At 65.7% G+C, this 57,671-nt stretch carries 46 protein-coding genes and 1 tRNA gene (1 of these 47 only partly in view); 22 read left to right on the top strand and 25 right to left on the bottom strand.

The window, feature by feature from the left end; all coding sequences use genetic code 11:
- The first annotated feature begins 52 nt into the window (after positions 1 to 52).
- Complete coding sequence (gene htpG, locus C8J47_RS07040; RefSeq protein WP_121885049.1) at positions 53 to 1,972, top strand: molecular chaperone HtpG; 1,920 nt, start codon at positions 53 to 55, stop codon at positions 1,970 to 1,972.
- Positions 1,973 to 2,051: 79 nt separating this feature from the next.
- On the top strand, positions 2,052 to 4,283 hold the full coding sequence (locus C8J47_RS07035) for a glycoside hydrolase family 3 N-terminal domain-containing protein (RefSeq protein WP_121885048.1): 2,232 nt from the start codon (positions 2,052 to 2,054) through the stop codon (positions 4,281 to 4,283).
- A gap of 31 nt (positions 4,284 to 4,314) precedes the next feature.
- Here the strand turns inward: C8J47_RS07035 and C8J47_RS07030 are convergent, their stop codons facing one another.
- The 11 genes from C8J47_RS07030 to C8J47_RS19345 all read right to left on the bottom strand — a co-directional run bounded on the left by C8J47_RS07030 (position 4,315) and on the right by C8J47_RS19345 (position 17,195).
- Positions 4,315 to 4,914, bottom strand: a complete 600-nt coding sequence (locus C8J47_RS07030; RefSeq protein WP_121885047.1) for an ATP-binding cassette domain-containing protein — start codon at positions 4,912 to 4,914, stop codon at positions 4,315 to 4,317.
- The gene (gene modB, locus C8J47_RS07025) at positions 4,904 to 5,593 is read right to left on the bottom strand and encodes a molybdate ABC transporter permease subunit (RefSeq protein WP_121885046.1); all 690 of its coding nucleotides are present in this window, start codon (positions 5,591 to 5,593) and stop codon (positions 4,904 to 4,906) included. Before modB ends, C8J47_RS07030 begins: the two co-directional genes overlap by 11 nt.
- Positions 5,594 to 6,337, bottom strand: a complete 744-nt coding sequence (gene modA, locus C8J47_RS07020; protein WP_259467418.1) for a molybdate ABC transporter substrate-binding protein — start codon at positions 6,335 to 6,337, stop codon at positions 5,594 to 5,596.
- An 85-nt stretch (positions 6,338 to 6,422) separates the two neighbouring features.
- The gene (locus C8J47_RS07015) at positions 6,423 to 9,791 is read right to left on the bottom strand and encodes a polysaccharide deacetylase family protein (protein WP_121885044.1); all 3,369 of its coding nucleotides are present in this window, start codon (positions 9,789 to 9,791) and stop codon (positions 6,423 to 6,425) included.
- A 244-nt stretch (positions 9,792 to 10,035) separates the two neighbouring features.
- The gene (locus C8J47_RS07010; RefSeq protein WP_259467456.1) at positions 10,036 to 12,318 is read right to left on the bottom strand and encodes a TonB-dependent receptor; all 2,283 of its coding nucleotides are present in this window, start codon (positions 12,316 to 12,318) and stop codon (positions 10,036 to 10,038) included.
- A 212-nt stretch (positions 12,319 to 12,530) separates the two neighbouring features.
- Complete coding sequence (locus C8J47_RS07005; RefSeq protein ID WP_404969265.1) at positions 12,531 to 12,794, bottom strand: type II toxin-antitoxin system RelE/ParE family toxin; 264 nt, start codon at positions 12,792 to 12,794, stop codon at positions 12,531 to 12,533.
- Positions 12,795 to 12,799: 5 nt separating this feature from the next.
- On the bottom strand, positions 12,800 to 12,988 hold the full coding sequence (locus C8J47_RS19790; protein ID WP_121885384.1) for a hypothetical protein: 189 nt from the start codon (positions 12,986 to 12,988) through the stop codon (positions 12,800 to 12,802).
- 142 nt (positions 12,989 to 13,130) lie between these two features.
- Positions 13,131 to 14,951: a translation elongation factor 4 gene (gene lepA, locus C8J47_RS06995; RefSeq protein WP_121885042.1), complete on the bottom strand. Its 1,821-nt coding sequence runs from the start codon at positions 14,949 to 14,951 to the stop codon at positions 13,131 to 13,133.
- A 45-nt stretch (positions 14,952 to 14,996) separates the two neighbouring features.
- Positions 14,997 to 15,764 carry a methyltransferase gene (locus C8J47_RS06990; RefSeq protein ID WP_121885041.1) on the bottom strand — a complete coding sequence of 256 codons (768 nt, stop codon included), beginning with the start codon at positions 15,762 to 15,764 and terminating at the stop codon, positions 14,997 to 14,999.
- The gene (locus tag C8J47_RS06985; protein ID WP_121885040.1) at positions 15,761 to 16,906 is read right to left on the bottom strand and encodes an aminopeptidase; all 1,146 of its coding nucleotides are present in this window, start codon (positions 16,904 to 16,906) and stop codon (positions 15,761 to 15,763) included. The genes C8J47_RS06990 and C8J47_RS06985 overlap by 4 nt, the downstream gene beginning before the upstream one ends.
- 4 nt (positions 16,907 to 16,910) lie before the next feature.
- Positions 16,911 to 17,195 carry a hypothetical protein gene (locus C8J47_RS19345; RefSeq protein ID WP_121885039.1) on the bottom strand — a complete coding sequence of 95 codons (285 nt, stop codon included), beginning with the start codon at positions 17,193 to 17,195 and terminating at the stop codon, positions 16,911 to 16,913.
- Positions 17,196 to 17,485: 290 nt separating this feature from the next.
- Here C8J47_RS19345 and C8J47_RS06975 point away from each other — a divergent pair.
- Positions 17,486 to 17,562, top strand: a tRNA-Pro gene (locus C8J47_RS06975).
- A 186-nt stretch (positions 17,563 to 17,748) separates the two neighbouring features.
- Entirely contained in the window at positions 17,749 to 19,044 is a 1,296-nt protein-coding gene (locus C8J47_RS06970; protein WP_121885383.1) for an N-succinylarginine dihydrolase, read from the top strand.
- A gap of 202 nt (positions 19,045 to 19,246) precedes the next feature.
- Here C8J47_RS06970 and C8J47_RS06965 read toward each other — a convergent pair whose 3' ends face one another.
- Positions 19,247 to 19,591, bottom strand: a complete 345-nt coding sequence (locus tag C8J47_RS06965; protein ID WP_121885038.1) for a hypothetical protein — start codon at positions 19,589 to 19,591, stop codon at positions 19,247 to 19,249.
- Between the two features lie 152 nt (positions 19,592 to 19,743).
- On the opposite strand from C8J47_RS06965, the gene C8J47_RS06960 reads away from it, so the two are divergent.
- Complete coding sequence (locus C8J47_RS06960; protein ID WP_121885037.1) at positions 19,744 to 21,891, top strand: TonB-dependent siderophore receptor; 2,148 nt, start codon at positions 19,744 to 19,746, stop codon at positions 21,889 to 21,891.
- Positions 21,892 to 21,998: 107 nt separating this feature from the next.
- Positions 21,999 to 22,631, top strand: coding sequence for a glutathione S-transferase (locus C8J47_RS06955; RefSeq protein ID WP_121885036.1), 633 nt, complete (start codon positions 21,999 to 22,001; stop codon positions 22,629 to 22,631).
- Positions 22,632 to 22,673: 42 nt separating this feature from the next.
- On the opposite strand, the gene C8J47_RS06950 is transcribed toward C8J47_RS06955, so the two are convergent.
- Positions 22,674 to 24,797, bottom strand: a complete 2,124-nt coding sequence (locus tag C8J47_RS06950; protein WP_121885035.1) for a M3 family metallopeptidase — start codon at positions 24,795 to 24,797, stop codon at positions 22,674 to 22,676.
- A 148-nt stretch (positions 24,798 to 24,945) separates the two neighbouring features.
- A complete protein-coding gene (locus C8J47_RS06945) occupies positions 24,946 to 26,625 on the bottom strand; it encodes an alkaline phosphatase (RefSeq protein WP_121885034.1) in 1,680 nt (559 codons plus the stop codon).
- A gap of 168 nt (positions 26,626 to 26,793) precedes the next feature.
- Between C8J47_RS06945 and C8J47_RS06940 the strand changes: the two genes are divergently transcribed.
- A complete protein-coding gene (locus tag C8J47_RS06940) occupies positions 26,794 to 29,190 on the top strand; it encodes a TonB-dependent receptor domain-containing protein (RefSeq protein WP_121885033.1) in 2,397 nt (798 codons plus the stop codon).
- Between the two features lie 52 nt (positions 29,191 to 29,242).
- Positions 29,243 to 31,714 carry a PhoX family phosphatase gene (locus tag C8J47_RS06935; RefSeq protein WP_121885032.1) on the top strand — a complete coding sequence of 824 codons (2,472 nt, stop codon included), beginning with the start codon at positions 29,243 to 29,245 and terminating at the stop codon, positions 31,712 to 31,714.
- Positions 31,715 to 31,935: 221 nt separating this feature from the next.
- Here the strand turns inward: C8J47_RS06935 and C8J47_RS06930 are convergent, their stop codons facing one another.
- Together C8J47_RS06930 and C8J47_RS06925 are read right to left on the bottom strand one after the other, a co-directional pair.
- Complete coding sequence (locus C8J47_RS06930; RefSeq protein ID WP_121885031.1) at positions 31,936 to 32,328, bottom strand: MerR family DNA-binding transcriptional regulator; 393 nt, start codon at positions 32,326 to 32,328, stop codon at positions 31,936 to 31,938.
- Entirely contained in the window at positions 32,325 to 34,010 is a 1,686-nt protein-coding gene (locus C8J47_RS06925) for a long-chain fatty acid--CoA ligase (protein ID WP_259467416.1), read from the bottom strand. The genes C8J47_RS06930 and C8J47_RS06925 overlap by 4 nt, the downstream gene beginning before the upstream one ends.
- A gap of 131 nt (positions 34,011 to 34,141) precedes the next feature.
- Here C8J47_RS06925 and C8J47_RS06920 point away from each other — a divergent pair, with 131 nt between their 5' ends.
- The 4 genes from C8J47_RS06920 to C8J47_RS06905 all read left to right on the top strand — a co-directional run bounded on the left by C8J47_RS06920 (position 34,142) and on the right by C8J47_RS06905 (position 39,630).
- Entirely contained in the window at positions 34,142 to 35,278 is a 1,137-nt protein-coding gene (locus C8J47_RS06920) for a thiolase family protein (RefSeq protein WP_121885030.1), read from the top strand.
- Positions 35,278 to 37,596 carry a 3-hydroxyacyl-CoA dehydrogenase/enoyl-CoA hydratase family protein gene (locus C8J47_RS06915; RefSeq protein WP_121885381.1) on the top strand — a complete coding sequence of 773 codons (2,319 nt, stop codon included), beginning with the start codon at positions 35,278 to 35,280 and terminating at the stop codon, positions 37,594 to 37,596. The genes C8J47_RS06920 and C8J47_RS06915 overlap by 1 nt, the downstream gene beginning before the upstream one ends.
- 268 nt (positions 37,597 to 37,864) lie before the next feature.
- The gene (locus C8J47_RS06910) at positions 37,865 to 38,275 is read left to right on the top strand and encodes a DUF2147 domain-containing protein (protein ID WP_121885029.1); all 411 of its coding nucleotides are present in this window, start codon (positions 37,865 to 37,867) and stop codon (positions 38,273 to 38,275) included.
- Between the two features lie 50 nt (positions 38,276 to 38,325).
- Positions 38,326 to 39,630 carry an OmpP1/FadL family transporter gene (locus tag C8J47_RS06905; RefSeq protein ID WP_121885028.1) on the top strand — a complete coding sequence of 435 codons (1,305 nt, stop codon included), beginning with the start codon at positions 38,326 to 38,328 and terminating at the stop codon, positions 39,628 to 39,630.
- A gap of 42 nt (positions 39,631 to 39,672) precedes the next feature.
- On the opposite strand, the gene C8J47_RS06900 is transcribed toward C8J47_RS06905, so the two are convergent.
- Positions 39,673 to 40,200, bottom strand: a complete 528-nt coding sequence (locus C8J47_RS06900) for a gamma carbonic anhydrase family protein (RefSeq protein ID WP_121885380.1) — start codon at positions 40,198 to 40,200, stop codon at positions 39,673 to 39,675.
- Positions 40,175 to 42,295: a malate synthase G gene (locus C8J47_RS06895; protein WP_121885379.1), complete on the bottom strand. Its 2,121-nt coding sequence runs from the start codon at positions 42,293 to 42,295 to the stop codon at positions 40,175 to 40,177. The genes C8J47_RS06900 and C8J47_RS06895 overlap by 26 nt, the downstream gene beginning before the upstream one ends.
- 102 nt (positions 42,296 to 42,397) lie before the next feature.
- On the opposite strand from C8J47_RS06895, the gene C8J47_RS06890 reads away from it, so the two are divergent.
- On the top strand, positions 42,398 to 43,273 hold the full coding sequence (locus C8J47_RS06890; RefSeq protein WP_121885027.1) for a LysR family transcriptional regulator: 876 nt from the start codon (positions 42,398 to 42,400) through the stop codon (positions 43,271 to 43,273).
- On the opposite strand, the gene C8J47_RS06885 is transcribed toward C8J47_RS06890, so the two are convergent.
- Entirely contained in the window at positions 43,228 to 43,716 is a 489-nt protein-coding gene (locus C8J47_RS06885) for a MarR family winged helix-turn-helix transcriptional regulator (RefSeq protein WP_183129041.1), read from the bottom strand. The genes C8J47_RS06890 and C8J47_RS06885 overlap by 46 nt on opposite strands.
- A 79-nt stretch (positions 43,717 to 43,795) precedes the next feature.
- On the opposite strand from C8J47_RS06885, the gene hppD reads away from it, so the two are divergent.
- The 5 genes from hppD (at position 43,796) to C8J47_RS06860 (ending at position 48,414) form a co-directional block, all read left to right on the top strand.
- A complete protein-coding gene (hppD, locus tag C8J47_RS06880) occupies positions 43,796 to 44,866 on the top strand; it encodes a 4-hydroxyphenylpyruvate dioxygenase (protein WP_121885026.1) in 1,071 nt (356 codons plus the stop codon).
- A 183-nt stretch (positions 44,867 to 45,049) separates the two neighbouring features.
- On the top strand, positions 45,050 to 46,384 hold the full coding sequence (gene hmgA, locus C8J47_RS06875) for a homogentisate 1,2-dioxygenase (protein WP_121885025.1): 1,335 nt from the start codon (positions 45,050 to 45,052) through the stop codon (positions 46,382 to 46,384).
- A complete protein-coding gene (gene maiA, locus C8J47_RS06870; protein WP_121885024.1) occupies positions 46,381 to 47,025 on the top strand; it encodes a maleylacetoacetate isomerase in 645 nt (214 codons plus the stop codon). Before hmgA ends, maiA begins: the two co-directional genes overlap by 4 nt.
- Positions 47,022 to 47,387 (top strand): Rieske (2Fe-2S) protein, encoded by a 366-nt coding sequence (locus C8J47_RS06865; protein WP_121885023.1) that lies wholly within the window; start codon positions 47,022 to 47,024, stop codon positions 47,385 to 47,387. Before maiA ends, C8J47_RS06865 begins: the two co-directional genes overlap by 4 nt.
- A gap of 52 nt (positions 47,388 to 47,439) precedes the next feature.
- A complete protein-coding gene (locus C8J47_RS06860; RefSeq protein ID WP_121885022.1) occupies positions 47,440 to 48,414 on the top strand; it encodes a rhodanese-related sulfurtransferase in 975 nt (324 codons plus the stop codon).
- Between the two features lie 74 nt (positions 48,415 to 48,488).
- Here the strand turns inward: C8J47_RS06860 and C8J47_RS06855 are convergent, their stop codons facing one another.
- Genes C8J47_RS06855 through C8J47_RS06840 form a run of 4 tightly spaced genes read right to left on the bottom strand, consistent with a single transcriptional unit; the run spans position 48,489 to position 51,391 of the window.
- A complete protein-coding gene (locus C8J47_RS06855; protein WP_310886119.1) occupies positions 48,489 to 49,010 on the bottom strand; it encodes an ankyrin repeat domain-containing protein in 522 nt (173 codons plus the stop codon).
- Complete coding sequence (locus C8J47_RS06850) at positions 49,000 to 50,169, bottom strand: glutathionylspermidine synthase family protein (RefSeq protein WP_121885021.1); 1,170 nt, start codon at positions 50,167 to 50,169, stop codon at positions 49,000 to 49,002. Before C8J47_RS06850 ends, C8J47_RS06855 begins: the two co-directional genes overlap by 11 nt.
- Positions 50,169 to 50,918: a PspA/IM30 family protein gene (locus tag C8J47_RS06845; protein WP_060525423.1), complete on the bottom strand. Its 750-nt coding sequence runs from the start codon at positions 50,916 to 50,918 to the stop codon at positions 50,169 to 50,171. Before C8J47_RS06845 ends, C8J47_RS06850 begins: the two co-directional genes overlap by 1 nt.
- A gap of 38 nt (positions 50,919 to 50,956) precedes the next feature.
- Positions 50,957 to 51,391, bottom strand: coding sequence for a YjfI family protein (locus tag C8J47_RS06840; RefSeq protein WP_121885020.1), 435 nt, complete (start codon positions 51,389 to 51,391; stop codon positions 50,957 to 50,959).
- 128 nt (positions 51,392 to 51,519) lie between these two features.
- On the opposite strand from C8J47_RS06840, the gene C8J47_RS06835 reads away from it, so the two are divergent.
- From C8J47_RS06835 to C8J47_RS06825, 3 genes are read left to right on the top strand one after another with little or no spacing between them, the layout of a single operon-like run.
- Positions 51,520 to 52,161, top strand: coding sequence for a DUF2491 family protein (locus tag C8J47_RS06835; protein WP_056481639.1), 642 nt, complete (start codon positions 51,520 to 51,522; stop codon positions 52,159 to 52,161).
- Positions 52,162 to 52,193: 32 nt separating this feature from the next.
- Complete coding sequence (locus C8J47_RS06830) at positions 52,194 to 52,607, top strand: DUF350 domain-containing protein (RefSeq protein WP_056049217.1); 414 nt, start codon at positions 52,194 to 52,196, stop codon at positions 52,605 to 52,607.
- An 11-nt stretch (positions 52,608 to 52,618) separates the two neighbouring features.
- Positions 52,619 to 53,188, top strand: a complete 570-nt coding sequence (locus tag C8J47_RS06825) for a DUF1190 domain-containing protein (protein WP_121885019.1) — start codon at positions 52,619 to 52,621, stop codon at positions 53,186 to 53,188.
- Between the two features lie 108 nt (positions 53,189 to 53,296).
- Here C8J47_RS06825 and C8J47_RS06820 read toward each other — a convergent pair whose 3' ends face one another.
- Both C8J47_RS06820 and C8J47_RS06815 read right to left on the bottom strand, forming a co-directional pair.
- Positions 53,297 to 54,787 (bottom strand): MFS transporter, encoded by a 1,491-nt coding sequence (locus tag C8J47_RS06820; protein ID WP_121885018.1) that lies wholly within the window; start codon positions 54,785 to 54,787, stop codon positions 53,297 to 53,299.
- Positions 54,788 to 55,837 carry a LacI family DNA-binding transcriptional regulator gene (locus C8J47_RS06815; RefSeq protein WP_121885017.1) on the bottom strand — a complete coding sequence of 350 codons (1,050 nt, stop codon included), beginning with the start codon at positions 55,835 to 55,837 and terminating at the stop codon, positions 54,788 to 54,790.
- 258 nt (positions 55,838 to 56,095) lie between these two features.
- On the opposite strand from C8J47_RS06815, the gene C8J47_RS06810 reads away from it, so the two are divergent.
- Positions 56,096 to 57,671 carry the 5' portion of a TonB-dependent receptor gene (locus C8J47_RS06810; RefSeq protein WP_121885016.1) on the top strand. The gene runs 1,307 nt beyond the window's last position, so the window shows 1,576 of its 2,883 coding nt (coding positions 1–1,576); its start codon is at positions 56,096 to 56,098; the stop codon falls past the right edge of the window.

Here is a 57,671-nt window from a genome sequence, read left to right as displayed (position 1 = left end):
CCGAGCCGGCCAACTCTTGGCCGTCATTACCCATAAGAGAGCCGTAACAGCCATGAACAATGAAACCGTTCAAGCCGCGGAACCCCAGCCTTCCTATACGCAGCCTGCAGAAACGCACGCGTTCGAAGCGGACGTCTCGCGACTGCTGCACATGATGGTGCACTCGGTCTACTCCGATAAGACCGTGTTCCTGCGCGAGCTGATCTCGAACGCCGCCGATGCCTGTGAGAAGCTGCGCTACGAGGCGTTGAGTGCCCCCGAATTGCTGGGCGATGAGGCGCGCACGCAGATCGCGATAACGCTCGATCCCGACGCGAAGACGCTGACGATCGAGGACAACGGCATCGGCATGACCGCCGACGACATGGCCGAGGCGCTCGGCACGATCGCCCGGTCGGGCACCAAGGCGTTCATGGACCGTATCGCCGCATCCTCCGGCTCGGACGGTGCGCAGTTGATCGGCCAGTTCGGCGTCGGCTTCTATTCCGCGTTCATGGTCGCCTCGAAGGTCGACGTGATATCGCGCCGCGCTGGCGCCGACACCGCGTCGGTCTGGTCGTCGGATGGTCTCGGCACCTACACGATCGCGGCCATCGACCTCGCCGAGGCGCCCGCGCGCGGGACCCGCGTCGTGCTCCATCTGTTGGAAGACGCGACGTCCTTCACCGAGCGCTATACCGTCGAACGGCTGATCAAGGACCAGTCGGGCCACGTCCCCGTCCCCATCACGCTCCGCGAAACGCCCGACGCCGAGCCGGTCGAGATCGCCGACGGCGCCGCGCTCTGGACCAAGCCGAAGTCCGAGATCAGCACGGAGGACTATGCCGATTTCTATCGCAGCGTCTCCGGCCAGTTCGACGAACCGGCGCTGACGCTGCATTACCGCGCGGAGGGGCTGCACGAATATTCGGTGCTCGCCTATGTCCCCGGCGCAAAGCCGTTCGACCTGTTCGATCCCGATCGCAACGGCCGCATGAAGCTGTACGTGAAGCGCGTCTTCATCACCGACGACGCCGAAGTTTTGCCGCGCTACCTCCGCTTCATGCGCGGGCTGGTGGATTCGTCGGACCTGCCGCTCAACGTCTCGCGCGAGATGATCCAGGAGAGCCCGATGCTCGCCGCGATCCGCAAGGGCGTGACCGGGCGCGTGCTCGGCGAGCTCGACAAGCTCGCGACCCGCGATGCGGATGCCTATGCGAAGATCTGGGAGAATTTCGGCGCGGTCCTGAAGGAAGGGCTGTACGAGGATTTCGAACGGCGCGAGGCGCTGCTGAAGCTCGCGCGTTTCAAGACTACGACGTCAGCCGGCGCATGGCGCTCGGTTGCCGACTATGTCGCCGCCATGAAGGACAACCAGACCGCGATCTACTACGCGGTCGGTACCGATCTCGACCGGCTCGAAGCCTCGCCGCAGCTCGAAGGGTTCCGCGCGCGCGGGATCGAAGTGCTGCTGCTGCCGGACTCGGTCGACGGCTTCTGGGTGACGGCGGGTATCGATCACGACGGCAAGCCGTTCAAATCGGTGACGCAGGGCGCTGCCGATCTCGGCCTGATCCCCCTGGTCGACGGCGCCGAAGCACCGACGGCCGACACCACGCTGCAAGTCGCGGACTTCATCGCGTTCGTGAAGACGACGCTAGCCGATGCGGTCTCGGAGGTCCGCGCGTCGGAGCGCCTGACCGACAGCGCGGTCTGCTTGGTCGCGGCCGATAGCGGCATGGACCGCCAGCTCGAACGCATCCTCGCCGCGAGCGGTCAGGCGATGCCCGCCGCCAAGCCGGTGCTGGAGATCAACCCGCGCTCTGCGCTGATCGCCAAGCTGGCCGCGCTCGGCGAGGACGAGACCGCGCTGCGAGAGGACGCCGCGCACCTGCTGTTCGACGAAGCGCAGATCGCCGATGGCGAGCGCCCGCTCGATGCCCGCGCCTTCTCCGCCCGCCTCGCGCGGCTGTTCACGCGCGCGTTGGGCTGAGCGACCTCGACCACGGTTCCGCAGATTTGCGGAACCGTGGTCCAGCGACTACCCCGCTCCCAAGACCAAGGAGCAGGACATGTCGCCCATTCTAGACCGCCGCCAAATACTGACCGGCGGTGCGGCCATCGCTGGCCTCTCGCTCGGCTCGACCGCCGCCTTCGCGCAGAACGACCGGATCGAGAGTCTGATCGCCAGGATGACCCCGGCCGAAAAGGCCGGCCAACTCAGCTGCTTCTCCGATCAGATCCGCCCGATCGGCGTACCGTTCAACCCCGGTCTCGCGACCGGCGGTGCGGCTGAGCAGATCGCCCGGATCAAGACCGGCCAGATCGGCATGCTGTTCAACGGCGTCGGCTATACTGGCGCTAAGGCCGCGCAGGATGCGGCGATGGACACCCGGCTCAAGATCCCGCTGATTTTCGCCGGCGACGTGATCCACGGCCTGCGCACCGCCTATCCGCTGCCGATCGCCGAGGCCTGCGCGTTCGATCCCGACCTCGCCGAGCGGACCGCGCGCGCTGCGGCACTGGAAACCACCGCGCTCGGCATTCACTGGACCTTCGCGCCGATGGTTGACGTCGCCCGCGACCAGCGTTGGGGTCGCGTCGCGGAAGGGTCCGGTGAAGACCCGTATCTGGGCATCCAGCTGGCCAAGGCGCGCGTACGCGGTTTCCAGGGGGACGACCTACGCGATCCGACCCGCGTTGCGGCCTGCGCCAAGCACTTCGCGGCATATGGCGCGGTCTCGGGTGGCCAGGATTACAATTTCACCGAGATCTCGCCCGCCACGCTGCACGAGGTCCATCTCGCGCCGTTCAAGGCCGCGGTCGACGCAGGCGTCGCGACGTTGATGAGCGCGTTCAACGATATCGACGGCGTTCCTTCCAGCGGCAATCACTGGCTGATGACCGACCTCCTGCGCGGGCAATGGCGGTTCCGCGGAATGGTCGTCGGCGACTACACGGCCGATGAGGAACTGATCGCACACGGCTATGCCAAGGACGGCCGCGACGCCGCGAAGAAGGCGTTCATGGCGGGCATGGACATGGCCATGCAGTCGAACCTGTTCAATCTGTGGCTGCCCGACCTCGTCGAGAAAGGCGAAGTCCCGGTCGCGCGGCTCGACGAAGGCGTTCGTCGCGTGCTCCACCTGAAGGATGCGATCGGGCTGTTCGACAACCCCTATCGCTCGGTCAGCCGGAAGGCCGAACGTACCAGCGTCTCGACGCCCGCCATGCTCAAGCTCAGCCGGGAGGCCGGCGCGCGGTCGATCGTGCTGCTGAAGAACGACGGCGACCTGTTACCCTTGAAGAAGAACCCGGGGCGGATCGCCTTGATTGGTCCGTTCGCGGAGGATCGCAAGAACGTCGTCGGCACCTGGGCGTTCATGGCCGACGAAAAGCTCAACGTCTCGATCGCGCAGGGACTTCGCGCACGCGGGCTGACCGTGACGACGGCGCAGGGTTCCGAGATCGAAGCCCCCCTGCCCGGCGGAATCGCCACAGCGGTCGCCGCTGCGAACGCCGCGGATATCGTCCTGCTCGCGGTAGGCGAATCGCAGCTCATGTCGGGCGAAGCGCAATCGCGCACCGAGATCACGATCCCAGCCCCGCAGATGGCGCTCGCCGAAGCCATCGCGGCGACGGGCAAGCCGCTCATCGTCCTGCTCCGCCACGGCCGCGCGCTCGCCTTGCACGGCGCCGTCGAGGACGCGCCCGCCATCCTCGCGACGTGGTTCCTCGGGTCCGAAAGCGGCCATGCGATCGCCGACGTGCTGTTCGGCGACGTCAACCCGTCCGCAAAGCTGTCCGCGAGCTTCCCCAACGAAAGCGGCCAGGAACCCTATTTCTACAACCACAAGAACACCGGTCGCCCGGCACCGGATACGGGCAGCCAGGAATACAAATCGCGCTACCGCGAGACGAAGAACGAAGCGCTCTACCCGTTTGGGCACGGCCTGAGCTACACCAGCTTTTCGGTCTCGAACGTCGTCGTTCCGGCGCAAATGACCGATACGCTCGCCGTCACCGCCACCGTCACCAACACCGGCGCGCGCGCCGGCGACGAAGTCGTGCAGCTCTACATCCACGACCGCGTCGCCAGCCGCACGCGGCCCGTCCGTGAACTCAAGGGATTCGCGCGCGTCTCGTTGGCACCGGGCGCATCGAAACGCGTGACTTTGACCTTGAAGCGCGAAGACCTGCGGTTCTGGGGTGACGGCGATTGGGTGATCGAGCCGGGGCTGTTCGACCTCTGGGTCGCAACGAGTTCGATCGACGGCGAAAAACAAAGCTTCGAACTCGTATAGCTGTTCTCCCGCCTCGGTGGGGGCAACATCGCTACATCCGCACGACCCGGTTTCCGATCCGCTCGGCCTCCTCGGGGTCGTGAGTGACCATCAGGATCGGCAGGCGCATGACGTCGCGGACATGCTCGATCGCCAGCATGATCTCCTCACGGCGGGCGCGATCGAGCGACGACAGCGGCTCGTCGAGCAGCAGGAAGCGCGGCTGGCTGAGCAGCGCGCGACCGATCGCCACCCGCTGTGCTTCGCCGCCCGATAGCGTGCGGGGCCAGCGTTCGAGCAGATGGCCGATGCCGAGAAAGCCGATGATGTCCTCGAACCGTTCGGCCTCGCCGCGTACGCCGTAGAGCAGGTTCGCGCGGACGCGCATGTGCGGGAACAGCCGTGCTTCCTGGAAGACATAGCCGGCGCGGCGGCGTTCGGGAGGGATGTCGATGCCGTCGCCGAACAGCATCTCGCCGTCGATCGCGATCCGTCCGCGATCGGGCCGGAGCAGTCCGGCGACCATGTTCAGGACACTCGACTTGCCGACGCCCGAGGGACCGAACAGTACGGTCGCCCCCTCGCCTGCGTCGAGCGTCAGCGATACCCGTGTATCGCCGAGCCGCTTCTCGACATCGATTTCAAAGGACATGGAGCCCCCGTCCAGCGCGCCGCGTCAACAGTTCCGAGGCGATCAGCGCAACGAGCGACAAGCCCACGGACACGCATGACAATCGCCACACCATCGCGTCCGCCCCCGGCTGTTGCAACGCGGAGTAGATCGCCAGCGGCAAGGTCTGCGTTTCACCCGGGACGTTGGACACGAAGGTGATCGTCGCGCCGAACTCGCCGATCGATCGCGCGAAGCCTAGCACCGCACCGGCCAGCACGCCGGGGATGCTGAGCGGCAGCGTCAGCGTCCAGAACACGCGCCAGGGCCCCGCGCCCAACGTTCGCGCGGCATTCTCCAGCCGCCGGTCGACCGCCTCGATCGAGATCCGCATCGCGCGCACCATCAACGGCAACGCCATGACCCCCGCCGCGATCGCCGCGCCGGTCCAGCGGAACAACACGGTGATCCCGAACCAGTCCTGCAGCCAGGCGCCGATTGGGCCATTCGGTCCGAACGCGAGCAGTAGTAGCCAGCCGGTCACCACCGGCGGGACCACCAGCGGCAGATGGATCGCCGCATCGACGACAACCTTGCCCGGGAAGCGGACGCGCGCGAGCAGCCAGGCCAACGCGAAAGCGACCGGCAGGGTCACCAGCATCGCCACGCCGCCGACCTTCAGCGACAGCGCGACGATGCCCCATTCGGCCGCATCAAGCATTTAGCGCGCGGAGAATCCGTAGCGCACGAAGATCGCCTTGCCCTCCTGCGAGACGAGGAATTGCCGGAACGCCTCGGCATCGGGATTGGTCGACGCCTTCAGCCGCGCGATCGGGTAGGTGATCGCGGGATGCGTGTTTTCGGGGAAGACGCCCGCGATGCGGACCTTGGCGGACGCCTTCGCATCGGTCGCATAGACGATCCCGAGCGGCGCCGCGCCGCGCTCGACCAAGGCCAGCGTCGCCCGAACATTCTCAGCGCGCACCACCTTCGGCGAGACCTGCGCCCAAACGCCGAGCTTCTCCAGCGACGCCTGGCCGTATTTACCTGCTGGTACGGCGGTATCGGCCATCGCCAGTGGCCCGGCGGTGAGCACCCGCGCGAGCGCAGCGGGCGGCCGGACCGGAATGCGCACCGTGCTACCCGCCGGCGCCGCGACGACGAGCCGGTTGCCGAGGAAGGTGACGCGGGTCGCGGCGACGATCAGATTCTTCGTCGCGAGCTCGTTCATCCAGTCTTCGTCGGCGGAAACGAACAGATCGGCGGGCGCACCGGCATCGACTTGCCGGGCCAAAGCCGACGATGCGGCGAACGAGATGGTCGGCTTGATATGGCCTTTCTTGGCCCACACATCGGCCGCGGCGGTCAGCGATTCCTGCAGCGATGCGGCCGCCAGCACTAGCGGCGGCCGCTGCGCATACGCGGTGCCGCTCGCAAGGCCCACCGGGATTGCCAGTGCCGCCATCAGATACCGCATACAAAGACCCCATAATTTCGACCGGCGAACGCCAGCAGACACGGTAACGTCGCGCGCGGCAATGCGTTGCGCGTTAGTTCGCCGTGACCCGCCCGGTTCGCGCCAGCTTGCCCCAACCGACCAGGGGCCCGCGCAGCGCCTGGGCGATCGCCTTCAGCACGACGTAATACATCACCTGGCGATAGCCGATCCGCTGCGGGATCAGCAGCCACAGCAACCGCCAGCGTTCCTTCCGCTCAAGCGCGAACGCGATCGTCGCAGCGAGCAGGTCGATCGCGGTGAAGATCAGCCAGTAGGCGAGCATCGTATAGACGTCGTGGCTGGTCTGCTCCCAGCCATGCGCCTGCACCGACACATAGGTCGAAGCGAAGCTGACAAGCAGCGCGAGGTCGATGATCGGCGAGATCGACGCGAGGATGATCTGGAACACGATCGCCTGCGGCAAGCCTACCCAGCCGAGCCCGCGCGGATGCGACCGGCCGATCGCCGAGCGGTGCTTGTAGAGGCACTGCAACGTCCCGAACGCCCAGCGGAACCGCTGCTTGGCGAGCGCGCGCATCGTCTCAGGTGCTTCGGTCCAAGCGATCGCGAACTGGTCGTACTGGACGGTCCAGCCATGCCGCTGGATCGCGATCGTCAGGTCCTGGTCCTCGGCGAGCGTATCGTCGGGATAGCCGCCGACGCTGCGGATCGCCTCGAGCCGCCACGCGCCGACCGCACCCGGCACGACCGTCATGGCGTTCAGCCGCGCGAGCGCACGCCGTTCGAGATTCTGCGCGGTGATGTATTCGAGCGCCTGCCATTTGGTGATCAAATTGACGCGGTTGCCGACCTTCGCGTTACCCGCGACCGCACCCAATTCGGGATCGACGAACCACCGTGCGAGGCGGGCGATCGTCATCGGTTCGAACTGCGTATCGGCATCGAGCGCGATCACGATCTCGCCTCGTGCGAGTTCGAGCCCACGGTTGAGCGCGCGTGCCTTGCCGCCGTTCTCTAACGTCAGCAGGCGGACGCGGTCGTCGCCGGCGAACGCCTCGGCCACGACGCGGCTGGTGCCGTCGCTCGATCCGTCGTCGATCACGATGACCTCGATCGAGACGTCCTTCGACGCCAGCACGCCCTCAACGGCGCGGACGATCACGCGCTCCTCGTTGAACGCGGGGATCATCACCGTCACGAACCGCGACGGATCGATCGCCGGGAACACCGTCTTCAGTTCGCGCCGTGCCTGGATTAGCGCGAGCGCCGAAAGTGCCAAGGCGCGCAAGATGCCGATCGTGATCGCGATCCCGAAGATCCAGCGGAGCGCGACGACGATGCCGCCGAGCGTGCTGAACAGCGCGAGGTCGGCGACAGCGGCGACGCGGTCGCTCGACGAGATCACCGGCATCGACTGGTTGCGCGACAGCCCGGCAAGCGTTGACACGGGAACGAAGCTGTAGCCCATCGCCCGCAGCCGCTCGATGATGATCGGCAGCGCGGCGACGGTCTCGGCGCGGTTACCGCCGGCGTCGTGGAGCAGGATGATGTTGCCGCTGCGCTCGGGATTGCCCGCCTCGACGCCGGCGATGGTCCGGTCGATGATCGCCTGCACGCCGGGGCGCTTCCAGTCGTCGGGATCGACGTGGAGGCCGACCGAGATATAGCCGCGTTTCTGTGCTTCGAGCGCAGGCAGGATTTCGTCCGCGGTGCTCGGCTCGGCGTCGCCGAAATAGGGGGCCCGGAACAGCCGCAACGACCGCCCTGTGAACGCCTGGAACAGCCGCTGCGTGGTGTTCAGCTCGTACTTCACCTGCCGCTGCGAGACATTGGCGAGGTTGGGATGCGTATAGGTGTGGCTGCCGATCTCATGGCCTTCGTTGACCATGCGCTCGAGCAGAGGGCGTTCGGTCAGCGCATTCTCGCCGATCACGAAGAACGTCGCGGGCGCATGCTCGCGCTTGAGAACGTCGAGGATCTGCGGCGTCCATTCGGGATCGGGCCCATCGTCGAACGTCAGCGCGAGTTGTTTCGGACGATAGCCGGTGCGGACCACGACATAGGGCGACGGCATCCGCGTGAAATTGACGTCGGCGATCGTGCCGTCCTTGGCCGGCACCGCGTCGCGAATGCCGGTGACCGGCTCGGCGGCGATCTTGAGGATCTCGCCGCTGCCCTCGATATCGACATTGGTGCCGGCCGGCATCTTGTCGATCGAATCGGGGATCGGCAGTTTGCGATGATCGCGACCCCAGATCGACCAGAGCCCGGGATCCTCCGACCCGAGACGCCAGAGCGCGACGCTGCCGAGGCCAGCCTTTTGCAGGAACGCGATCTGGTTGTACGCCGACGCCGCATCGAGCAGCCACACCTGGTGCTTCACACCACCCTCGGAATAGGCGAAGCTGCTGTTGCCGCTGGCCTTGTCGAAGGTCGGCACCGTGCCCGAGTCCGCTGCGTTCTGCCACGCTTCCTCGACGTCGAGCGCATCGCCGTTGCCGGCATCGGCCCCCGCATGCCAGTCATAGGCATAGGAGCCGATCGCCACGACCAGCTTGGCGGGGGGGATGCCACGTGCCGCATCGGCTACCATGTGCGCGAACCAGCGCTGCGACGCGATCGGGCCTGGCGCCCCGCTCGTTTCGTGCTCGTCATACGCCATCAGGAAGATCTTGTCGGTCACCTTGGCATAGGCGGGCAGGTTCCAGTCGGGGTTGGCGACCGGCGCTGCGATCGCGACTACCCAGCCGCGGCTCGCGAACCGCGCGCGCGTCTCGGCGAGGAACGCGCGGTAGTTGGGCTGTGCCGACGCTGGCAGATCCTCGAAATCGTAGAACACGCCGCCGGCGCGGTTGGCGGCCAGGAACGGCACGAGCTTGTCGAGGAAGGCCGCGCGGGCCTTCGGGTCGGCGAACAACGCGGCGCTGCCGGCACCGTCCCAGTTCCCGTCGACCGCGTTCTGCACCATCGGCAGGATCACCGGCCGGTGAACCGCCTTGTTGAGGATATCGCGACCTGACTGATCGCGGAACACGGTGATGTGGTGATCCTTGCCGGTGATCGAGACCCAACCGGGGATCAGCCAGTCGAGCTGTTCGACATGCCGCGCGAGGCTGGCCGTGCTCGCTTCGTCCCACGGCGCGTGAAAGGCGATCGCAAGCGCAGGGTTGGCGCCGTTGCCGACACCCGGCTTGGCCGCGCTCGTCCCGAACAGTTGCTTGGCGTAGTAATTCAGGTCGCGCCGGGTCTCGCGAAGGATGCCACCGCGCGGCGCGGGCAGCTTGTGGAGCGCGGGGTGCTCGGGCTCGATCGGGAGCAGCGGCGCGGTGGGCACCGCACCGATCGAAACGGCGAACATCGCGATCGATAGCAGCAGCAGCGCGACGAACGCCGCGACGCCAAAGGTGAACCGCCGCCGACGACGGCCGCTTGCATCATAGAAGACAGGATTGAGCGACATGAGGGGAGTATCAACCGACGGAAGGAAAACGGCAAATTTCTATTTTAGGCCGCTACAGCGCGGTTCCGGCGGACGCTGCTGAAAAATCCGTCACGCTGCGGTGGGATCGATCCGGAATCGCTGCATCCCCTCCCGCGTGCGGGAGGGGACCAAGGCGTGGCGCCCGGCTTTAACTAGCGGTGCGTCCGGTGATGGCGCGCGCCCACCCACTACCCCTCCCGCATGCGGGAGGGGGGAGGTCAGATCAGCGGAACTTGCCGCTGAGCGATACGCCGATGATCCGCGGCTCGTTGAACACCGCCGCCATGTAGTTCTCGATCACGCCCTTCAAGTTCTTCTCGCCGGTGATGTTGCGCGCGAACACCGCCAGTTCGTACGCATCGTCGGGCGCGGCGTAGCCGATCTTCAAGCCGCCTTCGAAGTTGCCGTTCGCGGTGAACTCCTTGGTCTTGTACAGCACGAACTGCGTATAGCCCTGGATGTTGAAGTCGCCCGCGATGAACGCGCGACCGCCATTGCCGAGCGGCTGGTCGTAGCGGGCGTTGAGGTCGACGTTGTACTCGGGCGCGTTTGGCAGCGGGTTGCCATTGATCTGCGCGAACGTGTTGGCGCCGACCTTGATCGTCGGATCCTCGACCGTGCAAACCACCACGCCGTTCAGGATGCAGACCTGCGCATAGACGTTCTTGTCGCGGATCTTGCTGTGCAGCAGGCTGAGGCCCGCACCGAGCGTCAGGTTCGGCACCGGCTTCCAGTTGGCCTCGGCTTCCATGCCGTACGCATCCGCCTTGTCGGCGTTGAACAGCACGCCATTGCCGTTCACGTCGTTGCCGTTGAGCTGGATGTCCTTGACACGGTAGGCGAAGACCGTGGCGTTCAGGCTCAGCGTGTTGTTCAGCAGGCGGCTCTTGACGCCACCCTCCCACGACAGGATCGTCTCGGACTTGGCGGTGGTGAAGTCGGAGTTGAACACGGCCGAGCGACCCTGGATCGTCGGCCCGCGGAAGCCCTCGGCAACGCGCGTGTAGAGGCTGACGTCGGGGCTCGCCTGATACAACAGGCTCGCATCCCAGCTCGGCTTGGTCGCCTTCAGCGTCACGTCGGTACGGCCGCGGTACGTGACCACGCCCGCCGCGGTGTCCGCCGTCTTCAGAAGCTGCGTGCGCTTCTTGTCCTCGGTGACGCGACCGCCAACGGTCAGCGTCAGCTTGTCGACCAACTCATAGCTGACCTGGCCGAAGCCCGCCCAGGACGTGTTGACGTCGTGCAGGCGTACCCAGTTGTTGGGGTTGCGCGCGGCTGTCGTCAGGAAGAATCCGCGCTGATAGAAGTCGGTGATGTCGCGCGTGTCGAAATACAGGCCGCCGACCTGCCAGTTGAAGCGACCGCCAGGGGTGCCCGCAAGCCGGACTTCCTGCGACCACTGATCGAGATCGCGGATCTGGCCCTGCGACTGGCCAAAGCCGCTTGCCACGCCGCCGACCGGGAAGTTCGCGCCGGCACCGCCGTCGGTGTCGCCACGGCTGAACCCCGAGGTCGTCTCGTACGCGGTGATCGAGGTCAGCGCAGCGGGACCGAAATCGTAGGTCGCGCGGGCCGAGCCGCCATAGGTGTTGTAGCTCTGCGGGTTGTCGTTGCCTTCGTCGTACGAGACCACGTTGCGCGGCTCGGCCGAGACGTCGTTCGAGCCCTTCTTGAGCGCACCGCGGTGGAACAGCGTCGAGGTGCCGTCATACCAGCGCGCATGGCCCGACAGGTCCAGCGTGAAGCGGTCGCCCGGGGTCAGTGCGAGCTGAACGCGGACGTTGCGATCATCGAAGCCGCCCATCGCGTCCTTGCGCGGCGTCGCGGTGTTGTCGGCACTGACACCGGCGAACCGGTTGTCGACATAGTTCTCACGGTGCTGGATCAAAGTCGACAGGCGGATGGCCAGCAGGTCCTTGATCAGCGGGCCACCCACACCGGCATCGAGGCTGACGCTATTGTACGAACCGACCGACGCCGAAGCACGGCTGTCGAAGTCGTTGGTCGGCTTGTTGGTATCGAACTTGATAATGCCGGCGGTGGTGTTGCGACCGAACAGCGAGCCCTGCGGACCGCGCAGCACTTCGACCTGGCGGACGTCGAACACCGGGTTCGACTTCAGCACGACATGCTCGAGGATCACGTCGTCCTGGATGATCGTGACCGGCTGCGACGCGCCGAGGTAGAAATCGATGTTGCCGAGACCGCGGATGTAGAAGCGCGGGAAGATGCGGCCGGTCGTCGATTCGACGTACAGGCCGGGGACGCGGCCCGACAATGCGAGCAGCGTGTCGTCGCCGCCGGCGGTGTAGGCACGCAGGGCGTCGCCCGATGCGACACCGACCGAAAGCGGCACCTTCTGGAGGTTCTCGGAGCGGCGTTCTGCGGTGACGACGATGTCGCCGAGACCGTCCGCCGGAGCAGCCTGCTCCTGGACGGGCGCCGCATCCTGCGCGAACGCCGCCGAACCAGCCAGCACCGAACCGAACGCGACGCTAAGCATCAGCGCCGACTTAACGACCGAAATCTTCAAAATTCTATTCCCCAATAATGCGGCGCCGTCCCTGACGACCGACCGCACATCCCAAGATACAACGTCGCGGCTTGTCATCGACCGCCCTCCCCGGACGGCTCGACGACGCCTCGCGACGCTCACTCCCCGATCCGGCGGTTAGGCGGGGATTGTGTTGGTATGATGACAGTTGGTTACGGCGATCACGGATAATCCCGGCGCACATGCACGACGTTGACGATCTCGATCATGCCTGGCACGACTCGATAGATGAGAAGATAGTTGGGGTGCACGACAGCTTCGCGCGTACCGCCAGCCCTGCCTGATCGGTACATGAATGGGTGATCGGCAAGACGGTCAGCGCATGCCGCGATCGATGTCGACAGCCGTTCGGCTGCGTCCCTATTCCGATCGGCGACATAATCGAGAATTGCAGTGGCATCTTCGACCGCTTCAGGGCGCCAGATCAGCTTCAGCGATCTCCGCCTGATCGATCGGTGGACGTTAAAACCGATCTCATCGCGGCGACGGCATCTTCGTGTGCAATCGATGGACGAGGATCTGCCAACGACCGCGCGACCTTTTCGCGTAGCCAACGATCATAAGCTTCTGCCGAGATCGAGGACCCGGACTCGAACGGTTTGGATGAGACTTGCGCCATCACGCGAGCCTACGCCTATCGCTGCCGAATGCAACGTAGCCGCGCCACGGCAAAGCCGCGTCGTCGGACGACACGACCGAGGACAAGCTCGGCCGGTCGCCGTCCGGCTAGACGCTTATCCTCGTCCAAGCAGAGCCTGGCCTCAGGCGTCGTCGCCCATCCGCAGCGCGGCAATGAACGCCTCCTGCGGGATGCTGACCGAGCCATATTCGCGCATCTTCAGCTTGCCCTTCTTCTGCTTTTCCAGAAGCTTCTTCTTGCGGCTGGCATCGCCACCGTAACACTTCGCAGTCACGTCCTTGCGCATCGCGCTGATCGTCTCGCGCGCGATCACCTTGCCGCCGATCGCCGCCTGGATCGGGATCTTGAACAGATGGCGCGGGATCAGTTCCTTCAGCCGTTCGACCATGCCGCGGCCGCGCACTTCGGCGGTGCCGCGGTGGACGATCATGCTCAGCGCGTCGACCGGCTCCTCATTGACGAGGATGCCCATCTTGACGAGGTCGCCCTCGCGGTAGCCGATCTGGTGATAATCGAAGCTGGCATAGCCCTTCGACATCGACTTCAGCCGATCGTAGAAATCGAACACGACCTCGTTCAGCGGCAGTTCGTATGTCGCCTGCGCGCGGCCGCCGACATAAGTGAGGTTCTTCTGGATCCCCCGGCGGTCCTGGCAGAGTTTGAGCACCGACCCGAGATACTCGTCGGGGACGTAGATCGTCGCCTCGATCCACGGCTCGCTGATCGTCGCGATCTTGTTCGGCTCGGGCATGTCGGCGGGGTTGTGCAGCTCGATATGCGTCGTGCCGGACGGATCGGCGTGGGTCAGCTCGATCTCATAGACGACGGACGGCGCGGTGGTGATCAGGTCCAGATCATATTCGCGCGTCAGCCGCTCCTGGATGATCTCCAGATGCAGCAACCCGAGGAACCCGCAGCGGAAGCCGAAGCCCAGTGCGGCCGACGTCTCCATCTCGAACGAGAAACTCGCATCGTTGAGCCGCAACTTCGAGATGCTCTCGCGCAGCTTCTCGAACTCGGCGGCATCGACCGGGAACATCCCGCAGAACACGACCGGCTGGACTTCCTTGAAGCCCGCGAGCGCTTCGAGCGCAGGCCGCTTCGCATCGGTGATCGTGTCGCCGACGCGCGTTTGCGCGACCTCTTTGATCTGCGCGGTGATGAAGCCCATCTCGCCCGTGCCGAGCTCGGTCAGCTGCTCGATCTTCGGACGGAAGCAGCCGACCCGGTCGACCAGATGCATCGTGCCGGTCTGCATGAACTTGATCTGCTGGCCCTTTTTTAGGACGCCGTCGATCACGCGCACCAGGATGACGACGCCGAGATACGGATCGTACCAGCTGTCGACCAACATCGCCTTCAGCGGCGCCTCCGGGTCGCCGCTGGGTGGCGGGATCTTGGTGACGATCGCCTCGAGGATCTCGACGATTCCGATCCCGGACTTCGCCGACGCGAGCACTGCCTCTGATGCATCGATGCCGATCACGTCCTCGATTTCCTTGCGCACCTTCTCGGGTTCGGCGGCGGGCAGATCGATCTTGTTGATCACCGGCACGATCTCGTGGTCGTGCTCGATCGACTGGTACACGTTGGCGAGCGTCTGCGCCTCGACGCCCTGCGCGGCATCGACCACCAGCAACGCGCCCTCGCACGCGGCGAGGCTACGGCTCACCTCATAGGCGAAGTCGACATGCCCCGGCGTGTCCATCAGGTTGAGGACGTAATCGAGGCCGTCCTTGGCGTGATAGGCGAGGCGCACGGTCTGCGCCTTGATCGTGATCCCGCGCTCCTTCTCGATGTCCATGTTGTCGAGCACCTGCTCGGACATTTCGCGCGCAGTGAGGCCGCCAGTTTCCTGGATCAGCCGGTCGGCGAGCGTCGACTTGCCATGGTCGATATGGGCGATGATGGAGAAATTGCGGATGCGGTCGAGCGGAGTCATGGCGCGCTCCTAGCAGCGACGCCGCGCGGGGGATAGACGGCCGACCTAAAGCTTGCGCGCGATGAGATGATAGCAGCGCGCGACCTGCCGATACGGGTCCAGCCGGCCCGCCAGCCATTCGGCGCGCAACACGTCCTCGGGATCGTCCGCCAAGATCGGGCCAGTATGGTGATCGGTAAAGGTGCCGATACCCGACCATTCGACGATCCCGGCGCCCGCCTCGCTCAGCAGCGCTTCGACCGTCTCGCGTGCGTGATTGCGGCTCGCAGCGTAAGGACCATGCGCGTCGCTCCCCGTCTCCAGCGCGATGCGCGCCTCGGCCCACCGCTGCGCCAGCCCCGATCGCATCGCCGCCGCCGCCGGGTTGATCGCGACGATCGACACGAGCCCGCCCGTCTTGCACAGCGCGACCGCGGTGCGGACCAGCGGCGCGGGATCGTCCTCGTACATCAGCACGCTATGGCAGCAGACGAGATCGGCCACCTCAGCCTGGTCAGCCGCCATCGTCGCACCATCCGCGCAGATCAGCCGGACCCGGTCGCGGATCGCGCTGGGGCCGCGCGCCAGCCTCTGCTCGCCGAGCGTGATCATCTGCGGGTCGATATCCAGGACCACGACCTCATGCCCCGCCATCGCCAACCGAACCGCCAACGCCGCGTCGCCACCGCCAAGATCGACCACGCGCAACGGCCGCTCGGGCAACACCGCGGTCAGCGTACGCAGCGTCAGTTCGAGTGGAATGCTGGTGCCTCCATGCCCACCCGGCAGCACGAACGCATCGATGATGTCGGGCGCCGCGATCCAATAGTTCATGCCGCGACCAGTGGTGCAGGACACGGCGTCAGCACACCGTCCGACAACAACCCGCAGCAGTCGCCGTCCTCGATCTGCAACGTGTCGGGCGAAAACACGTCCTCGTCCCGCGTGCTTTCGGGATGCGGTGTGTCCGACGGCAACAGATGTTCGAGATCGATGACATCACCGCTCCCGTCGACCTCGACGATCCCGCCGCGCGCGATCAGGTCGAGGTGGATCGCACATTGATAGCCGACCACGCCCGGATCCTGGTTATGCTGGCCGAGCCCGAGATGCACGCCTGGCCGACGCTCGTTGATGTGCGAATTCATCGCGATCGGCTCACCGATGCCGAAGTTCGTGCCGAAACCAAGCTCGCCGACATTGTAGGCGCAATGGGTGGTCAATGCAGAGTCGAGGAACCGCATCGTCCGCGGATCCTCGCAGCGATGCGCGACGACCCGCCCGCCTTCGATTTCGATCGTTACCGGAAAGGTCTCCAGCCGCACGTCGTCTTCGGTGATCGCGTTCACGTTATAGGCGAAGTCCGCGACGTGAATGCCCGAAATCTTCGCGGGAAATGTCGCGACCTCGCCGGCCGGCAGAATCACCGTGCCACCCTCGCGCGCCCGGCCGCGGTTGCTGATCCAGCGGTGCCTGGCATCGAGCGTGACCTCAAGATCGGTGCCGCCCCGCGTCGTGATCCGCAGGTGCGACGCGCGCGTCAACCGTTCGAGGATCGCGACGTTGCGTCGCGAAAGTTCGTCGGGGGTCGCGAGCAGGGCATCCGCGAACAGGCTGTCGCTGGCGCTGATCGAGCGGAATATCCGCGGGCGTTCCGGCGGATATATCGACAACGCGCGGGTCAGCGCACCGGTATGCGAAAACGTGTCGCGTTCGAACGACAACAGGATCAGCCGCCCCGCGAACGCATCGACCGCGGGCAAGACCGCAATGAGCCTTTCCTCGAACGTCTCGTCGACGAGCGGCGCCATCCACACGCGTATCGTGGGGATGGCGCGCATCTCTAGCGCGGCGCAGACGAGGGCGGCGGACCGCTGGCTATCGCTCGTATAGAGGATAACCGCGGTGTCGCCGCCGGCGATCCGGACATAGGCGTCCAGCAGGGACTGAACCCCGCACCAGATCTTCCCGTCCATCGCCCTAGTTCTTCTGTTCGATACCGCGCTCGGTCAGCGTCGGCTTCGAGGTGCTGTAGCTGATCGTCCATGCGACCTCGTCGAGCGTGCGGATGCGCGTCCCGCCGTCGAGCGTTGCGGCCGCGGTGCTGTACGAAATCGTCCAGGCCGCATCGCCGCCCTTGCCGATGTCGATCACATGCGTGCTGAGGTCGCCGATCCGGAACACCTGCTCACTGCTTTTCACTTCGCGCAGTACCTGCGCCGAAACGCGGGCGACGATGTCGTTGATTTCCTGTTCGCTAGGCATGTCTGCTCTCCTGGAGTTTCGAGAAAACGCGGCGGCTGTTTCGTATCGGCAATCCGCGTTCCAACGACGCTGCGCTTTTGCGATAACCCGGACAATCGCCGCACAATCCGTTTCGGCGGCAAAACGAGTTCTCCATATGCGGGCTTGATCCAGGTTACCGGCCGGCCCCGATAAAAGAACCGCCATCCCGGTGCAGCTTCCCGCCGCGAGCTCATTCAATCGATCGTACGCAGGATATTTGTCTTGAACGTTCGGGATGTCGCGGTTAGGGCGCTCACCGGCAATGTTGTCGGGGCGTGGCGCAGTCTGGTAGCGCACTGGTCTCGGGGTCCAGGGGTCGTAGGTTCGAATCCTATCGCCCCGACCATTGCCGATTTTTCGGGGTTCAGCTCCGCTTTCCCCGAACATTATGCATCCTACGCTGCGATCTCCGCCTTCGCGGGCGCGGCTGTGACGCTTGCGTAAATCGCCCGATTTCTCAGCCCCCCGGCTGGCCTGATCGCAGTCCTACGCGCTACTGTTCAGTCGTATGACGCGGACAGCACGGGAGAGGATTGTCGTGATCGAAGTCAATTTCGACGGGCTAGTCGGCCCGACGCATAATTACGCGGGGCTCTCGATCGGCAATCTGGCGTCGGCGAACAATGCGGGTGCGGTCTCGGCGCCTCGGCTTGCCGCGCTCCAGGGCGTTGCGAAGATGCGCCGGCTGATCACGTTGGGATTCAGGCAGGGGATTTTTCTCCCGCACGCCCGTCCGAATATCGACTGGTTGCGCGCGTTGGGTTTTGTCGGCAGCGATGCTGAAGTGCTTGCTTCGGCCTGGAACGCCGACCGCGCCCTTGTCGCGAACGCCTTCTCCGCATCGGCGATGTGGACCGCGAATGCCGGGACGGTATCGCCCGCCCCTGACACGGCCGACGGGCTCTGCCATATCTCGGTGGCGAACCTGTCGACCATGCCGCACCGCGCGAGCGAGTGCGCGCAGACCGAGCGTCAGTTGCGGCTCGCGTTCGGCGACGCGCGCTTCTTCCGAGTCCATGCCCCCGTCCCCGCAGCCTTCGGCGACGAAGGCGCGGCGAACTTCATGCGGATCGTGCCCCAAGCGGGCGGCGGCGGCGTCGAGATCTTCGTCTATGGCGAGGGGCACGCCGGCGGCTTCCCGTCCCGCCAGTCACGCACCGCAAGCGAAGCAGTCGCGCGTCGCCACGGCCTGGACCCCGCGCGCACGCTGATGGTCCGGCAAAGCGACGCTGCGATCGCAGCCGGTGCATTCCACAACGACGTCGTCGCGGTCGCCAACGGGCACGTCCTCTTCACGCACGAGCACGCCTTCGCCGACCCGCAGGCGTTCTATAGCGACCTGCACCGGCTCGTGCCGGACGTGGTGATCCTAGCCGTGCCCGCCGGCCGGGTCAGCCTGAAGACCGCGATAGGGACCTATCTGTTCAACTCGCAGCTCGTCACTGCGGCTGACGGTACGATGACCCTCGTGCTGCCGGCCGAAGCGCGGGAGGATGCCGCGGTATGGGCCTGGCTGACCGAACAGGTCGCGGATGGCGGTCCTATCCGCCGGCTCGAAGTCGTCGACGTCCGGGAATCGATGCGCAACGGCGGCGGCCCCGCCTGCTTGCGGTTGCGCGTCCAGGTCGACGAGGAAGCGCTAGCCTCGATCGATCCCCGGTTCCTGCTCGACGAAACGATCTGCACCCGGATCGAAGACGTCGTCGCCCGCGAATGGCCGGAGGCGATCGGGTTCGACGACCTCGGCGATCCGCAACTGTGGGAACGCTGCGCGCGCGCGCGCGCCGCATTGACCCGAGCGCTTGGCTTCGGCGCTAGCGAAATCTGAGCATTACTAGGGAGAAGCGCCCCGCCCGTCCGTGCGACACTCTCGTATCCGGGCGGGGCGCCGTGGACGCTTCATCGATCGACGCGCGTCTCTATGGGCAAGCTAACACGGCCGGTGCCGTTGAAAACTTCCGTTCGTCAAGTTTGGCGGTCGTCCATCCCGATTATTGCCCGATATGCCGATGATGCGCTGCCCCCTGACCTCAAGAGGCACCGGCCTCGGCGGGAAGCTTGACCTTGCGGAGCGAGGCGATCACCTGCCGTGCACCCGGCGGTGCCACTTGAACGAATAGCTCGAACAATGCCTCGTCGGTGAACTGCTCGATGTCGGTGCCAAGCAGCAAGGCGATGGCCTGCCGGCTGCGCGCGCCAGGTTGCGCTTCGATCACGATCGTCCGCCAAGCCATCCCGACCGGCGGTTCGCCGTCGACGTCGTTGAATTCGCCCGGGATCATGTTCCGGAGTCGCAACCGGCGGTCCATATGCTTGGCAAACCACGCACCGTCGCCCGCGGCAGCGATCTGTACCGCTAACGTCTGTCCATTCATGCCGCTTCCTCACATCGACCGGTATCGCCGATCATAGCGACGCGGTGTTGCCGCACCACCACAGATGCAAGCCAGAAAAGCCCGAGGCCCAACTTACTATTGATAATAGTTATTAGAAACATTAGCGGGGCGGTTCTCGATAAGGAAACTTCATGACACGTCGTCGCTTCGGCACCGCCCTTCTGCTTGGTTCTACGCTCGCCGCATTGCCGGTGCAGGCGCAAGTCCGCACCGAGGACGGCGAAACCGGTGCCATCGTCGTGACGGGGCAGCATGCGCGTGGTCAGGCATCTTCGGGTACCAAGACCGACACGCCGCTCGCCGAGACGCCGCAGTCGATCAGCGTCATCACCGCCGACGACATTGCCGGGCGCAGTCTCCAGAATCTCAACCAGGCGCTGCGCTTCGTCGCTGGCGTCACACCGGAAACGCGCGGCTCGAGCGGCGAGGTCTACGACCAGTTCAAGCTGCGGGGGTTCGACGCGCCGGTCTATCTCGACGGGCTGAAGCAGTTCGGCAGCGCGTCCGGCTACGCGGTCCCGCAGATCGACGTCTCGCGGCTCGATCGGATCGAAGTCATCAAGGGCCCCGCTTCGGTACTCTACGGCCAGTCCAGCCCCGGCGGGCTCGTCGCGGAATCGAGCAAGCTCCCGCTCGACCAAGCGCTGTACGGCGCGATCGGCGGGACCTACGGCAACTATGATCTCTACCGTGTCGATGCCGATATCGGCGGCCGTGCCGGTGAGGGCGTCCTTTGGCGGATCAACGGCAGCGTCAACGGTGCCGACACGCAGCAGAAATTCGGCAAGCGCGAGCGCCAGACGATCTCGGGCGCGGTGACCGTCGGCGCGGGCAGCTCGACCAGCTTCACGCTGCTCGGCGCCTATTCGCACGATCCTTACAACGGCGATTACGGCGTGTTCCCGGCCAGCGGCACGCTGATCGCCAACCCCAACGGCAAGCTGCCGACCAGCTTCGACGGTGGCGAGGCGGGCAACCGGTTCAGCCGCGAACAGGCCGCGCTCACCTACATCTTCCGCCACGAGTTCGGCGGCGGCTGGGCGTTTCGCTCGTCGGGCCGGTATCAATACGTAAAGTCGAACCTCGGCCTGATCTATACCGCCGGCGCCCTTGATGCGACCGACCCGACCCAGCAGACCTATAGCCGCGCCTCCTATGCGACCCGCGAGCAGCTCAACAACTGGACGTTCGACAACCAGCTGACCGGCACGGTGCAGACCGGCCCGGTCAAGCACACGCTGTTGTTCGGGGCCGACCGCCAGGTCGCGCATTCGGCCGAAGTCGGCGCGTTCGGCACCGCTCCATCGCTCAACGGTTTTGCCCCGGTCTATGGCACGGTGGTGGTACCGACCACGCCGGAAGCGATCGGCGGCCAGTTCACGATCGACGCGCGCCAGCGCCAGCAGGGCGTCTATGCGCAGGACCAGATGGCGCTTGGCGAGCTCCGCGTCGTCTTGAGCGGACGCCAGGATTGGGCCCGCGCGCAGCAGATCGGCGCTGCGGCGAAGAACGATGAGAAGTTTACCTATCGCGCCGCCGCGCTCTACACGCTGCCGTTCGGTCTGGCGCCGTATGTCAGCTATGCGACGTCGTTCGAGCAACAGGCCGGCACCGTGCTGCGTCCCGATGGCAGCTTCGGCATCGCCGATCCGTCGCTAGGCAAGCAGCTCGAGGCCGGTGCCAAGTTCACCGTGCCCGGCACGCCGATCCTGCTGTCCGGCGCGTGGTTCCGGATCGATCAGACCAATGTGCTGACCTCGACGCCGACGTTCTCGGTCTCGACGCAGACCGGCAAGGTCCGTTCGCAGGGCGTCGAGTTCGAGGGTACGGCGCCCCTGCCCTACGGGTTCGACGCGCGCGTCGCCTATAGCCGCCAGCGGGTGAAGGTCACGCAGGACCTGAACGATCCGTCGCGTGTCGGTCGTGGGCTTGAGACCGTCGGGCGTGGCGGCACGACGCTCGCGCTGAACTGGTCCCCGCCCGAGGTCGGCCTTGCAGGGCTGACGATCGGCGGCGCGCTGCGCCATGTCGACCAAGTCTATGCCGGCGTCACGCCGGGCGAAACCATTGGGCGCAACAGCCCGTCCTACACCGTGTACGACGCGCTGATCCGCTACGACCTGGCGAAGTTCGCCCCCTCGCTCCGCGGCCTGAGCCTGGCAGTCAATGGTGCCAACATCTTCGACAAAAAGTATCTGACGTCGTGCTTCGCCAACTACAACTGGTGCTGGTACGGCAACCGCCGCACCGTCCAGGCGACGATCGGCTATCGCTTCTGATGCGGTAACGACGAGACATCCCGGCCGATCGACATTCGGTCATCGGTCGGGAGCGACGAAGCTGTCGGAGTGACGACGCCAGCGTAGCGATCCGGTATAGTCGGCCGATGCTGCCGATCCTCTACAGTTTCCGACGATGCCCCTATGCGATGCGGGCGCGGCTTGCGATCGTGGTGCGCGTGCGCGTGGTCGAACTGCGTGAGATCGTCCTGCGCGCGAAGCCGCCCGCGATGCTTGCGGCGTCACCCAAGGGTACGGTGCCGGTGCTGGTCCTGCCGGACGGGTCGGTGATCGACGAGAGCCTCGGGATCATGCGATGGGCGTTCGTCTCCGGCGACGTCGAGGGGGATGGCGAGACGGATCCACGCGCCATGATTGCCACGAATGACGGTGCGTTCAAATATCACCTCGATCGGTACAAATATGCCGACCGCTATGGGGTGAACCGTCTGGAACATCGCGCGTGCGCCACGGACATCCTCGCCAACCTCGACCAACGGCTGCGCGTTGCCGAACATCTCGGACGCGACGCGCTGTCGCTCGTCGATCTGGCGATCATGCCATTCGTGCGCCAGTTCGCGGAAACCGATCGATCGTATTTCGACGGTTTGCCGATGCCGGGTTTGCAGGCCTGGCTGACGCGGCATCTGTCGTCGCGGCTTTTCGAACGGATCATGGTTCGCCATCCGCCGTGGCAGGACGGCGATCCGCCAAAGATCTTTCCGGATGGCGCCTCCTGAGCAGCGATCGTCGTCGATCGCCGCTCAGGGTTCGTCACCGCGTCATTTCGCCGAAGCGGCGAGCCCACGGTCTTCGAGCATCGGGCCGATATCCGGGTCCTTGCCGTAGAAAGCCTTGAACATCGGACCGTAATCCTCGGTATGGCCCTTCGACAGGATCATCTCGCGGAAGCGCTGACCATTTGCGCGGGTCAGCCCGCCATGGGCCATGAACCACGCATACGCGTCGTTATCGAGCATCTGCGTCCACAGATATGCGTAGTACCCGGCCGCATAGCCACCCGCCCAGATGTGCGCGAAATAGCTGGTGCGATAGCGCGGCGGCACGTCCTTCGTGTCGAGCCCCATCGAGTTCAGCGCCTTGGTCTCGAACGCATCGACGTCCTGCGGCCCCGCCGACGCCGGCAGCGAATGCCAGTCCTGATCGAGCGTCGCCGCCGCCACCAGTTCGCCCAATTCATACCCCTGGTTGAACTTCGCCGCGTTCTTGATCTTCGTGACGAGCGCCTGCGGCATCACCGCACCGGTGCGATAATTCTTGGCGTAGTTCGCGAAAACCTTGGGATCTAGCGCCCAATGCTCGTTGAATTGCGACGGGAACTCGACCCAGTCGCGCGCGGTGTTGGTGCCCGACACCAGCGGATAGGTCTGGTTCGCGAACAGCCCGTGCAGCGCATGGCCGAACTCGTGGAACATCGTCGTCACGTCGTCGAACGTGATCAGCGCGGGCTGGCCCGGGGCAGGCTTGGTGAAGTTGCCGACGTTGTAGACGACCGGCTTGGTTTTCAGCAGCTTCGACTGGCCGACGAAGTTCGACATCCAGGCGCCGCCCGCCTTGTTGTCGCGCTTCCAGTAATCGAAATACATCAGGCCCAGTTCTGAGCCGTCCTGATCGTAGACGGTGAACACGCGGATGTCGGGCTGGTAGGTCGGGATGTCGCGACGTTCCTTGAAGGTGACGCCGTAGAGCTGGTTGGCAGCGAAGAACACACCATCGGTGAGCACGCGGCTGATCTCGAAATACGGCTTCAGCTCGTTCTGGTCGAGGTCGTACTTGGCCTTGCGCACCTTGTCCGAATAAAAATCCCAGTCCGACGGCGCGAGCGGGAACGAGGCGCCGGTCGCGTTTATGGTCTTCTGCAACTCGGCCGCCTCGCGGCGCTGCTCGGCGGCGGTCGCCGGGACGAGCTGCGTCATGAAGCCCTTCGCCGCCGCCGGGGTCTTCGCCATCTGGTCGTACAGCGAATAGGCGGCGTAGTTCGGATAGCCGAGCAACTGCGCCTTCTGCGCGCGCAACTGCGCGATCTTCTGGATCAGCGCGCGCGTGTCGTTGGCGTCACCCTTCTCCGAGCGCGTCCAGCTCTTGTCGAACAGCGCCGCACGCGTTGCACGATCGGAGAGCGAGGCGAGCGCCGGCTGCTGCGTCGTGTTCTGGAGCGACAGCACGTATTTGCCGGGCATCCCCCGCTCCTTCGCGCCTTCCGCGGCGGCGGCGATCTCGGCATCGCTCAGCCCGGCGAGCTTGGCCTTGTCGTCGACCACCAGCGCACCCGCCTTGGTGCCGGCGAGCAGCTTCTGCTGGAAGTCGGTCGTCGCGGTCGAGATCTGCGTGTTGAGCAACCGGAGCTTGGCCTTGTCGGCGTCGTTCAGCTGCGCGCCGGCGTGGAGGAAATCGCTGTGATAGATCTCCAGCACCTGCTTCTGCTCGGCATCGAGCCCGAGCGAGTCCTTCTTCGCATACAGCGCCTGAACGCGCGCGAAGAGCTTGGGGTCGAGATAGATCGCGTCGCTGTGCTGCGCGAGCTTGGGCGCCTCGGCGGACCGCACCGCGTCGAGCGCATCGTTGGTGTTCGCCTGCGACACGCCGAAGAACGCCTGGCTCGCGCGATCGAGCGTGCGCCCCGAGCGCTCCATCGCCTCGATCGTGTTCGCGAAGGTCGGTGCCGCGGAATTGTTCGCGATCGCCTTCATCTCGGCGATCTGTTCGGCCATGCCCTGCTCGAGCGCGGGCTGGTAGTCGGAGTCCTTGATCTGGTCGAAGCGCGGCGCCTGGAACGGCAGCGTGCTGGGCACGGTCAGCGGATTGACGCGGGCCGCCTGGACGGGCGTCAGCCCCGCGAAACAGCAGAAGATGGCGGCGGAGCGAAGCAAGTTGGAACGCGGCATCGGTGTCTCACAAAGACAGGAGTGATGACGCGCTTCTTGCATGGAGTGTCAGGGCGTTACAATGTCTCGTTTGCTACGCGCCCGTGACCGCAGGACCCACGACACGGCATCGACGATGCCGCCCCGCCGGCCCTGAGGTACGTACTCGTCAGACGATCTTTTCGAGCGGCTGGTTCGGGCGATCGGCATAGGCACGGAAGCGCGCCGCGCTACCCTGCGTGTAGGGCTTGGCAAACACCGTCGACACCGTGACCGAATCGCCGGTCGCATGCTCCGGCGTCAGCGTCAGCAGCGTGAAGCCCTTCAGATCCTGGTCGCAGAACCGGACTTCGCCCTTGTTCGCGTCGGCGATCAGCGTGCCGATACCGGGCAGCAGCGAGCCATAGGACGGGCTGGTGATCGCGGTGCAGCCGAACTCGGCGGCGACCAGCTTGCCCGATGCATCGTGCAGGTCGTTCGCCCATGCCGCGTGGCTGTCGCCCGACAGCACGATCGGCCGCGACTTCGCGCGCTTGAACGCCGCATAGAGTCGCTCGCGTGCAGGCGGATAGCCGTCCCAGCTGTCGAACCCGAACGGCAGACCGGCACGGTACGAGGCGATGCTCGCGGTCAGCCGCTCGCGCCACATCGCCGGCAGCTTCGCCATCGTCTCGGCGAACTTCACCGGCCCGAGCTGGCGCTCCATGTCTGGCCCCGCGATCTTCGCCATCACCACCTGATTGCCGAGCACCTGCCACGGCTTGCCCGACGCGACCGAGGTTGCCATCGTCTTCTCGACCCAGGCGAGCTGCGCCGGGCCGAGCAGTTCGCGATCGGTCCGCGCGCGCTCGGCGAGCATCGGTGCGTATTCGGCCTGCGTGATCTCCTCGCCCTTCGACACCACCTGATGACTGCGCGCGAGCAGCCGCGTCTCGACCATCACCAGCGTCGCGAGATCGCCGAACTCGAAGCTGCGGTTGATCGCCGCCCAGGGCTGGCCCGGCTTGGGATCGCGGATCGGCATCCATTCGAAATACGCCTGCATTGCCGCTGCTTTCCGCGCGTCCCAGTCGCCCTCGGTCTTGGGATCGTGGTTCTCGGCGCCGTGCATCCAGTCGTCGTTGGCGACTTCATGATCGTCCCACACGCAGATGAACGCGGCGCGGGCGTGTGCGGCCTGCATGTCGGCGTCGCGCTTCACCTGCGCATGGCGCATACGGTAGTCGGCGAGGCTGACGATCTCGTGGCGCGGCTCGACCAGGCGATTGATCTTTTTGGCGATGTCCGCGCCATAGCCGTCGACGCCGTATTCGTAGATATAGTCGCCGAGGTGCAGCACCGTGTCGACGCGGTCGAGCTTGGCGATCGCGTCATAGGCGTTGAACAGCCCGCCCGCGTAGAGCTGGCACGAGACGACCGCCATCACGACGTCGGCGACCTTGCCCTTGGGCAGCGTGCGGAACCGGCCGACCGGCGAGCGCGTGCCGTCGGCGGCGTCGAACCAGTAGCGGTATTCGCGGCCCGGCTGGAGCCCGGTCGCCTCGACCTTGGCGGTGAAGTCGCGGGCGGCGCGGGCCTTGACGCTGCCCGAACGGAGCGGCTTGCCGTTCTCGGCTTCGGCGACGTGCCACGTCAGCGCGATGTCCCCGACCTGACCCGCCTCGACCGGGGTGGCGCGGGTCCACAGGATGGCACCGTCGAGCGAAGGATCGCCGCTCGCCACGCCGTGATCGAAGCGGAGCTTGGCCGCGCCCGCTGCGTGCGTCGCGGCCGAGGGCAGCGCGAGCGTCGCACCCGAACCGGCGAGTTTCAGCGCAGTCTTCAAAGCATCGCGGCGGTTGATCGTCATTGAACAGGGCTTTCGTTATTAGGCACCGCCGCGGTAGGCGCACTCCGCGACACTCCGGTGGCAACCCTGTGACAGTGCCGTGACTGGACTGTCATCTTGCTTTCATGAAGACGCCGTTTAACCGTCACGTTCCCTGCCTAGTGCCGATGCACGAACACGGGGGACACAATGACACGCATCTTTACGCGGCTCGCGCTTGCGACGCTCGCCACGACCTGCTCGACCGCGGCACTGGCCCAGGCGACGACGGAGCCCGGCACGGGAGCCACGGCTTCCGCCACCCCGAACGACGAGATCGTCGTCACCGCACAGAAGCGCGAACAGCGGATCGCCGATGTCCCTGTTACCGTCACGGCGATTACCGGTGCGAAGATGGCATCGATCGGTGTCAATTCGCTGAGCGAGGTCGCCGCCTACATTCCCGGTCTGCAGATCCAGGAGCAGAGCGCGAACAACCCGGGCTTCGTGATCCGCGGCATCACCTCGGACAACGGCTCGTCGCAGCAGGGCGCGCGCGTCACGCTGTATTACAACGGCATCGACATTAGCCGGTCACGTGGCGCGTATCAGGACCTGTTCGATCTCGAGCGGATCGAGGTCGTGAAGGGCCCGCAAGCGACGCTGTTCGGCACCGCCGCGGCAGTCGGCGCGATCAGCGTCATATCGGCGAAACCGCAGCCCGGCACATCGGGCGCGATCAACGGCTCGTACGGCAATTTCAACCGCACGCAGGTGTCGGGCTTCCTCAACGCCGGCAACGATGTGCTCGCCGGGCGGATCGCGTTCGCGTACAAATACCGTGACGGCTATGTCCGCAACATCGCCGGCGATCCGAAGGTCCCGAACCAGAACCAGGGTGGCGTCGACCAGGACGATCTGAACGGCCAGGACCAGCGTGGCCTGCGCGGCTCGCTGCGCTATCGCCCGAGCGACAGCGTCACCGCCGATCTCGTCCTGACCTATGACGGTCAGCGCAACCCCGGCACCGCCTTCAAGAGCCGCGCGCATGCCCCGACCGGCGGCCAGACCGGCGATTACGGCTATGCCGAACTGTCGGGCTCGCCGTACAGCGCCGCGGTTCTCGGCGCACGCAAGCTTGGCCTCGACCGCAACGTCTATGACGCAAACCTGACGATCACCGCAGACCTGTCGCCCGGGATCACCTTCACGACGGTCAACGGGTACCGCCGGTTCGACGCTCTCGAAGTGTTCGATGCCGACGGCGGCCCGGCCGCGTATCTCGAATTCGCCGAGGATGCCAAGGGCGACCAGTGGAGCCATGAGAGCCGCTTCGCCTTCGAAGGACCCAAGTATCGCGCCTCGGTAGGCTGGAACGCATTCTTCGAGAACGGGTATCAGCGCGTCCCGTTCGCGACCGAAGAGGGCACGTACCTCGCTTGCTCGGTCGCGGCCGCCTACGCACCGATCCGCACGGCGCTCAACGGTGCAGGCATCGCCACAGGGACGTCCTGCGTCGCACCGAACGGTACGATCCCGGCCACGCGGGCGACCGCGGCGCTCACCGGTGGCCGTGCAACCGCAATACCTTACGCCGCCGAGTTCACGAACTATGGCAGGAACAACACCTACTCGGTGTTCGCCGACGCGACCTACATCCCGGTACCCGCGCTCGAACTCACCGCTGGCGCGCGCATCCTGATCGAGGATCGCCAGTCGGGCTATTCGTCGGTCCAGCCGAACTCGGTGATCCTCGCGGCGCTTGGCATTCGCACCAGCCTGCTCGGAACGGCGAACACCAACGGCAACAAGTTCGTTGCCGAGAAGAGCTTCACCGCGATCCTGCCGCGCTTCAATGCGCTGCTGAAGCTCAACGACGACGTCAATCTCTACGCCACGATCAGCAAGGGTCGCCGCTCGCCGGTAGTCCAGCTCGCAGCGCAGAACACCGCATTCGGCGTCGGTCCGAACCTGCAGGTCGTGCCGCAGGAGAATGTCTGGAACTACGAAGGCGGCATCAAGGGGCGGGTCGGACCGTTCACCGGCGCGGCGTCGGTGTTCTACCAGACCTATGACGGCTTTCAGGTGTCAATCACCAACAACGGCGTCACCACAACGCAGAGCGCCGGATCGGCCAAGAACCTCGGCGTCGAGCTCGAAGGCAATCTGCAGCTCGCCTCGTATCTCTCTGCCTTCGCGACGTTTTCCTATATCGATGGCGGCATCGGCGACGAGGCGGCGAACGGCGTGTTCGCGGGCAATCGCTTCCGTCTCCAGCCGGAGACGACCGCATCGGGTGGCCTGATGCTGCGGCTGCCGGTCGGTGGTGCGACGCTCTACGCGACGCCGAGCATAAACTACCGGACCAAGGTGTTCTTCGAGCTGCCGAACAGCCAGGCGGTCAGCACGCCGGGCTACACGCTCGTCAACGCGCGCGCCGGGCTCGAGTTCGCGCAAGGCCGCTACAGCGTCGGCGGGTTCGTCCGCAACGCGACCAACAAGCGCTATCTGATCGACGCGGGTAACACCGGCGGGGGCTTCGGCATCCCGACCTACATCGCCGGCGAACCGCGCTTCTACGGCATCGAACTGGGCGCGAAGTTCTGATCCGCCACCTAGCCGCGACCGCACCGACCATTCATCCCCGGGGGGACCAATCATGACGTTCGAAACCATCTATACCGACGGCGATATCGACACCAATCCGACCGCCAACCCGCATCTCAACGACCTGATCGAGGTCCGCTATTTGCGCCGTCAGACGTTGATGGGCGGCATGTCGGCAACCGCCGCGGCGGTGTTCGGCGGCATGCTGCTGACCGGCTGCGACGACGACAGCGACAGCGGCGCGAGCCCCGTCACGGTCACGGCGACCGCAGGCGGCAGCTCGACCGCAGGCCGCGTCGCGACGCTGACCGGTGCAGCGATCGGCCACGTCGACAGCGTGACCTGGACGCAGACTGCCGGCCCCGCCGTCACGCTCGCCGGAGCCTCGACCGCCACCGCGACCTTCGTCGTACCGGGCGCCGCTGCCGGGACCGTCCTCAGCTTCCAGTTCACCGCAGTTTCGGCCAGCGGTTCGGTCAGCGCTACGACCAGCGTGACCGTCGGCGCGGCCTCGTTGGGCTTCACCGCCGTTGCGAAGAGCCTCGCGGATGTCGTTGCAGTGCCTGCGGGTTACGCGGTGACGGTCTTGTACCGGCTCGGTGATCCCATCGGCAGCGGCGTCGGCGCCTATGCCAATGACGGTACCGACGCGACCTTCTCGAAGCGCGCCGGCGATCATCATGATGGCATGAGCTATTTCGGCATGTCCGCCACCGGTACGCCGGACGCCAACGGCAACACCCGCGGCCTGCTCGTGCTCAACCATGAGAACATCACCCAGGCCTATCTCCATCCGAACGGCCCGACCACGACCGGCGGCGTCCGTCCCGAAGCCGAAGCGCTGAAGGAGATGGAGTGCCACGGCGTGTCGGTGATCGAGATCAGCCGCGCCGCCGCATGGAGCTATGTCACCACCTCGTCGTTCAACCGCCGCATCACCCCACTGGCGCCGATGAGCTTCTCGGGGCCGGTGCGCGGCGCCGACAGCCTCAAGACGCGCTACTCGCCCGACGCCACGACGGGACGAGGCACGATCAACAATTGCGCCAATGGTACAATGCCTTGGCACACCTACCTGACGAACGAAGAGAACTGGGTCGGGTATTTCAAGCGCGAAGTCGGTGACGCGGCGCGGCGTGCTGCGACCGGCGCCGTGGGCGTCAAGGCGAACACCTCGCTGACTCGCTACGGCAAGTCCGAGAGCAACACCGGCGGCAATTACGGGTGGTCGACGGTGACGCCGGCGGACACGACCAGCACGATCTATTCGCGCTGGAACATCACCGCGCAGGCCGGCGCGCCGGCCGATGGGACGGGCGATTTCCGCAATGAGATCTTCCACTATGGCTGGGTCGTCGAGATCGACCCGTTCGATCCCGCCTCGACACCGCGCAAGCGGACCGCGCTCGGTCGCATGAACCACGAGGGCTGCCAGATCGGCCGGACGATCGCGGGCGTGAAGCCCGCGTTCTACATGGGCGACGACGCGCAGAACGAGTATATCTACAAGTTCGTGTCGGCCACGCCGTGGTCGGCGGCGGATGCGACCGCGGCGAACCGCCTGACGATCGGCGACAAGTATCTCGATACCGGAACACTTTATGTTGCCAAGTTCGCAGCGGACGGTAGCGGCCAGTGGCTACCGCTGGTGTTCGGTCAGGGACCTCTCACCTCGGCCAATGCGGCGTATCCGTTCTCAAGCCAGATCGATGTGCTGATCAACACGCGCCTCGCCGCTGATGCACTCGGTGCGACGCGGATGGATCGACCGGAGTGGACGGCGGTCAATCCGACCACCGGCGAGATGTATTGCACGCTCACCAACAACTCGTCGCGGACCGTCGCGACCGCGGATGCGTCCAATCCGCGCGCCTATGTCGATCCGAAGACCACCACCGGCCAGAACACCGGTAACGCCAACGGTCACATCATCCGTCTGCGCGAGACGGGCGATACGTCGGAAGCGACGACCTTCGCGTGGGACATCTATGCGTTCGGGGCCGGCTCCGATCTGGATGCGACCAACATCAACCTGTCGGGGCTTGATGCGACCAACGACTTCTCGTCGCCGGACGGCCTCTGGTTCGGCCTGCCGAGCAATGCGTCGGGGACGATCGCGCCGGTGATGTGGATCGAGACCGACGACGGTGCGTACACCGACGTCACCAACTGCATGCTGCTCGCCTCGGTGCCGGGAATCGTCAACGATGGCGGTACGCGGACGGTGACCAACACGATTGGTGCGGCAACCGGCTCGGTGACGACGCGGATCGGCAAGGCACCGGGGGCGGCACTGCGCCGCTTCCTGGTCGGGCCGAAGGAGTGCGAGATCACCGGTATCCATACGACGCCGGATGGTCGCTCGCTGTTCGTGAACATCCAGCATCCCGGCGAGAATGGCGGGCCGACCAACATCACGAGCAGCTGGCCGGCGAACCAGGCGGGTGCGGTGACGGCTCCGTCACGGCCGCGGTCAGCGACGATCGTGATCACGAAGACCGACGGGGGTGTTGTGGGGCTTTAAGCGTCGGAGTTTGCTGATCCTCCCCCGCAAGGGGAAGGACCGACTAACGCACCACCCCGGCGAAGGCCGGGGGCCAATTGGGGGACGTCGCTCATCAGCGCTGTGCGTTGTTACCTCGGCTTTCCCAATTGGGCCCCGGCCTTCGCCGGGGTGGTCCATTCTCGCCAAATGGTATCGTTGTCATAGGCTTGACACTCGTCTCTCACGAGCAGCCGTAGCTATCAGACCGACCCAGCCGGGATCCGCGCTAGCGCTTCCTGCTCGATCTTCTCCAACTCATCCCGCGTCTGGACGATCGCCTCGCGTTGCGCATCGAGCAGGTCGATCCGCTGGCGGCAACGTTCGGCCAGCGCGCGCATCTGCTCCACATGCTGAGGGTCGGCGTCGTAGAGGTCGAGGAACTCTTCGATGTCGCGCAGCGTGAAGCCGAGACGCTTGCCACGCAAAATCAACTGCATCCGCGCCACTTCGCGCCGCGTGTAGACCCGCGTCGTGCCGATCCGGCAGGGCTCGATCAGCCCCTTATCCTCATAGAAGCGGAGCGTCCGCGCGCTCACGCCGAGCATGCGCGAGACCTCCTGTATGCCGGTAAGATCGTCCTGTCGGTCGTTCACGCGTCCACTCCCCTCGCCTCCGACGCCGCCGCCTTTGCGGTCTCTTCAGCGACAAGTTCCTTTTTGGATAGCTTGCCGATCAACGTCTTGGGGAGACTGTCGCGGATTTCGACCTCGCGGGGAAGCTCGATCTTGCTGATCTTGTCGCGCAGAAAATCGCGCAGTTCTAGCGGGGTAGCGACCAAACCTTCGGCCAGCACGACGAACGCCTTGGGAGCCTGGCCGCGGTATTTGTCGGGCACGCCGATCACCACCGCTTCGAGCACCGCGGGGTGTTCGTACAGCGCCTCCTCGATCACGCGCGGATAGACGTTGTAGCCGCCGGCGAGGATCAGGTCCTTGATCCGGTCGACGATGAACAGATAACCGTCCGCGTCGAGATGCCCGACGTCGCCGGTACGCAGCGCACCGTCGGCGAACAGGTCCGCGGTGGCAGCGGGCTTGTGCCAATAGCCTTGCGTGATCTGGGGCCCGCGCGCGCAGATCTCGCCATTCTCGCCGATCGGCAGCAGCCGGGTCGGATCCTCGCGGTCGCGGATCTCGATCGTCGTGCCTGGGAACGGCAAGCCCGCCGAGCCCGGCTTGTTGATGTCGTCGATCGGGTTGCAGGTGATGATCGGCGAGGCTTCGGACAGGCCATAGCCCTCGACGAGCTTGGCGCCGGTCGCTGCCTCGAACGCGGTGCGGACCTCGGCGGGCAGCGGTGCACCGCCCGAAATGCACGCGTGGATCGAGGACAGGTCGATCTTCTGCGTCTCCGCCGCCGTGGTGATCGCGGCGTAGATCGTCGGCACCGCGGGAAAATAGCTCGGCTTGGCGCGGTCGATGGTCTTGAGCAATTGCTGCAATTCGAACCGCGGCATCAGGATCATCTCCGCGCCGGTGCGGATCGAGTAGGTCAGCACGGTGGTCAGCGCGAAGACGTGGAACATCGGCAGCGCGCCGAGCACGCGGTCCTGGTGCGGTTGCTCGCCACCGACGAAGACGACCATCGCATCCGCGTTCGCAACGAGATTGGCGTGGCTGAGCATCGCCGCCTTGGGCTCGCCCGTGGTCCCACCGGTATATTGCAGCACCGCGACCTCGTCCGGGGAAACGGTAACGGGGGACGGCGCACCCTTCGCCTTGAGCAGCGCGTCGAACGTGGAATGGCGCGCGTCAGTCGGTGCCCGACCGATCTCGGCGCGCTTGAAGATGCGGTAGGCGATCGACTTCAGCGTCGGCAGAGCGCCTGAGATCGGACAGGTTATCACGTGCTTCACACCCATCTGCCCCGCGACCTTGAGGACGCGCGCGTGGATCTCGGCGATGTCGCAGGTGGCGATGATCGTCGCGCCCGAATCCTCGAGCAGATGCGCCAGTTCGCGCTCGACATAGAGCGGGTTGACGTTGACGACGACCCCGCCCGCCTTGAGGATCGCGAAGAACAGGATCGGATAATAGGGCGTGTTCGGCAGGCAGAGCGCGACGCGCGTGCCCTTCACGACGCCCATGTCCTGGAGCCCCCGCGCTGCCCGGTCGACCTGCTCGCCGAGCTCGGCATAGGTCAGCGTCCGCCCCATGAAGTCGAGCACGTTGCGCGACCCGAACCGACGCACCGACAGGTCGAGCATGTCGCCCAGCAGCCGCGGCTCGCCCAGCAACGGTACGCCGATTGCCTTGCCCCCGGAAGTGTCCTGCATCTCGCTCTCCATAACATGGTGTGCGTAAGCCATATTGTCGGCCGCTTCACCTTGACGTAAAGGTGAGGTATCGCACCTTAAGGGTAACCCGCAAGCGTTAACCGGGTCGACCGCAATATGAGAGGATCATCGTGACCAACGTCGTCATCGCCGGGTACGCCCGTTCGCCGTTCCACCTCGCCGGCAAGGGCGAACTCGCCCGCGTCCGTCCGGACGATCTCGCCGCGCAGACGATTCGCGGGTTGCTCGACAAAGCCGGCGTCGATCCGGCCGAAATCGAGGACATCATCCTCGGTTGCGCCTTCCCCGAGGGCGAGCAGGGCCTCAATGTCGCCAAGCTGATCGCACAGATCGCCGACCTGCCGATCTCGGTCGGCGGCATGACGGTCAACCGGTTCTGCGGATCGTCGATGAGCGCGATCCACATCGCCTATGGCCAGATCGCGGTCGGCGCGGGCGAGGCGTTCATCTGCGCGGGGCTCGAATCGATGAGCCGCGTACCGATGGGCGGCTACAACCCCCTGCCCAACCCCGAGCTCGCGAAGAAGAGCGCGGGCGCGTACATGGGCATGGGCGAGACCGCCGAGAACGTCGCGCGGCAGTACCAGATCACGCGCGCCGAGCAGGATGCGTTCGCAGTGAAGAGCCAGGACAAGGCGGCGGCTGCGCGCGCCGATGGCCGGCTGTCCGACGAGATCGTGACGATCCAGACCAAGGCGGGCCCGGTCAGCCAGGACGGCACGATCCGCGCCGGCACGACCACCGAGGCGCTCGCCGGCCTGAAGCCTGCGTTCAGCGCGGATGGCTCGGTGACCGCCGGCACCTCGTCGCCGCTGACCGATGGTGCGTCCGCGGTGCTGGTCACCTCGGAAGAGTTCGCCAAGAAGCACGGCCTGACGATCCTCGCGCGGATCAAGTCGATCGGTGTGTCGGGTTGCGCGTCCGAGACGATGGGGCTTGGCCCGATCGGTGCATCGAAGAAGGCGCTGGAGCGTGCCGGGATCACCGTTGCCGACCTCGACGTGGTCGAGATCAACGAGGCGTTCGCGAGCCAGGCGATCGCCTGCATCCGCGATCTGGGCCTCAAGGACGAGACGATCAACCTCGATGGCGGCGCGATCGCGATCGGTCATCCGCTCGGTGCGACCGGCGCTCGGATCGTCGGCAAGGCTGCTGCGCTTTTGTCGCGCGAAGGTGGCCGCTATGCGCTCGCCACCCAGTGCATCGGCGGCGGTCAGGGCATCGCTACGGTGCTGGAGCGCGCATGATGGTCGACGCTGTGAAAAAGGTCTGCGTCATCGGCGCAGGCGTCATGGGTGCGGGCATCGCGGCGCAGGTCGCCAATGCCGGCATCCCGGTGCTGTTGCTCGACATCGTTCCCCGCGAGGGTGACGACCGCGACGCAGTGGCCAAGGGCGCGGTCGCCAAGATGCTCAAGACCGACCCTGCCCCCTTCATGTCGAAGCGTGCGGCCAAGCTGGTCGAGACGGGCAACATCGACGATCATCTGGGTCGCGTCGCCGAGTGCGACTGGATCGTCGAGGCGATCGTTGAGCGGCTCGACATCAAGCAGGCGCTGTATGCCAAGCTCGAGACTTTGAAGCGCCCCGGCACCGCGGTGTCGTCGAACACTTCGACGATCCCGCTCGGCAACTTGGTGGAGGGGCGCTCGGACCAGTTCAAGGCCGACTTCCTGATCACGCACTTCTTCAACCCGCCGCGCTACATGCGGCTGGTCGAGATCGTCCGCGGCGTGGCAACCGACGTCGCGGTCGCCGAGAAGGTCGAGGATTTCGTCGATCGCTTCATGGGCAAGCGGATCGTCCGTGCGAAGGACACGCCGGGCTTCATCGCCAACCGCATCGGCACCTACTGGCTGGCGATCGCGATCAACGCGGCGATGGACCAGGGGCTGACCGTCGAGGAGGCCGACCAGATCGGTGGCCGTCCGATGGGCGTGCCGAAGACCGGGATCTTCGGGCTCGTCGACCTCGTCGGCGTCGATCTGATGCCGCTGCTGTCGAAGAGCCTGTCGTCCACGCTGCCCGCGGGCGATCCGTATTTCGATACGCTCCGCCCACTGCCGCTGGTCGACAAGATGATAGCGGACGGGTTCACCGGCCGCAAGGGCAAGGGCGGGTTCTACCGGTTCGACAAGGCGACGCGGACCAAGCTGTCGCTCGATCTCGCGACCGGCGATTACCGCGCGGAAGCCAAGCCCGCGGAGTTGCCGGGCAAGACCGGCAAGGACCTAGCCGCGCTGATCGCGGAACCGGGCAAGATCGGCACCTATGCGTGGACGATCCTCGGTAGCGTGCTCTCCTACGCGGCGATGCTGGTCGGTGAAGCTGCGGACGATGTCGTCGCGATCGATGACGCGATGAAGCTCGGCTATAACTGGAAATACGGGCCGTTCGAGCTGATCGACCGCATGGGGCCGGGTCTCCTCGCCGCGCGCCTCGCCGAGGAAGGTCGCGACGTTCCTGCGATCCTGACGACCGCGGGCGATCGTCCGTTCTACCGCGTCGAGAACGGCCAGCGTCAGTATCTCACCGCCGCCGGTGAGTATGCCGACGTGCCGCGCGCGGACGGCGTCGAACTGCTGGAGGACATCAAGCTCCGCTCGCAGCCGATCCTCCAGAACCTGTCGGCGTCGCTCTGGGACGTCGGCGACGGCGTCGCGGCGCTCGAGTTCCACACCAAGATGAACGCGCTCGACGACCAGGTCGTGGCGCTCATTAACGAGGCGATCCCGGTCGTCCGCGAGCGTTTCAAGGCGCTGGTGGTGTATAACGAGGCGTCGAACTTCTCGGCGGGCGCGAACCTCGGCGCGGCGATGTTCGCGGTCGGCGCTGGCCTGTGGGACATGGTCGAGGCAAGCGTCTCGGGCGGGCAGCAGGCGTACAAGGCGCTCAAATACGCGCCCTTCCCGGTCGTCAGCGCACCCGCCGGGCTCGCGCTCGGTGGTGGCTGCGAGATCCTGCTCCACTCCGATGCGGTGCAGGCGCATGCCGAGACCTATGCAGGGCTCGTCGAGTGCGGCGTCGGGCTCGTCCCCGGCTGGGGCGGCAATGGCGAGATGCTCGACCGCTGGACCAAGTCGCGCACGCTGCCGAACGGGCCGATGCCGGTGCTGACCAAGGTGTTCCAGGCTGTCTCCACCGCGCAGGTCGCCAAGTCGGCGGCGGAGGCGAAGGAGATGATGATCCTGCGCGAGGCCGACGGCATCACGATGAACCGTGATCGGTTGCTGGCGGATGCGAAAGCCAAGGCGCTGTCGCTGGTCGAGGGCTATGTAGCGCCGGAGAAGCCGACGTTTCGTCTGGCGGGTGCGAGTGGCCGTACGGGGCTGAACATGGCGGTCGCGGACTTCCACAAGAAGGGCATGGCGACCGACTACGACCTCGTCGTCGCGGATCGGCTCGCCGAGGTGCTGACCGGTGGTGAGGCGGATCTGGTCGACACGGTGACTGAAGACCAGTTGCTCGACCTCGAACGCGCGGCGTTCATGGCGAGCGTCAAGGATCCGCGGACCCAGGCTCGGGTGGTTCATATGCTGCAAACCGGCAAGCCTCTCCGCAACTGACTCTGTTCCCCCGCGAAAGCGGGGGCCCAGGATCAAGCAGCGCCGCGTTCGTTACCCTGGGCCCCCGCCTTCGCGGGGGAACACCACGCGAATGAACACTTTTTCACCGCCCGGAATCAGTAAGAAGACTTGACTTGTCTTCGTACAATTCTACGGCCAAACGATACATGCCGTATACGGCAGCAAGCTCGCGGTAACGTCGCTGGCCTGACAAGATTTTAACGACCGTACAGATACGGCGTCCCTACATCCAAGGAGAGGATAGAAGATGTCCCTGTTGATTATCGGTGCATTGCTCGCGGGCGCGCCCGCCACCGCCGAGACCGTCATTGGCCGCTGGAAGACCGAGACGCACAACGCCATCGTCGAGATCGCCCGCTGCGGCCCGTCGATCTGCGGCAAGATCCTCACCTCCGACGCGCTGCGCGCCAATCCTTCGATGAAGGACGCCAACAACTCGAACACCGCACTCCGCAATCGTCCGATCCAGGGCATGCAGATGCTGAGCGGGTTCAAGCCCGACAAGGACGGCGTGTGGAGCAGCGGTCAGGTCTACAATGCCGAGGACGGCAAGACCTACAGTGGCAAGATCACCCCGCTCGGCGCGAACCAGCTCAAGTTGCGCGGCTGCGTCTTCTTCCCGCTCTGCAAGACCCAGACCTGGACGCGCGTGCGCTGAGTCGCACCGCTCCGTCTTCCACTATCAGTATAGCTTTCAGGATCTTATCCATGACGTTTCGCACCAAAGCCCCGCTTCTCGCGGTTTCCGCGCTCGTGTCCGCCTTCGGGTTTGCCAGCACCGCGTATGCCGATGCATTTTATCTCGAGGCGCAGTCGGCGCGTGGCGCAGGGCGCGCCTTTTCCGGTGAAGGCGCCGATACCGGCCCTTCGTCGCTGTGGTGGAACCCCGCCGCGATCGCCGGCATCCGCGATGGCAGCGCCGCAATCAGCGCCACCGCGATCCTGCCCAAGGGCGACGTAATCGACAACGGCACGGTGATCCGCCGTCCAGGGCAGGCCTTCGCACCCGTCGGCGGCAACGGCACATCGCGCGATCCGATCAACAACGGTGTCGTTCCGTCGGGTGCGGTCGCCTATCCGCTCACCGACCGGATCGCCATCGGCGTGTCCGTGACGTCGCCGTTCAGCTTCACGACCAACTACGAGAAGAACAGCTGGGCTCGGTACAGCGCGGACAAGACCCGCTTGCGCACGATCGACATCCAGCCATCGATCGGCATCGCGGTGACCGACTGGCTGCGCGTCGGTGGTGCACTGAACGTCGAGTATACCGACGCCACCCTCAACAACGCGCTGCCCAACGTGTCGGCGGCGCTGCCGGACGGCTTCCAGCAACTCAAGGGCGATGGCTGGGATTTCGGTTGGACCGCAGGCGTACAGCTGCATAACGACTTCGCCACCGTCGGCATCAGCTACAAGTCGAGCATCCGCCACAATCTGAAGGGGAGCCTCGACATCTCCGGGCTGGTCGGTCCGCTGGCGGGGTCGAACGTGTCGCTCGACGGTGCGAAAGCCAGCTTCAACACGCCGGGCCAGGTAATCGTCGCCGGCCGTGTCCGCGCCACCAGCGCCCTGACGCTGAACGCGCAGGTGGTCGCGTACAACTGGAGCAAGTTCGACACGATCAATCTGGGCGCGCCGCTGAACACCGCGATCCCGGAGAACTATCGTGATAGCTGGAGCCTTGCGGGCGGTTTCGATTATGACGTCACCCCCAAGGCGACGATCCGCGCCGGCGTGCAGCGGACCAAGACGCCGACGCAGAACGGCCTGCGCGATGCGCGCGTGCCGGACGCCGACCGCTGGACCTACGCCGCGGGTGGTTCGTACCAGCTGACCTCGCACATCGCGCTCGACGCGGCGGCGAGCTATGTCGACTTCTCGGATACGACGATCGACCGGGTAACCGCAGCCTATGCGGGAACCGCAGCGCAGACGCCGATCATCACCAACGGCTTCCTCCAGAACGCGCACGCGGTCGTGCTGTCGCTGGGTGGCCGGGTCACTTTCTGATAGCGTCCGCCTTCAAGATCCTCCCCCTCGCGGGGGAGGATCTTATACTTCGATCAGTCTCAGGCCCTCGGCATAGACGCGCTGCTTGGCCGCGTACGCCGAAGCCGACGTCTTCAGCGCGGCAATCGCTTCCGGCGACAATTCCCGTACAGCCTTGGCAGGCGCGCCGACGATCAGGCTGCCGGCCGGGAAGACCTTGCCTTCCGTCACCAGCGCGTTCGCACCGATCAGGCAATTCTCGCCGATCACCGCGGTGTTGAGGATCGTCGCCCCCATTCCGACCAGCACGTTGTCGCCGATCGTGCAGCCGTGAAGGATCGCGTGATGGCCGATCGTGCAGCCTTCGCCGACGGTCAGCGGCGCGCCGGGATCGGAGTGCAGCATCGCGCCCTCCTGGATATTGGTCCGCGCGCCGACGAGAATCGGCGTGTTGTCCGCGCGGATCACCGCACCGAACCAGACGCTTGCCCCCTCCCCCAGCCGCGCGTCGCCGATCACGTCGGCGGACGGCGCGACCCAGACGTCGTCGGCCAGCGTCGGTCGTTTACCCTCGATCGCGTAGAGTGGCATCGGCATCCCTTTCCTTCACCCGCGCCCGATACGCGTGGAGCAGCGGTTCGGTATATCCACTCGGCTGCGTCAGGCCATCGAACACGAGCGCGCGGGCGGCCTGGAACGCGAGGCTCTCGTCCTCATGCCCCGCCATCGGCCGATACAGCGGATCGTCCGCATTCTGCGCGTCGACCTTCGCCGCCATCCGCCGCAGCGCCGCGTCCGCCTCGTCGGGCGTGGCGATGCCGTGGAGCAGCCAGTTCGCCATGTGCTGCGAACTGATCCGCAGCGTCGCGCGATCCTCCATCAGGCCGATGTCGTGGATGTCGGGGACCTTCGAGCACCCGACGCCCTGGTCGACCCAGCGCACGACGTAGCCGAGGATCCCCTGCGCATTGTTCTCCAGTTCCTCGCGCACCTCGTCGGGCTGCCAGTTGTGCCCGGTCGCGACGGGGATCGTCAGCAGCGCATCGAGCGAGGCGATCGGCTCGGCCTTGCGCTCCGCCTGCCGCGCGAACACGTCGACGCGGTGGTAGTGCGTCGCGTGCAGCGTGGCCGCGGTCGGTGACGGCACCCAGGCGGTGTTCGCGCCGGTCATCGGATGCGCGATCTTCTGCTCCAGCATATCCGCCATCCGGTCGGGCGCGGCCCACATGCCCTTGCCGATCTGCGCCTTGCCGCTGAGCCCGCAGGCGAGCCCGATCTGGACGTTGCGATCCTCATACGCCTTGATCCACGAGGAGGCCTTCATGTCGCCCTTTCGGATCATCGGCCCCGCCCTCATCGAGGTGTGCATCTCGTCGCCGGTGCGATCGAGGAAGCCGGTGTTGATGAACACCACCCGGTCCTTCACCGCGGCGATGCAGGCGGCGAGATTGGCGGACGTACGCCGCTCCTCGTCCATCACGCCGACCTTGATCGTGTGGCGCGCGACACCGAGCAGGTCTTCGATCGCGTCGAACAGCCGGTTGGCGAAAGCGGCTTCGTCGGGGCCGTGCATCTTCGGTTTGACGATGTAGATCGAGCCCGCGCGGCTGTTGCGGATCGGGCCCGCGCCTTTCAGGTCGTGCAGCGCGATCAGCGACGTGATGATGCCGTCGAGGATGCCTTCGGGTGCCTCGCTGCCGTCAGCGAGAAGGATCGCAGGCGTGGTCATCAGGTGGCCGACGTTGCGCACGAACATCAGGCTGCGGCCGGGAAGCGTGAACGCGCTGCCGTCGGGCGCGGTGTACCGCCGGTCCGGTTCGAGCGAGCGCGTGATCGTGCGGCCGCCCTTGTCGAAGCTCGCGGTCAGGTCGCCCTTCATCAGCCCGAGCCAATTGGCATAGGCGACCACCTTGTCGTCGGCATCGACCGCGGCGATCGAATCCTCGAGATCGGCGATCGTACTAAGTGCGGATTCAAGCACGACGTCGGCAAGGTTCGCAGGGTCGTCGCGACCGATTGGATGCTCAGAGTCGATCACGAGTTCGATGTGCAGACCGTTGTGACGCAACAGGATATTGTCGCCCGCATGCCCGACGAGCTGGCTCCGATCGACAAGCTGAGGCGTGCCACCGGCCCAGCCGGTCCACGACCCGCTCGCCAAGGGCACGGCGTCGTCGAGAAACGCCTTCGCCCACGTGATAACATGCGCGCCGCGCGCCGCGTCATAGCCCTTGCCGGCAGCAGCACCCGGGATCGCGTCGGTGCCGTAGAGCGCGTCGTACAGGCTCCCCCACCGCGCGTTCGCCGCGTTCAGCAGGAAGCGGGCGTTGAGGATCGGCACCACCAACTGCGCGCCGGCGAGCGCGGCGACCTCCGCATCGACGTTGGTCGGGGCGACCGCGAACGGCGCCGGCTCGTCGACCAGATAGCCGATCTCGCGCAGGAACGCTTGGTACTCCGCCTGATCAATCGGCTTGCCGGCGCGGGCTTCGTGCCACGCGTCGATCTTCGCCTGGAGGTCGTCGCGGACCGCCAGCAGCGCGGCATTCTCCGGCGCGAACCGCGCGTAGATATCGGAAACGCCTTTCCAGAACGGGGCGGCTTCAAGCCCCGTCCTCGGCAACGCCTGCGTTTCGATGAAGTCCACCAGCGATGCGGCGACCTTCAGGCCTGCCTTTTCGATCATCTCGGCCATGCTGCTCTCCTATGCTCTTTCAGCACGATAGACGCCCGCCACCTTCGCCACTAGACATCATAAACGGAAAGCTGTTGATCGCCTGGAGAACGAATGGACCCCGATATCGTCCTCTTCGCCGAAGTCGTCCGCACCGCCAGCCTCAGCGCGGCGGGGCGTTCTATGGGTATCTCACCGGCAATGGTCTCGAAGCGCATCGCGCGGCTGGAGGCGCGGCTGGGCGTGCGGTTGCTCAACCGGACGACGCGCCGCCTCGACCTCACCGCGCGGGGCGCCGCGTATCACCGCGACATGGTGGACATCCTCGCCGCGATCCGCGACGCAGAGGCGCGCGTGTCGGACCGTACGGATACGCCGGCCGGACCATTACGGGTCAGCGCACCTACATCGTTCGGCCGCCTCCACATCGCGCCGCACCTCAAGCCGTTCCTCGACGCCTATCCGGCGATCGAACTCAATCTCGACCTGTCGGACGGATTCTCGGATGTGATCGGCGATCGGCTGGACCTCGCGATCCGGATAGCTCCAGCCGTGCCGCCGAGCCTTACCGGTCATCGCCTAGCCGACAGCCGTCGCGTCCTTTGCGCTGCGCCGAGCTATAAAGCGCCGCGCGACCCTGTCGATCTTACGGAACACCGCCTGCTCGCAGCGAAGGGCCAGATGCCTTGGCGCCTAGCCGGACCAGAGGGCGACGTTACGATCGATCGCCCGAGCTATGTCGCGACCAACTCCAGCGAAGTCGTGCGCGAACTCACGCTGGCCGGCGTCGGCATCGCGCTGCGCTCGCTTTGGGACGTTAGCGCAGATCTTGCGAGCGGCCGTCTCGTCCGCGTCTTGCCCGAGTTGGCGGGTTCCGCCGACGTGGGTATCTATGCAGTGCATGCGCGCGGCCCGGTGTCGTCGGGTACCGCTGCACTACTCGATTACCTGCGCGGTCTCTGGTCGCCAATGCCGCCGTGGGAGTCCTGAACGAGGTCGATCGTCACCGCATCGATCCGCCGCAGCATCGCGACGAACTGCTCGACCTCCGCCCTTGAGAACCCGGCAAAGATGCGGCGTTCCAGATCAAGCGCCTTCGGTGCGACCGAGGCATAGAGCGTGTGACCGTCCTCGGTCAGCTTCAGCAGGTGCGAGCGACGATCCTCCGGGTTCGCATGCCGCTGCATCAGCCCGCGCTCGACCAAGGCGATCGCCGCGCGGCTCACCGTGACCTTGTCCATTCGGGTCTGCTGGCCGACCTGCTGCTGCGTGATGCCGTTCGCCTCGGCGACCACCGCCACCAGCCGCCACTCCGGGATCGTCAGCCCGAACAGTGCCTCATACGTATCCGCGACCGCCTCGCTCACGAGGTTCGAAGTGATCGACAGGCGATACGGGATGAAATCGTCCAGAACGAGTGCACGGTGAGCCATGTGGAAATCGTAACGATTGACACCAGTTGTTCAACCCGGCAGATTGGTAACAACGGATACCAACTGTCAGGATGTGATCATGGACCATATGGACGTAAACCCGATGGGTCTCGACGGGTTCGAGTTCGCCGAATTCACTTCGCCCGATCCCGACCGGATGGCCGCGCAGTTCGAGCAGTTCGGCTTCGTCGCCGCCTCGACCCACCCGACCAAGGCCGTTACGCGCTACAAGCAGGGCCGCATCAACCTGTTGCTCAACCGTGAGGACGGTGGCCATGCGGCGGCATTCCGCGCAGATCATGGCCCGTCGGCGAGCGGCATGGCGTTCCGCGTCCATGACGCCAAGGCGGCGTTCGATGCGGCGCTCGCACGCGGTGCCAAGGCGGCCGATGCCAGCATGGGTGCACTCGGCGAGGGTAGCTATGTGCTCGACGGGATCGGCGGTTCGCTACTGTATTTAGTCGACAAGCATGGCGCGGCCGGCAGCCTGTACGACGACTGGAATGCGGTTCCTGGCGCTGCCGAAGCCGAGGCCGAGAACAACGTCGGCCTCGATCTGCTCGATCACCTCACGCACAACGTGAAGCGTGGCCAGATGCGGACCTGGGCGGAGTTCTACGGGCAGATCTTCGGCTTCGAGGAGCAAAAGTATTTCGACATCAAGGGCAAGGCGACCGGGCTGTTCAGCCAGGCGATGATCGCGCCCGACCGCGCGATTCGGATCCCGCTCAACGAGAGCCAGGACGACAAGAGCCAGATCGAGGAATTCATCAAGGATTACAACGGCGAGGGTATCCAGCATCTGGCGCTGACCACCGACGATATCTTCGAGACAGTCGAGAAGCTCCGCGCCCGCGGCGTCAAGCTGCAGGACACGATCGAGACCTATTACGAGCTGGTCGACAAGCGCGTGCCGAACCACGGCCACGACCTCGAACGCCTGCGCCGCAACCGCATCCTGATCGACGGCAATGTCGGCGAAGAGGGGTTGTTGCTCCAGATCTTTACCGAGAACATGTTCGGGCCGATCTTCTTCGAGATCATCCAGCGCAAGGGGAATGAAGGCTTCGGCAACGGCAATTTCCAGGCGTTGTACGAGTCGATCGAGCTTGACCAGATCCGCCGCGGCGTGATCACCGTCGACGCCTGATCGAGGATTGAAGCGCAGCTTCGGTCGGGATGCAGCGCGCAGGCGCTGCCGTCGACCGGCCGGCGCGGACGGTGCCGTCCCATAGGGCGCGGCTTCGCCGTGACCGACGGGGTCGCGGTTCGAAAAGAGTTTGAACGGCCGGCGGTTCGGGCGTTGATCGGAACAGGTGACGGAGAGGAAGCCATGACAATCCACCAGCCGACCAATGCCGCAGGCGAGACCGCCGGCCAGACCGAATACACGGCGTATCAGCCCGGCTTCGGCAACCACGTATCGACCGAGGCGATCACCGGCGCGCTCCCGATCGGCCGCAATTCGCCCCAGCGTCCCGCGTTCGGCCTCTATACCGAGCAGCTCTCCGGCACCGCCTTCACCGCGCCCCGCCATGAGAACCGTCGCAGCTGGCTCTACCGAATGCGCCCGACCGCGGAACATCCGCCATTCGAGCGCTACACCGGCGCAAAGCGGTTCGCGCCCGGCACGACCGACGCGCCGCTCGCGCCCAACCGCCTGCGCTGGGACCCGATCGAGGCGCCCGCCCCCGGCACTGATTTGATCGACGGCATGACGACGATGCTCGCCAACCGCGATCCCGCCGATCTGGAAGGTGTCGCACTCCACGTCTACGCCGCCAACACCGACATGACCTCGCGCGTTTTCATGGATGCGGACGGCGAACTGCTGTTCGTGCCGCAGGCCGGACGGCTCCGGTTGCTGACCGAACTCGGCCGGATCGACATCGCCCCCGGCCAGATTGCGCTGATCCCCCGCGGCGTCCGCTTCCGCGCCGAACTCCCCAATGGCGAAGCGCGCGGCTATGTCGCGGAGAATCACGGCGCGCTGTTCCGCCTGCCCGATCTCGGTCCGATCGGCGCCAATGGCCTCGCCAACCCGCGCGATTTCGAGACTCCGGTCGCGTGGTTCGAGGACCGCGACGAACCGGTCGAGGTCGTCCAGAAGTTCATGGGTTCGCTGTGGTCCACCACACTCGATCACTCGCCGCTCGACGTTGTCGCGTGGCACGGCAACCTTGCGCCGTGGCGCTACGACCTGTCACGGTTCAACACGATCAACACGGTCAGCTTCGACCATCCCGATCCGTCGATCTTCACGCTGCTGACCTCGCCGAGCGATGTGCCCGGTCGCGCGAACGCCGATTTCGTGATCTTCCCGCCGCGCTGGATGGTCGCCGAGGGGACGTTCCGCCCGCCCTGGTTCCACCGCAACGTGATGTCCGAAGCGATGGGGCTGATCACCGGCGCGTATGACGCGAAGGCCGAAGGGTTCGCGCCGGGCGGCATCTCGCTGCATAACCTCATGTCGGGCCATGGGCCGGATCTGGCGAGCTGGCAGGGTGCGAGCGCGGCCGACCTGAAGCCGCACAAGATCGACGGGACGATGGCCTTCATGCTGGAGAGCTGCTGGCCGTACAAGCCGACCGCCTATGCGCTGGAGCATTCGCAGCTCGATTACGATGCGGTCTGGTCGGATTTTCCCAAGGCGATCCTGCCGAAGTGAGCCTGACGCTGCACGGCTACTGGCGCTCGACCACCGCCTACCGAGTCCGCATCGCGCTGGCGCTGAAGGGCGTGGCGTATGCGCAGGTCACGCACGACCTTCGCAAAGGCGAGCAACGCGACGCCGGTTATCGCTCGCTCAACCCGCACGGACTCGTGCCGGCGCTGGAGAACGACGACGCGGTCCTGACACAGAGCCCCGCGATCCTCGAATGGATCGACGAGACCTATCCCGATCCCCCGCTGCTCCCCGCCGACGCGAACGGCCGCGCGATCGTCCGTGCGATGGCCGCAACGATCGCCTGCGACATTCATCCGGTTAACAATCTTCGTATCCTGAACACCTTGCGCACCGAGTTCGGGGCCGACGAGGCGGCGGTGAACCGCTGGATTGCGCGTTGGATCGGCGACGGTTTCGCCGCGCTCGAGACGCAGATCGCGCGCTATGGTAACGGCTTCGCGTTCGGCGCGACACCGACGATCGCCGATTGTCACCTCGTCCCGCAGGTCTACTCCGCGGAACGGTTTGCGGTCGATCTCTCGCCTTACCCCCGCCTCGAGGCCGCAGCCGACAAAGCCCGCGCCCTCCCCGCCTTCGCCGCCGCGCACCCGGACCGGCAGCCAGATGCCGACCGCGCATGAGCGACGGCGAACGGCTGACCGCGACGCCGGGCGGGATCAAACTCGTGCCACTCGATGCCGTCGCCGACGGCAAGGCGCGGAACTTCGTGCTGCAGATGCGCGCCGGCCGTTTCCATGGCTTCGTCGTGCGCAAGGATGATGCGGTGTTCGGCTTTGTCGATCGCTGTCCGCACATGGGACTGCCGCTCGCGCAGGTGCTCGACGACTACCTCACGCCGCGCGGAGACCTGATCGCGTGCAGTTGGCACTCCGCGTTGTTCGAGATCGACAGCGGCGCGTGCGTCGGCGGACCGTGCGGGGGCACGCGGCTGACGCCATGGCCCGTCGCAGTGGTCGACGGGATGATCATCACCGGAGGCTGACGCGGCGGACGACTTGCGCTAAGGGAGCGCCCCCCCCCTGCACGATGAACCGATGACCGAAACCCTGCCCATCCGCGTCGTGGCGCTGTACCGCTTCACGCCGTTCGCCGATATCGCCGCTATCCAGCCGCCGCTCGCGCTCGTGTGCTGCTCGAACGGCGTGAAGGGGACGCTGCTGCTTGCCGCCGAGGGGATCAACGGGACAATCGCCGGGTCCGAAGTGGGGATCGACGCGGTGCTCGCGCATATTCGCGCGCTGCCGGGGTGTGCCGACCTCGACGTGAAGGAATCGCGCGCCGCGGTGATGCCGTTCCACCGTATGAAGGTCCGGCTGAAGCGCGAGATCGTCACAATGGGCGAGCCTGCGATCGATCCGCTGGAGGGCGTCGGCCATTATGTCGAGCCGGCGGACTGGAACGCGCTGATCGCCGAGCCGGGGACGATCGTGATCGACACGCGCAACGATTACGAGGTCGCGGTCGGCACGTTCGCCGGCGCGGTCGATCCTCAGACGCGGACGTTCCGCGATTTTCCGGCGTGGTTTCGCGAGCATCGTGACGAGCTGGTCGGGGACGGCCCGCCGCCGAAGATCGCGATGTTCTGCACCGGGGGGATACGCTGCGAGAAGTCGACCGCGTTTCTGAAGGCCGAGGGACTGGACGAGGTGTATCACCTCAAGGGCGGCATCCTGAAATATTTGGAGACCGTGCCCGCGGCGGAGAGCCTGTGGGAGGGGGAGTGTTTCGTGTTCGATCAGCGGGTTGCGGTCGGACATGGGCTCGCGTTGGGAAGCCATGTCCTGTGTCATGCGTGCCGGATGCCGGTGAGTGTCGCGCATCGGTCGTCTGCGCTGTATCTCGAGGGGGTGAGTTGCCCGGCGTGTCATGATGCGCGGGATGAGACTCAGCGTGCGGGCTATGCCGAGCGGGAGCGGCAGGTTCGGTTGGCGGAGGCGCGGGGCGAGGCGCATGTCGGGGCGGTGTTGCCTAAGACTCATGCCGGTGCTGAGCGAGAGGCTGACGACTGACAGAAGCTTGTTCACCCGCGAAGGCGGGTGCCCAGTCTGGGCACCCGCCTTCGCGGGTGAACACTTTGGAGGAGTTAGCCGGTCGTTGCGAAGCGCTCGGCCAAAGCCGCATTGCCCTGCGACACCGCCAGCGAATGCACGCTGTTCCCTGCCGCATCGACGATCGCCGGGTCCGCACCGTGTTCTAACAACAGATCGATGATCGCCGTCTTGTTTACCAGCGCCGCCATCATCAGCGCCGTCTGGCCGACGCCATTCCGTCGGTTCACGTCGGCACCCGCATCGATCAGGATCTGCGCGATCTCGGCATAGCCCTTGAAGCAGACGCCCATCAGCGCGGTGTTACCCCGCGCGTCAGCTGCGCCGTCGACCTGCGCACCTGCCGCGAGCAGCGCCGCCGTCGCCTCGGCCTGGCCATTGTAACTGGCGATCACCAGCGGCGTGTAGCCCTTCGCATCGGTCACCTCGATATCCACGCCCGCCTGCAACAACGCCGGGATCATCTCGTCCCGCCCCGTCCGTGCGGCATCGAACATCAGTTCGACCAGTCGCTCCATCGGCGGCAACGGGGGCAGGTCTCGCGCGTCAGTCATCATTCGCCTCGATGATATGCGGCACGAACCGCGCGAGATTGCGCGTCACGACCGTGTCATCCTCCCGAACGCCGATCCCCGCGGCTTCGTTGCCGACCATCCACGCGCCGATCACCGGATGGCGGCCGTCGAACACGGGTGGAGGCGCATAGGCCTGGCGGACCGCGCCCTCCGCGCCATACCCCTGGTCGAGCACCGCGTGGCCGTCCTCGCCGATCACCTCGACGTTCGCCCCCTCACGCGAGAACAAAGGCTTGCGCACATACTTAGGCCCCAGAATCTTCGCGGCGGGATCGTCGTCGAAGAACGCGGGGAGCAGGTTCGGATGCTCGGGATGCCGCTCCCACAGCAACGGCAGGATGCCCTTGTTCGACAGGATCGATTTCCACGCGGGCTCGATCCAGCGCACGTCGGCGCGCGACAGGTTCGGCGCATAGGGCTCGCGGAGCATGAACTCCCACGGATACAGCTTGAACGCGGCCTGCACCTCGAAGCCGTCGGTGTCGACGAAGCGCCCGTCCGCAGCGAGGCCGATATCCTTCATCTCGACGAACTTCGGCTCGATCCCGACCTGCGACGCCAGATCCTCGAAGAACCGCACCGTCTGGCGGTCCTCGATGGCACTCGCATCCGCCGCGAAATGGACGAAGCCGCCGCTCGGAAACAGCGCCCGGAACCGCTCGCGCAGCTTGTCGAACAGGCTGTTGAACTGATCGGTCCCTGCCGGCAGCGCACCGCTGGCGAGCAGGTCCTCCAGCCACATCCACTGGAACGTCGCGCATTCGAACACCGAGGTCGGCGTGTCGGCATTATACTCGTAGAGCTTGGCCGGCCCGGTGCCGTCATACGCGAAATCGAACCGCCCGTAGAGCGATGGCTGGCGCGTCCGCCACGTCTCCGCAACGTAGTTCCATTGCTCGCGCGGGATCGCGAGACGTTCCATCAGTTGCTGATCGCGGACCACCTCGTCGACCAGATCGAGGCACATCGCGTGCAGCTGTTCCGCGGCGGGTTCGAGGTCATCCTCGATTTCCGCCAGCGTGAAGGCATACGCCGCGCCCTCGTCCCAATAGGGTTCGCCATCCGTGTCGTGATAGACGAACCCGATCGCGTCGGCCCGCTCGCGCCAGTCGCCGCGCGGGTCGACCGCGATCCGGCGCATCAGGAGTCCGACGTCTTGGAGTCGTCGCGCTGCCCGATCTGCAGCGTCTGGCCGAGTTCCGGCGTCTTCGGTGCGGTCAGGCGCGCGAGCACGTCGTCCGCGGACGACTGGCCGGGGCCGATACCCGCGAGCCGCAGCTTCTCGTCGAGATCGGCACCAGTACGACGGTCTTCCAACTCACCCGCCGCCTTGATCCGCTCGCCGCGGATCGCCTGGCGTTCACGAATACGCGCGAGGCTGTCCGCTGCCGAGCCCAGCTTGTTGCCCGCACCCATGCTGCCCGACGCGACCGAGGCCTGCGCCTTCTGCACCGACTCGTTGACCTTCACGACCTCGACCTCGCGGCGGAGCTGTTCGATCTTGCGGTCGGTCTGCGCGACGGCGGTGTGGATCTGCTCCTCGGCGGCGCGCATGTCCTCGACCTGAGGGGACTTCAGCGCGATGTCCTGTTCGAGATCGGCGATCCTCTGCGCGACCTGGCGCGCGAGATCCATGTTGCCCTTCTCGACCGCGATCCGCGCCGAAGCCTCGTACTTGGTTGCCTGAGCACGGAAACTCTCGACCTCGGTTTCGAGGATGCGACGACGCGCTACCAGCCCCGCGAGATCGTCGCGTGCCTTGCCCTGCGCCTTGTCGGCATCGCGAATTTCCTGGTCGAGGATACGCAGCGCGTTCGCGTCGACGACCGCCGCACCCGCTTCATGCGCACCGGCGCGACCGAGGGTGAAAAGCTTGCTCCAGATGGCCATGCCAGTCTCTCCGTTTGTATCTAAATCAGGCGATGATTTCAGGCAACCGGGATCTGCGCGTGGCGCAGATCGGTGGCCGCATCGATCGCATTCTCGGCAAGCGTGCGCAGTTCGATGATCACGGTATCGAGCGGGCTCGACGTCGCGAGTTCGCCGAACAACTCGTAATAATCACGGCCATCGACCGTACCGATCCCGAAGTTCGACAGCGGCACCAGCTTCTGCGACTTCAGCAGGAAGGTGTTGAATGCCAAAGGATCCTCCTGTTCGTCGCATGGCCACAACAGCGTCGAGGCAGCGATCTGAGCGTCGCTGACGTTGACGAACAGTTCGAGGTCGCCGTGGTGGTGCATCGTCACCAGCAGCACCGGGTCCGCACCCTCCAGGATCCGCGCGGAAAACTCGCCGGCTTTCGCAGGCTCGGACGTGTCGAGCGCTGCCTTGAGGCAGCGGACGGTCCAGATGTCGGTCAATGCAAGAACTCCCGTGCTTGTCGCTCGCGGAGACACATAGGCGCGCACGAGAGGCACGCCAATGGCGCTTTGCGACGGCTCGCGCTTTGCCCTAAGAGGCACGCCAACCACACACACGCGAGGATTGCATGTTCGATCGCCTGTTCGGCCGCAAGCCAGCGCTTGACGGCAACGCCCTGCCCGTCGTCCGCAACGTCACGCTGGGGCGGACGGTGACCGTCGATCCCCTTGCATGGCGCCGGTTCGGGTCTGAACTTCTGTTCCCGTTCGACCGCGATACGCTGGTGATCGTCGCGCAGGGGCTGATCGACCTCAACGAGGGCGGCTTCGTCCACCGGTTCTACACCGACGACGACATCATGTTCCAGGCGGTGTCGAACGACCGCGATGGGCAGGACGTCACCGATGTCACGCTGTTCGCACCTTGGGACAGCAGCTACCCGTCGTCCGCCGCCGAGCGCCCAGCGTGGAAAAGCCGGCTCAAGGCACGCACCTTCACCGCCGAGGGACTGCCCGAATACAGCCGCGCATGGTTCGGCCCCGAAGCGAGCGAGCAGGAGCCCGTGACGTTCTGGGAGGAACTGCACGACGACCGCGACGGGATCGTCGATCGCCGCATCTTCCAGACCTGCATGCTGTTCAGCCGCGACCTGCCGGGCGACGACGGCCGCGAATTACTGCTCGCGATCGACATGGAGACCGAGTCCGGCGACGTCTCGTTCGAGATCATGCTCGGCGTGGCACTGGAACTCGGCGAGTTCCGCGCCTAGCGTCTGCCGCTAAGGGCTTCGGGGGAACCAGCATGATCGACCAATACAGCTTCGGCGCCAGTGCGCTCGCCTTCCTGATCGCGTTCGTCGCAGCCGGGGCGTTCACGATCGTGTTTAAGATCGTCTATCAGGTCGCGACGCCGTATCATGAAAAGTCGCTGATCCGCGAAGGCAACACCGCTGCGGCGATCACGCTGGGTGCAGCGCTGCTCGGCTATGTCCTGCCACTCGCGTCCGCGCTCACACATACGGTTTCGCTGGTCGAGTTCGCGGTGTGGGCGTTGCTGGCGGGCGTGATCCAGATCGTGACGTTCCTGGTGGTCCAGCATTTCGTGATGCGCGACTTCAACGACCGGATCGTCCGCGGCGAAATCGCGGCGGCGACCTATATGGGCAGCATCTCGCTGTGCGTCGGCATCCTCAACGCCGCCTGCATGACGAACTGAGAGGCATAGCGATGAAGCGTTCCAGATCGATCGTCCTCACCAGCCTGATCGCAGGATCGGGCATCTCGCTGACCGCGTGCGACGGCGATGTCGGCGGCAAGCCCGTCGAGGCGCAGAGCTATGCGTCGGTGCAGGAGTGCCGCGCGGCAGGTGCGTTGTCGGCAGTCCAGTGCGACACCGCGTTCGAGCAGGCCAAGGCCGACGCCGCCAAGACCGGACCTCGGTTCGAGGATCGCCAGACGTGCGAGGAGCAATATGGCGCCGCGCAGTGCGAACCACGCAACAACGGCAATGGCGAAAGCTTCTTCACACCGTTGCTGACCGGCTTCCTGGTAGGGCAGGCGCTCAACGGCGGTTTCGGCGCGCGCGGTGCGCCGATGTACCGGGATCGCGACGGCAATTATTATGGTGGTGCGGGTGGCCGCATCAACCGCGACTATGTCACCGGCCGGACGCGCGTAGGCTCGGATGCGTTCACGCCGACCACTGCCAGAGCCCCCGCCCGCGTCCAGTCACGCAGTTCGGTGATCTCGCGCGGCGGGTTCGGGGGCGGTTTCGGCGGGCGGAGCTTCGGCGGCTAGCATCCCGTCGCCCCGGACTAGTGCCGGGGTCCACCATTCCGCGCATCCATCGGCCAGTGAGCCCGCGGAACAGTGGATGCGGGAACAGGCCCAGCATCACGGAGGGCGTCAGGCGTTCCGCGGCACTCGCAGCATCGCCAGCGCCGCCACGCCCATCACGCCCGCAGCGATCAGCATCGCCCAGACCGCATCGCCGGGAAAGAACGTGCGGACCACCTGCCCCATCACCGACGACACGATCAGCTGGGGCAACACGATGAAGATGTTGAACAGCCCCATGTACACGCCGAGCTTCGGCTGCGGCAACGCGTTGGACAGGATCGCGTAGGGCATCGTCAGGATCGACGACCAGGCGATCCCGATCAGCACCATCGATCCGATCAGCAGATGCGCGTCATGGACGAACAGGAACGACGCGAACCCCGCCGCGCCGCTCAGCAACGCGAGGATATGCGCGTCGCGTCGGCCGATCCGCGCTGCCAACGACGGCATCACGAATGCCCACAGCGTCGCCACGCCGTTGTAAACCGCAAACAGCACCCCGACCCAGTTCGCGCCCTCGTTATAGGCGGCGCTGGTGGTGTCGGTCGTCCCGAACACGTGCTGCGTGACGATCGGCGTGGTGTAGATCCACATGATGAACAGCGCCGACCAGGTGAAGAACTGGACGAGTGCGAGTTGCTTCATCGTCGCCGGCATGGTGCCGAGATCGCCGACGATCTGGCTGAGAACGTTGGACTCCCTGCCCGACCGGACGAGCGCCGCGCTGACCAGCAACGCGGCGCCAAACGCGATGAGCCCGCCGCCGAGCAGATAGACCGGCTTGTCGAGCCCGAACTTAGCCACAGCCGCAATCACGATGGCGCCTAACGCGATCCAGACGGGCGCGAGCTTCGCGCTGGACCGGCCGATCGTGTCGCGGGGCGCGACCTCACCTTCGTCGTCGAACGCGGCCATCTGCGCCGGTGAATATTCGCGGGTCGTCAGCACGGTCCAGAGCACCGCGAAGAACAACGCCAGCGCGCCGATGTAGAAGCCGTATTGCACCGACAGCGGGATGCCGCCCGCCGGCGCGGTATTGGCGACCTGGAACACGTCGGTCAGGATGATCGGCGCAAGGCTGCCGATCACCGCGCCCGCGCCGATGAAACCGGTCTGGAACGCGAACCCGGCGGTCCGCTGGCGGCTGCCGAGCATGTCGCCGACGAACGCGCGGAACGGTTCCATCGCGACGTTCAGCGAGCCGTCGAGCATCCACAGCAAGACGGCGGCCACCCACAGCACCGGCGCGTTCGGCATCGCCAGCAGCGCGATCGTCGCGAGCGTCGCGCCTGCCAGGAAATACGGCCGCCGGCGTCCGAGCCGCCCCCAGGTCCGGTCGCTGTAATGCCCGATCACCGGCTGGACGAGCAGCCCGGTCAGCGGCGCGGCGATCCACAGGAAGGCGAGGTCGTCGACCGCCGTCCCCAGCGACTGGAAGATCCGGCTGACGTTCGCGTTCTGGAGCGCGAAGCCAATCTGGATTCCGAAGAACCCGAACGAGATGTTCCACAGGCCCCAGAACCCCTGGCGTGGCTTTTGCCTTGCAGCCGTCGACATTCAGTTGGGTCCTTCGCCCGACGACCGCCGGATCACGAGTTGGGTCGGCAGCACGGTGCTGGCGACCGGACGATCGCCAATCCGCGCGAGCAGCATCTCGACCAGCCGACGCCCCGCAAGCCCGGTATCCTGTGCGACCGTGGTGAGCGGCGGGTTGGCGAGGCCGGCGGCGGGGATATCGTCGAACCCGACGATCGCGACGTCGTACGGCACGTTCAGTCCCGCCCCCGCCAGCACGCGCATCGCCGCCAGCGCGATCAGGTCGCTGGCCGCGACGATCGCATCGAACGCGACGCCGCGTTGCAGGAGTTCGCGCGCCGCCCGCGTGCCGTCGTCCTCGGTCGAGATCGCCTCGACCTGAAGCCGCGGATCGACCTTCAGGCCATGCTCGCCCAGTGCCGCGACATAGCCCCGGTAACGGTCGTTGAACTCGGGATAATGATCGGTCGCGCTGCCGAGAAAGGCGATCCTCCGCCGACCGCGCTCGATCAGATGGCGCGCCGCCGCGGCGCCCCCCGCAACATTATCGCAGCCGATCGTCAGCCCGGGCTGCCCCGGCCGCACCGATCCCCAGCGAATGAAGTGCGTGCCCTGCTCGACCAGTTGCACCAGTCGCGCTTCGTAATCGGCGTAATCGCCGTAGCCCAGCAGGATCAGCCCGTCCGCGCGGTGGCTGTCCTCGTAATCCATGTGCCAGTCGCTCGAAAATTGCTGGAACGACACGAGCAGGTCGTAGCCGTGTTCGGCGCACGCCCCCATCGTCGATCCGAGCATGCCGAGGAAGAACGGGTTCACGACGGTCTCGTCGGGCGCCGGATCGCGGAACAGCAGCAGCGCGAGCGTCCGCGTCATGCCGCTGCGCAGGTTCGAGGCGCTTCGATCGACGGTATAGTTCAGTTGCCGGGCGATCGCCTCGATCCGCTGCCGGGTCGCGGGGTTGACGCTGGGGCTGCCGCGCAACGCACGCGACACCGTCGGTTGCGACACGCCCGCGAGCTGCGCGATGTCGAACGATGTCGGCTTGCCATGAAGCTTTCGCTGGGCGGTCACGTGACGGGCATCCTCGGTGTGCTCGCTCGGTCGGCGGGCGGTACCGGCAAGACACAGCGCAGAACGCACGCGCCGTCAACGCCAGTCCATTTCACCCCCAACCCCATCGAACATGTGGCGCGAGGGCAACACGTCCGCAACGGCCGTATTGAATACGTATGTAGTCGGCTTCCCTTCGACCGGACAAAATTCCAATGACGGTACAGTTACATACCCGATGCGCTCGAAGACGCCAACCGGGACCAGGGGAGGAATACCATGACGGCTCGCACTCGTGCGTCGGCTACAGCCGCACGCGCCATCCTGAAGCTTTCGGCCAGCAGCGCGTCGCTCGGCGCGGCGATATTGTTCGCCGGTACCGCGTTCGCGCAGGACGTGAACGCCGGGACCAAGATCCCCGACCCGGCCGCAAGTTCGTCGACCGCCGCCAATCCCAACGAGGCACCCGGTGTCGCGCAGCGCCGCGCCGACAACGCTGCCGTAACCGGTGACGTAACCCCGGCGCAGAACGAAGCGACCGCCCAGGCCGTATCGGGCGCCGTGCAGGATGCGGGCGGGACGCCTGAAGATGCGGCAATCGTCGTCACCGGTTTCCGTCGGAGCCTCGAAAACGCCGTCGCCGAAAAGAAGTCGCGCGATCAGGTCGTCGAATCGATCTCGGCGGAAGACATTGGCAAGCTGCCCGACGCGTCGATCGCGGAGTCGATCGCCCGCCTGCCCGGCCTCACCTCGCAGCGCGTCAACGGCCGCTCGAACAGCATCTCGATCCGCGGGTTCTCGCCCGACTTCTCGACCACGCTGCTGAACGGTCGCGAGCAGACGTCGACCGGCGACAACCGCGCGGTCGAATATGATCAATACCCCGCCGAGGTCATCAACCAGGTGCTGGTCTACAAGACCGCCAACGCCTCGCTGATCGGCCAGGGCCTGTCGGGCACCGTCGACCTTCGCACGATCCGCCCGATCGAATACGGCAAGCGCGTGATCTCGGTCGGCGGCCGCGGCACCTACGCCGATATCGGCAAGCTCAACGCGGGCTCGAAGGACAAGGGCTACCGCGTCACCGGCACGTACGTCGATCAGTTCTTCAACGACACGCTCGGCGTCGCGCTGTCCGCTTCGTATCTCGACGAGCCGTACCAGATTCAGGAGTTCAACGCCTGGGGTTATGCCGGCGGCACCTTCAACAATCAGCCCGTCGACATCATCGGCGGCTCCAAGTCCTACGTGACCTCGACCAACCTGAAGCGCCTCGGGTTGCAGGGCACGGTGGAATGGAAGCCGGTGCCCGAGTTCACCGCTACGCTCGACGGCTTCTACTCCGACTTCAACGACGACCAGATCAAGCGCGGCATCGAACTACCGCTCGGGTTCGGCGCAGCGACGACGATCCCCACGGTAACGACGGTCACCAACGGGCTGGTCACCAACGGATCGTTCCGCGGCGTCGAGGGTGTCGTCCGCAACGACAGTTTCGAGCGCAAGGCCAAGCTCTATTCGTTCGGCTATAACGGCCGGTACGAAGGCGATGATGGCTGGAACGCGCAGATCGATCTGAGCCTGTCGCGCACGACCCGCGACGAGACCGTGCTCGAAACCTATTCGGGCACAGGCTACGGCCAGGGCGTCGGCGCGCAGGACACGATCGGCTTCACCTCGGGCAGCACCGGGACAGCCTTCAGCCCGACGCTGAACTATTCCGATCCGGGCCTCATCAGGCTGACCGATCCGCTCGGCTGGGGCGGCGCGAACGTGCAGGCCGGCTATTACAATGACCGCCACATCGTCGACGACCTGAAGCAGTACCGCGTCGAGATCGAGCGCGAACTCGACA

Origin of the sequence: Sphingomonas sp. PP-F2F-G114-C0414, assembly GCF_003688595.1 — a bacterium.
Lineage (GTDB): Bacteria > Pseudomonadota > Alphaproteobacteria > Sphingomonadales > Sphingomonadaceae > Sphingomonas.
The sequence above is the reverse complement of the archived record's forward strand: the minus strand, read 5'-3'. Positions and strand labels throughout refer to the sequence as shown.

Coding starts and splice junctions, on each gene's coding strand:
- C8J47_RS06935 (WP_121885032.1), top strand. CDS start 29,243: ATGACGTTCGAAACCATCTATACCGACGGCGATATCGACACCAATCCG.
- C8J47_RS07035 (WP_121885048.1), top strand. CDS start 2,052: ATGTCGCCCATTCTAGACCGCCGCCAAATACTGACCGGCGGTGCGGCC.
- modA (WP_259467418.1), bottom strand. CDS start 6,337: ATGGCGGCACTGGCAATCCCGGTGGGCCTTGCGAGCGGCACCGCGTAT.
- C8J47_RS06940 (WP_121885033.1), top strand. CDS start 26,794: ATGACACGCATCTTTACGCGGCTCGCGCTTGCGACGCTCGCCACGACC.
- C8J47_RS06965 (WP_121885038.1), bottom strand. CDS start 19,591: ATGAATGGACAGACGTTAGCGGTACAGATCGCTGCCGCGGGCGACGGT.
- C8J47_RS06905 (WP_121885028.1), top strand. CDS start 38,326: ATGACGTTTCGCACCAAAGCCCCGCTTCTCGCGGTTTCCGCGCTCGTG.
- C8J47_RS06865 (WP_121885023.1), top strand. CDS start 47,022: ATGAGCGACGGCGAACGGCTGACCGCGACGCCGGGCGGGATCAAACTC.
- C8J47_RS06895 (WP_121885379.1), bottom strand. CDS start 42,295: ATGATCGAAAAGGCAGGCCTGAAGGTCGCCGCATCGCTGGTGGACTTC.
- C8J47_RS06820 (WP_121885018.1), bottom strand. CDS start 54,787: ATGTCGACGGCTGCAAGGCAAAAGCCACGCCAGGGGTTCTGGGGCCTG.
- hppD (WP_121885026.1), top strand. CDS start 43,796: ATGGACCATATGGACGTAAACCCGATGGGTCTCGACGGGTTCGAGTTC.
- C8J47_RS06950 (WP_121885035.1), bottom strand. CDS start 24,797: ATGCCGCGTTCCAACTTGCTTCGCTCCGCCGCCATCTTCTGCTGTTTC.
- C8J47_RS06955 (WP_121885036.1), top strand. CDS start 21,999: ATGCTGCCGATCCTCTACAGTTTCCGACGATGCCCCTATGCGATGCGG.
- C8J47_RS06855 (WP_310886119.1), bottom strand. CDS start 49,010: ATGATGACTGACGCGCGAGACCTGCCCCCGTTGCCGCCGATGGAGCGA.
- lepA (WP_121885042.1), bottom strand. CDS start 14,951: ATGACTCCGCTCGACCGCATCCGCAATTTCTCCATCATCGCCCATATC.
- htpG (WP_121885049.1), top strand. CDS start 53: ATGAACAATGAAACCGTTCAAGCCGCGGAACCCCAGCCTTCCTATACG.
- C8J47_RS19790 (WP_121885384.1), bottom strand. CDS start 12,988: ATGGCGCAAGTCTCATCCAAACCGTTCGAGTCCGGGTCCTCGATCTCG.
- C8J47_RS06900 (WP_121885380.1), bottom strand. CDS start 40,200: ATGCCACTCTACGCGATCGAGGGTAAACGACCGACGCTGGCCGACGAC.
- C8J47_RS06830 (WP_056049217.1), top strand. CDS start 52,194: ATGATCGACCAATACAGCTTCGGCGCCAGTGCGCTCGCCTTCCTGATC.
- C8J47_RS06850 (WP_121885021.1), bottom strand. CDS start 50,169: ATGCGCCGGATCGCGGTCGACCCGCGCGGCGACTGGCGCGAGCGGGCC.
- C8J47_RS07030 (WP_121885047.1), bottom strand. CDS start 4,914: ATGTCCTTTGAAATCGATGTCGAGAAGCGGCTCGGCGATACACGGGTA.
- C8J47_RS06890 (WP_121885027.1), top strand. CDS start 42,398: ATGGACCCCGATATCGTCCTCTTCGCCGAAGTCGTCCGCACCGCCAGC.
- hmgA (WP_121885025.1), top strand. CDS start 45,050: ATGACAATCCACCAGCCGACCAATGCCGCAGGCGAGACCGCCGGCCAG.
- modB (WP_121885046.1), bottom strand. CDS start 5,593: ATGCTTGATGCGGCCGAATGGGGCATCGTCGCGCTGTCGCTGAAGGTC.
- C8J47_RS06885 (WP_183129041.1), bottom strand. CDS start 43,716: ATGGCTCACCGTGCACTCGTTCTGGACGATTTCATCCCGTATCGCCTG.
- C8J47_RS06985 (WP_121885040.1), bottom strand. CDS start 16,906: ATGGACGGGAAGATCTGGTGCGGGGTTCAGTCCCTGCTGGACGCCTAT.
- C8J47_RS06860 (WP_121885022.1), top strand. CDS start 47,440: ATGACCGAAACCCTGCCCATCCGCGTCGTGGCGCTGTACCGCTTCACG.
- C8J47_RS07010 (WP_259467456.1), bottom strand. CDS start 12,318: ATGCTTAGCGTCGCGTTCGGTTCGGTGCTGGCTGGTTCGGCGGCGTTC.
- C8J47_RS06915 (WP_121885381.1), top strand. CDS start 35,278: ATGGTCGACGCTGTGAAAAAGGTCTGCGTCATCGGCGCAGGCGTCATG.
- C8J47_RS06960 (WP_121885037.1), top strand. CDS start 19,744: ATGACACGTCGTCGCTTCGGCACCGCCCTTCTGCTTGGTTCTACGCTC.
- C8J47_RS06945 (WP_121885034.1), bottom strand. CDS start 26,625: ATGACGATCAACCGCCGCGATGCTTTGAAGACTGCGCTGAAACTCGCC.
- C8J47_RS07015 (WP_121885044.1), bottom strand. CDS start 9,791: ATGTCGCTCAATCCTGTCTTCTATGATGCAAGCGGCCGTCGTCGGCGG.
- C8J47_RS06845 (WP_060525423.1), bottom strand. CDS start 50,918: ATGGCCATCTGGAGCAAGCTTTTCACCCTCGGTCGCGCCGGTGCGCAT.
- C8J47_RS06925 (WP_259467416.1), bottom strand. CDS start 34,010: ATGCAGGACACTTCCGGGGGCAAGGCAATCGGCGTACCGTTGCTGGGC.
- C8J47_RS06990 (WP_121885041.1), bottom strand. CDS start 15,764: ATGAACTATTGGATCGCGGCGCCCGACATCATCGATGCGTTCGTGCTG.
- C8J47_RS06835 (WP_056481639.1), top strand. CDS start 51,520: ATGTTCGATCGCCTGTTCGGCCGCAAGCCAGCGCTTGACGGCAACGCC.
- C8J47_RS06910 (WP_121885029.1), top strand. CDS start 37,865: ATGTCCCTGTTGATTATCGGTGCATTGCTCGCGGGCGCGCCCGCCACC.
- C8J47_RS06825 (WP_121885019.1), top strand. CDS start 52,619: ATGAAGCGTTCCAGATCGATCGTCCTCACCAGCCTGATCGCAGGATCG.
- C8J47_RS19345 (WP_121885039.1), bottom strand. CDS start 17,195: ATGCCTAGCGAACAGGAAATCAACGACATCGTCGCCCGCGTTTCGGCG.